The following is a 57671-nucleotide window of genomic DNA, read 5'->3' as shown; positions in this document are numbered from 1 at the left end:
CTGCGCCAAAGGTAACACTGATAAAATCAGGATCACACTCACACAATACCGAAAGTGTCTCGTCAATATTTTCCAGATCCTCTGTTCTTTTTGGCGGAAAAATTTCAAACGACAAGCTCTTTTTCTTCTTACAAATATCTGCGATTTTCATAGTAAACCTCGTTTCTAATACATTCTCTGCTGGGAAGTGACATCACTCTCGCGCAGATGTTTCTTTTATCTGCCCCTTTTCCGGTAACCTTATTACTGTTGTCTGATCTGCTTTGCTGCCTCTACCATGTTTCGAAGGCTCGCATCCGTCTCCGGCACACCTCTTGTCTTCAGTCCGCAGTCCGGATTGACCCAGAGCTTCTCCGGCTCAATCTTGGTCAGCATCAGACGAAGTGCCTGCACCATCTCTTCTACAGAAGGAACGCGTGGCGAATGGATGTCATAAACGCCCGGTCCAACCTCTGTCTCAAAATGATTCTCCCGCAGTGCATCAAGGATCTGCAGATCTGAACGGGATGCCTCAAAGGTAATGACATCTGCATCCATATCGTCAATAGCCGGAATAATATCGGTAAACTCACTGTAGCACATATGTGTGTGAATCTGCGTATCTGCTTTCACGCCACTGTGTGTCAGACGGAATGCCGGAATTGCAAAATCAAGATATTCGCTGTACCAGTCCGATCTGCGCAGTGGCAGCTTTTCACGCAGAGCCGCCTCGTCAATCTGGATCATGCGGATTCCGTTTGCCTCAAGGTCAAGCACTTCATCACGGATTGCCAGTGCGATCTGGGAAATAGATTCTTTAATGGAAATATCCTCTCTTGGGAACGACCAGTTTAAGATTGTAACCGGTCCTGTCAGCATTCCTTTCATGATCTTATCGGTCTGGGACTGTGCATAGACAGACCACTCCACAGTGATCGGCTTATCACGGTATACATCCCCCCAGATGATCGGCGGCTTCACGCATCTTGTACCGTAGGACTGTACCCACGCTTTCTCCGTAAACAAAAAGCCTCCCAGCGCCTCACCGAAATATTCCACCATGTCATTTCGCTCATATTCTCCGTGTACCAGTACGTCCAGTCCGATCTCTTCCTGCCATTTGACACAATCTGCAATCTTCTTTTTATTAAATGCAACATACTCCTCTTTGGAAATCTCTCCGCGGCGGAATGCAGAACGGTTCGCCTTGACATCCTTTGTCTGAGGGAAAGAACCGATCGTTGTCGTCGGAAATTCCGGAAGCTTAAGCTCCTTTTTCTGCAGTGCCTGACGCTCGCTTCTCTTCGGCAGACGAATGTAATCCTTCTCGATCACACCGGAAAGACGTTTTGTAACCTCCTCGTTATGGCAGTCACGTTCTCCGGCAAACAAAGCCTTATTCTTTTGATATACTTCGCTCTCCTGATAATTATCCTGATCGGCAAGCTGTCCTAATTCCTTAAGCTCTGCAAGCTTTTCCTCCGCAAAAGCAAAGTAAGAGGTAAATTCCTGCGAAAGCTTGGTTTCATGCTTGAGCGTATACGGAACATGAAGCAGGGAGCAGGAAGTGGACAATACAACGGAAATACCTTTTTTCTTCAAGTCAGCAACCGTTCCCAGCGTTTTTTCGTAATGATTTCTCCAGATATTTTTGCCGTTTACAAGTCCCGCAAACAATATCTTATCCTGTGGAAATCCAAACTTTTCGATCAGCTCGCAGGTCTGTCTGCCCTCAATAAAATCCAGTCCGATCGCTGCAAACGGCATCCGGATCAGATCTGCATAAATATCTCTCACATCGCCAAAATAAGTCTGTAAAAGCACCCGGCACTTACCTGCATCAGACAGAATATTATCATAGATCCGATGGAACAGCTCGATGTCCTCTGCACCCAAGTCCTTAACAAGTGACGGCTCATCAAACTGCAGCCACTCCACCTGCTCCTCATTGCACTTTGCAAGAAGTTCCTGATAAGCCCGGATAATTGCTTCTGCAAAATCACCTGCCGTTTTCTTACCGGTATAGCGAATGAGCTTTAACATCGTAAATGCGCCAATGACAACCGGCTTTGTCTCGATTCCAAGTCTCTTTGCCTCAAAATATTCATGAAACAGTTTATCTGCGTTCAATGTGATCTTCGTGTCATCCTCGATCTCAGGCACAATATAATGATAATTCGTATTAAACCATTTCTTCATGGCAAGCGCTTTCACATCACCGGATTCTCCCTGATAACCACGCGCCATTGCAAAATATGTATCAATCGCAGAAAGACCAAGCTCCTGATATCTTTTCGGAACAATTCCAAGCAACACTGCGGTATCTAAAACCATATCGTAAAAGGAGAAATCATTGCCGGAAATAAAATTAATTCCTGATTTCTTCTGCAACTTCCAGTGCGTTTTTCTCAGCTCCTCCGCTGTCTGGGTCAGCTCATTTCCATCAATCTCTTTCCGGAAATATTTCTCCGATGCAAATTTAAGCTCACGCAAAGTTCCGATTCTTGGAAATCCAATTACTGATGTCTTCATGTTCATCCTCCATTTCTACCACAGCTCTGTCTTTTCATCCTTCTCCAAAGACATTCTGTCGTCAGGCGCGTTGTTTTATGTTGACATCATTATACGTTCCCCTCTGTCATTTGTATAATACAAAAAAATTGAGTTGTCCATAGTTTAAAACTATAAACAACTCATCTAAGCTTCTCTGTTTCCATCATGCAGACGCCTGCCTCCTGTGAGCTCTCCGGCTAACCGAGGTACTTTTCCAGTGCCTCCAGATATGTCATGCCAATCCTGCTAAGCACCGCTTTGTTATGCGTTATGTATCCGATGCGCATGTCGCTTTCATCTGCCAGTGGCACCGCAATGATATCCTTTCCATTGAGCTTCTTGTCGATGACACCGCTGCAGACCGTATACCCGTTCAGACCGATCAGCAGGTTAAATAATGTCGCTCTGTCACGGACACGAATGTTTTTCTTTCGCTCTGAGGCAGAAAATATCTCCTCCGAAAAATAAAAGGAATTATGTTCTCCCTGCTCAAACGAAAGATACGGATATGCCTCCAGCTCCTCATTGGTGATCACCTTGTGATCCGCCAGCGGATGTCTTCTACTGATAAATACATGCGGCTTTGCAACAAACAGTTTGTGGAATTTCAGGTCATTTGATTTCAGGATCTTGTGCAGGACAACCTCATTGAAATCATTCAGAAACAAAATTCCAATCTCGCTTCTCATATGCGCCACATCCTCAATGATCTCATAGGTCTGCGTCTCTCTGATGCTGAAATCATATTCGTCCTGTCCGTATTCCTTGATCAGATCCACAAATGCATTGACTGCAAAGGAATAGTGCTGTGTGGACACGCAAAACTGCTTCTTGCCGCCGCCCTTTCCCTTGTATTTATCCTCCAGGATCGATGCCTGCTCCAGTACCTGCCTTGCATAACCGAGAAACTCCTCGCCCTCCTTGGACAGAGAAATCCCGCGGTTCGTCCGATTAAATATCACAAGATTCATTTCCTTTTCCAGTTCATGAATCGCGTTGGTCAGACTCGGCTGGGAAATATAAAGCTTCCCCGCTGCCTCTGTGATCGTTCCGGTCTCCGCCACCATGATCACATATCGAAGTTGTTGAAGTGTCATATTAATCTCCATTCCGCAAACGCTCTGCATCGAAGAACTGCAAGCAATATTTCAAATTCTACTCTGTTCCTTATACCTCAAAATCCATGCAGACTCTTGTCTTCGTGTACGGGCGAACCTTGCTGTCGGCAACCTTCACATGCTCCGGATGCACTGCATAGCCCTTTAACGCAGTCTCATCTACAAGTGTAGTATCAAGCATTACATCTGCATTTGATGATGCAAGTCCCTGTGTCTGCACATGTACCTCCGTCAGTCCCGGAACCTTTCCGGCAAGACCTTCCAGTCCCTCCTTGATGCCGGCCTTGACGGTCTGTTTCTCTTCCTCTGATAATTCATCCTTTAACTGCCACAAAATAATATGCTTTACCATAATACTGCCTTCCTCTCTGTAAAAAGGGCAAAACCAGCGTTTTGCCCTCCAAGAATTGCTTCGCAATTCTCGTTGACATAACACTACGTTACGAGCATTTTCCTATATATTATAAAGGGCAAAACCAGCGTTTTGCCCTCCAAGAATTGCTTCGCAATTCTCGTTGACATAATACTCTCATGAATCGTTATTTCTCACGGCTGCTTTCGTATCCCCAGAATCTTTTCTGCCTTTTCGACCTCCTCCTGCGTCGGTGTTCGTACCCCCTCCAGAGGATAATCAATGCCAAGGTTCTGCCACTTGAACAGTCCCAGCGTATGATATGGCAGGATCTCCACCCGCTCCACATTACTCCACCGGTCAAGCTTCTCCCTCAGTGCCTGTAAGCCTGCCTCATCATCGGTAAGCTCCGGCACCAGAACATGGCGGATCCACATCGGCTTTCCATGCTCATTAAGCCAGTCTGCCAGCGCCAGAATATTCTCATTCGTCTGCCCCGTCAGCGCCTTATGCTTCTCCGGATCCATCTCCTTAATATCAAGCATAACGAGATCTGTCACTTCCATGAGTTTCTCAAACTTCTCCATAAACTCTGCCGAATCCGGATCAAACGGATTGGCACTGGTATCCAGTGTTGTGTGAATGCCCTTTTCCTTTGCTAAGGTAAACAGCTCTGTCAGAAAATCAATCTGTAACAGCGGCTCGCCTCCGCTGACCGTCAGACCGCCGTTGTTCTTCCAGTAACTGCGGTAACGGTACGCCTTGTCAAAGACCTCTTTCGCTGTCTTTAATTCACCCTCATCCGGCTTCCATGTCTCCGGATTATGGCAGTATTTACACCGCATGCGGCAGCCCTGCAGAAACACTACATAGCGCACACCCGGTCCGTCCACCAGACCAAATGTCTCCACGGAGTGGATCCGTCCCTTTACCTGTCCCATGTTTTCTCTCCTTTTCCTGCAGACGAAGTCAGCTTTACCGGTTGCTGCATTTCCCCTACCGGTGCCTCCCTGTCTGCTGTTCTTCTCTTTTATACAGCACAAACCTTGCATTCTGATCCTATTATACACCAAAATGCAAGGTTTGTATTCATATCTATACATCTGATTTACACAAAGGCAAAGACGCCAACAACACCTCCCTGCCCTCGCGTATTGCGTTCTGACTACATCTGTGCGTGGCAGGTTCTGGAAATTACATCCATCTGCTGCTCCTTGGTCAGATCGATAAACTTAACGGCGTAACCGGATACACGGATCGTGAAGTTTGCATACTCTTCCTTCTCCGGATGCTCCATAGCGTCAATAAGCTTCTCCTTGCCAAATACATTGACATTAAGGTGATGTGCTCCCTGATCAAAGTAACCATCCATAACCTGTACAAGGTTTGTTTTACGCTCCTCTTCCTCATGTCCAAGTGCGTCCGGATTGATGGTCTGTGTATTGGAGATACCATCCAGAGCCCACTCATAAGGAATCTTTGCAACAGAGTTGAGGGAAGCCAGCAGACCATTCTGCTCTGCACCGTAGCTTGGGTTTGCTCCCGGTGAAAGTGGCTGTCCTGCTTTTCTGCCGTTTGGCATAGAACCGGTTGCCTTACCATAAACCACGTTTGATGTGATCGTAAGGATAGATGTAGTCGGCTCAGAACGACGATAGGTATGATGCTTCTTGATCTTCCCAAGGAAGGTACGGAGAAGCCATACACCAATCTCATCGGCACGGTCATCGTCATTACCATACTTAGGGAAATCTCCCTCTGTCTCATAGTCTACAGCAAGTCCGTTCTCATCACGGATTACTTTTACCTTTGCATACTTGATCGCACTCAGGGAATCAATTACATGTGAGAAACCTGCAATACCGGTAGCGAATGTACGGCGTACATCCGTATCGATCAGTGCCATCTGAGCTGCCTCATAATAATATTTATCATGCATGTACTGGATCAGGTTCAGTGTATTTACATAGATATCTGCAAGCCAGTCCATCATTGCATCATACTTCTCCATAACCTCATCATAATCAAGGTACTCAGAAGTAATTGGCTGATACTTTGGTCCAACCTGTACTTTATTCTTCTCATCAACACCACCGTTGATCGCATAAAGCAGACATTTTGCAAGGTTTGCTCTTGCTCCGAAGAACTGCATCTCCTTACCGGTCTGTGTTGCAGATACACAACAGCAGATTGCGTAATCATCACCCCATACAGGCTTCATAACATCATCGTTCTCGTACTGTACAGAGCTTGTCTTGATGGAGATGTTTGCTGCATATCTCTTGAAGTTCTCTGGAAGATCTGATGAATAAAGTACCGTGATGTTTGGCTCCGGAGCAGGTCCCATATTCTCCAGTGTATGAAGCACACGATAATCTGTCTTTGTCACCATATGACGGCCATCTACGCCGATACCGGCAAGATCGATGGTAGCCCATACCGGATCTCCGGAGAACAGCTCGTTGTAAGACTTAATACGTGCAAACTTGACCATACGGAACTTCATGGTCATGTGATCGATCAGCTCCTGTGCCTCTGTCTCAGTCAGTGTGCCGTTCTTTAAATCTCTCTCAATATAAATGTCAAGGAATGTGCAGACACGACCGATACTCATTGCAGCACCGTTCTGTGTCTTAATAGCAGCAAGATAACCGAAATAAGTCCACTGAACAGCTTCTCTTGCATTCTTAGCAGGCTCAGAGATATCGTAACCGTAAATGGCTGCCATCTCCTTCATTCCCTTCAGGGAATTGATCTGCTCCTGCAGCTCCTCACGAAGGCGGATCACTTCACCCTTCATGCTTCCGCTTCCGCAGACTGCCTTATCCGCTTCCTTCTCTGCGATCAGATGATCGATACCGTAAAGAGCAACTCGACGATAATCACCTACGATACGTCCACGTCCGTATGTATCCGGAAGACCTGTGATGATCTTGTTCTTGCGGACTGCTCTCATCTCCGGTGTGTATGCATCAAATACACCCTGATTATGTGTCTTATGATATTCGGTAAAAATCTTGTGAAGCTCCGGATTTGGCTCATAACCATACATCTTCAGAGACTCCTCTGCCATCTTGATACCACCGTAAGGCATGAATGCACGCTTTAACGGCTTATCTGTCTGGAGACCAACAATCTTCTCCAGATCCTTTAAATCCTCACTGATATATCCCGGTCCATGGGAGGTCAAAGACGATACAATATCCGTGTCCATATCAAGGACACCGCCCTTTGCACGTTCCTCCTTCTGCAGTTCCTGCAGCTTGCCCCAAAGCTTATCGGTTGCTTCGGTTGGTCCCTCCAGGAATGACTCATCTCCATCATATGGAGTGTAGTTATTCTGGATAAAATCACGGACATTGATTTCTTCTTTCCAGAGACGTCCTTCAAATCCGTCCCATTCTTTAAAATTTACCATTTCGTCTTTTCCTCCTTAACGTTGTCTCATTTCACCTGTTATGTTACACTGCCTATTTTCTCCAAAAAGCCCCCTTTTGTCAACAGGCAGTTTTTAACATAACCTACACTATCATTTTTCAATCTTCATGACAAGTCTTCTATTGACGGTTTTTAGTCAATAACATGTTCTTTTACGATGAATCTTTCTCTCTTATCAAAAGAAGCCCTGCGGACAAATGCCGCAGGGCTTTCTTAAATTATATCATAAATTCTTAAATCCACTCTTACAGAGTAATCTGTACGCTTGTGCTTCCTGCAGCTGCATCTACTGTCTTGCCCTCAGCTGTAATCTTGAAGCTTCTGTCAGTTGCATCATAGGTCACATCGATCACATTGCCGTTTCTGACTGCCTTGATCTGGGTCAGCTTGTTAGACTCACTGTCATAGATCACTGCAGACGCGCTCTTACCATCCTCAAGACCATAGATCACTGCCTCTGCATCCTGCAGATAATCATAAAGAACTGTCATCTTGTCCTCTGCATCGAAGTTACCGTAAGTAACAATGCTGTTTGGACGAGCCAGGATCGGAGTCTGGAAGTAATCACACTGTCTTGTGTAATATCTGCCACCCTCATACTTCTCACCGGACTGGATATCTGTCCAGGTACCGCAATCAGGTACATAGAACTCAGCCTTGCCTTCCTCATTCATAACAGGCACGATACACAGGTTATCACCCAGCATATACTGCTGATCCAGATACTTGCAGGCGGTATCGTCTGTAAACGCAATAACCATAGAACGCATCATTGGTACACCAACCTGATGTGTCTTATTGGCCTGAGCCCACAGATAAGGCATCAGACGTCCCTTTAATACGGTGTAATGACGAAGTACATCACATGCCTCTGTATCGCCGTCCTTGTCATAAACCCAAGGCACACGGTAAGAGGTAGAACCATGGAGACGGCTGTGTGTAGAAAGAAGACCGAATGCACACCATCTCTTGTATACGTCAGCCGGTGCAGTTGCCTCGAATCCACCCATGTCATGGGAGAAGAAGCCGAAACCGGATGAGCAGAGGGAAAGTCCGCCACGAAGTGTCTCTGCCATAGCAGAATACTCCGCATAGCAGTCACCGCCCCAATGTACAGGGAACTTCTGACCACCAACAGTAGCACTACGTGCAAACAGACAAGCCTTGTCCTTGCCAAAGTACTCCTCAAGAGCCTCGAATACAACCTTATTGTAAAGGTATGTGTAGTAGTTGTGCATCTTGATCGGATCCATGCCATTGTAATACTTACACTTGGTTGGGATTCTCTCACCGAAGTCTGTCTTGATGTTGTTTACGCCCATCTTGAAGAGCTCCTTGAGCATACCCTTGAACCAGTCGCAAGCCTCCGGATTGGTAAAGTCAACGATTGCCATACCCGGCTGCCACAGATCTGCCTGGAATACGCTGCCATCAAGATTCTTGATGAAGTATCCCTTCTCCTTACCGATATCGAACAGCTTAGACTGCTGTGAAATGTAGGAGTTGATCCATACACAAACCTCAAGTCCCTTATCCTCATGAAGTCTCTTCAGAAGACCTTCCGGATCCGGGAACATATCCTTATCCCACTCGAAGTTACACCACTCATACTCCTTCATCCAGAAGCAGTCGAAATGGAATACCTGAAGAGGAATCTTTCTGTCTCTCATTCCATCGATGAAGCTCATAACAGTATCCTCGTCATAGCTTGTTGTGAAGGAAGTAGACAGCCACAGACCAAATGTATATGCCGGTGGAAGTGATGGCTTACCGGTCAGTGTAGTGTAATTCTCCAGAACCTCCTCCAGATTGTTACCGCCGATCACGAAATACTCAAGCTCCTCACCCGGCTGTGTAAATGTTACCTTGGAAACAGTGTCTGAGTTTACCTCGAAGGACACCTTATCAGAGCTGTTTACAAATACACCGTATCCCTTAGAAGAAATGTAGAATGGGATATTCTTGTAGCTCTGGTCAGAACATGTACCACCATCGCAGTTCCATGTCTCAACAACCTGTCCGTTCTTTACGAATGGAGTGAACTTCTCACCGAAACCATAAATGCACTCACCAATATCAGTCTTGAGCTGCTCTCTGATGTATGTGCGGTGTGGATCCTGTGGATAATTGAAGAACTCATCGTCCTCCTGCATCTCCATGCGTGCATTTGCTGCGAACTGATTCTCGTTAATGATAGAAGTTGAACGCCATGCTCCACCTGTCAGATGCTTGTCCTTATGATAGAACTGTACATCCCAGTCATCACCGATCTTGATCACTACCTTGGTATCTCCGGAGATCAGCTCAGCCTTATCCTCTGTGCGTGTGATCTGTGGAACATATCCGGTATCCTCGTTCAGCTCAAACTGAGGAATGTTGTCAAGTCCACCCTTGTAATGTACGATGTGAACCTTAATGATATTCTCTGATGTAGAAGAATATGTAATCTCAAGGTTTGGTCCGCCAAGTGTCATACCTCTGTTCATAACTGTGTATGGTGTTGCGATGACCTTGATAGAATTCTCTGTTGTTGTTACCTGATATGCCTGAGATGCATATCTTACATCATATCCCTTTTTGTTCAACCAAAATCCGTCTGCTACTTTCATGTTCGTAAACTCCTTTCAAATTAAATAAAATTATTTGCACACAGCAGATCATGTCCCCATAACAAAACCGAACTCTGCTGTACCATCTGATAACATTATATCTGTATTATCCAATTCCGTCTATAATTATTAAGCCAAAAACTAATACTATTTTGATATTTAGAACGATTATTTCGTTTTTATACTTTTTTGTGCGCTGACCGCACTGTATATCTTCTTCCCTTTCCGGATCTGATACGTTCTCACCTTAAAATAAATCCTCTTGCCGGATACCGTATACCGGAATTTAATACACCCATGCAGTTTTTTGATCCGGTTTTCTTTTAATTTCATCCGCACATACTTCTGTCCTTTTAATTTCGCCCTGATCTCCACATAGGTTCCCTGATATTTTTCCAGAGTCACCTGGACATACTTCTGTTTTCTGCTGTTTTGACGATTTTTCAGAGTAAAGACAGGTGCCATCAACCCTTTCCTGCCGTTTGAAGGCGTGACCTTCCCGGTATTCTGATTCTTCGCCGTATTCTGATCAACCGTTTCCAACCCATTCTGTGACGGTGTTTCCCCCGCCGATGCAAAAGATACCGGTGTGTTTGTGATATCGGCCGTCGGACTGACTGATGGTACCGGCGTCAGCTCCGGAAGCATACTCTGCTTCGGTGTCACAGTCGGAGCTGCACTTTGAACGGGTTTCTTTGTTACTGACGGTATCGGACTTTTCGATGATGCCGGAGTTTTCGTCGGTGCCTGCGTTACCGGCGGGGTTCTTGTCGACTGCAGCGATGCCACCGGAGTCCTTGTCGGTGTCTGTGTCACCAATGGCGTCACTGTCGGCGGCAGCGTTTTCACTGGTGTTTTCGTCGGAGTCGGATTGATCACCGGCTTTCTCTGAAGCGTCAGCACACCATTCTCCACTACCCACGGCTGAAACTCATCCCCTCCCGGAGTGACAATTGTATGGTATTCTTTTGTAACATCAAAATCATGGATCCACTGATTCAAAAGAACGCACAGTTTCCCGGCTCCACCGCTTTCTTCCGTGAAACAGTTCCGGGTCACCCCTTTTCCTTCACAACCGATCACCTGATTACTTACCGCATTTCCTGAAGCAGTTCCGGCTGCATATATATTGCATACCTCCGAATCTTCTCCCGTCATCGTTCCCACGATTTCTCCTGCAGAGCCGTTATCATTGAATACATCCCCTCGATTCATGCAGTTTAAAACCGAATTCTCACTATTTTCCTTCATATAACCGGCAATGCCGCCGACTGTCGTATTCTCTCCGCTTACCGGCTGCTCTGCAGATTGTTTGTTGCAAAGCCTTCCCTCATTCACGCAGTTTACGATCTCTCCTCCTGCGATCCACCCTACGATTCCACCGAGTTTATTTCCCGTGCCCCAGCTTATCTCTGCTCCACTCTGACTGCTCTCCATCGTAACAGAACCAAGATTGATGCAACCCTTTATCAGAATTTCATTTGTAAAAGGGATATTCCCAATGATACCGCCATAGCATAATGCTTCCGTACCATCCGTATTAAAATACGAAGATTTGCTGCGATCTGTCCGGATACTTCCCTCAAACCGACAGTCTGAGACCTCATATTCATGAAGTGGGACACTTCCGGCGATACCTCCGGCAACTTGAAAATTACCGCAAAGCTGTGCCCTGCTGACACAGTTTTTTACATCTCCGGCGGCAATACAACTGATGATTCCTCCCACAGTAGCAGCCATGCCGCCGATTTTCACATTGCTTTCGCAGTTACTGATCTCTGCGGCAGACCCAGCAATACCGCCTACGCTCCCCCGCAAATCATTCCAGTTCTCAATGTGACCGGAGCTGCTGCAATTCAAGATCATACCTTTTTTAGACCATCCCCCTGCGATTATCCCCACCGACACATCTCCAAAACAACCGCTCTCTTCTTCAGTGTTGTTAACACAGATATCCGCCTGAACATCTGTGTCCGTAATATTCCCTGTTATATATGGCACAAAACCAACGGCTACGTCCTCTCCCCGATGCCGCAGCGTCAATTCTATATTTTCACCGCGGCAGCCCTCTATTGACAAAAGATTCCCCCCCAAAGCACCAAGATCTGTCACATTCTTTCCATATCCAAAGTAATTTTTCACGAAAACACCACTGATCTTTTTGGCATTGTAAAAGATGCCGGCGCTTTTCCATGCACTCCGCTTTAATCTGTTCTGATAAATTCCCTCAATCTTATATCCATTGCCCTCGTAACTCCAGGATGGGTCAGTGGAATCAGAATCCGTCCCGATCGGCGCAAACGACTCCGTTTTCCAGGTATAGGAAATCGCAGTCTTGGTCGTTGGATCAGCATAATACACATCCGCCTTCGCATCATAGTATGCCTCCGCTTTTCCTTCGTAATAAATAGCTGTGCGTCCACTTTCCTCCTGATACTGATAGCTGTACGGAGATACCACAATATCCCGGGTCTGAACAAAAACATTTCCACGACCGGTCGGTTTCTTCTGCAGAAAGCTTCGCAGGCTGTCAAGATCCTCTGCCGAAGACACCTCAACGGTCTTGCTCTGCTGCTGTGCTTCGATCAGACTGCTAAATTCCTCCATCGTGATCGCCTTTGCCTCCGTATGCAGCTGTCCCAGTGCCTCTGCCCCCGGCATACTTAACATACAGCTGAATATGAGCAATGCGATCATACCAAAATGTTTTTGTTTTCTCTTCGGCATATCTTCTCCTCCCATATATTTTCTTATAGATTCTTTTCTATTTCTATCGAAGCGTGTCCGCCAAAGCCTTCCTGTCCTTTTCTATTGAAGTGCATCCTTCAAAACCTTCAGGTTCTTTTCCATCAGACTCACATAAGTCTCTCCGGCATCAAACTGCTGTCTCGTAACGTTATGACAGGTGTAAAATGTCTCCACCTTTACTTTATGATCCCTTGTCGATGCCGCTTCTGCCACGGCATTTGCCACCTTATCACTGGTAAGCTCAATCTTTAATACAACCGGCAGCTTACGCTCCTTCACCTGTCTTGTCAGATATGTGATCGTATCTGCGCTCGGCTCTGTATCGCTGCTGCAGCCGGCGAAAGCCGCTGTATAATCAAGACCGTATTCCTCGACGAAATAACGGAGCGGAAAACGGTCCGCAAACGCGAGATATTTATCCTTTGCATGCTCCGTCACCGTTTTAAACTTCTGATCCAGTTTCTGAAGCTTTTTGATATATGCATCTGCATTTTTATCATATTCCTTCTGATGCTCCGGGTCAACCTTTCCCAGATCGTCTGCCACCTGTTTCACAAGCTTTTGCGCATTTACGGGAGAAGTCCAGATGTGCTCATCGATCTCGCCATCATTTTCATGTGTATCCTGCAAATCCGCCGCTTCATCATGCGTGTGCTCCTCATCCTCGTCATGATCATGAGCTTCTCCCTTTTCCTCCTGCATGCCCTCCACATGCTCCTCCGTCAGGAGCTTTACATGCTGCACCATCTCATCGGCTAACAGCTTCTGATCTGTTGCCGCCTCTATCACCTGTCCAACCCACTGCTCATTTTCTCCTCCATTATATAGAAGCAGATCGGCATTTCCCATCCGAATGAGATCCGATGCTGTCGGCTCGAAGGAATGTGTATCCATCCCTGCCGGCACGATCAGCGATACATCCACATAATTTCCTCCGACCTGTCTTGCAAAATCATAATACGGAAACAGCGTTGCCGCCACCTTTACTTTTCCATCCTTTCGATCCGGCGCAGCCTCCTGATTCGTCCCTGCCACCGAGCAGCCGGAAAGCACTGCCGTCACAAGCAGACACATACCCGCCAGGTGCGTCAGGTTCCGCCATTTTCTTTTATTCTTACTCATTCTTATTCCCCTTTTTTTGTTCTTTTGCCATACAATTATTACACATCCCATAGAACATGGTACGATGTGGATTGACCTGAAAGCTGTGCTCCTCCAGCACATGATCGTATAACTCCTCCATGTGGCTGCACGCCATCGGGATCATATTGCCACAGCCCTCACACTTCAGAAGGAAAGAACCCTCGTCCTCACACGCATACTGATAGTGTGCACCACTGTTGCCATCCAATACGATCTTGTGGACAAGTCCCTCCTGCTCGAACTTGTCCAGATGACGATAGATCGTCGTCAAACCAACAGACTGCCCCTGCTCCTTTAAATGAGCTGCGATCTGACTCACCGTCACATAACTTTGTCCGCCGCTCATCAGATATTCCAAAATAATCTTCTGTTGTTTTGTATGATAATGTTTCCCTGTATTCATCGTCTCAACTCCATCTCTGATAAAAGTCTCAAGCTCCCCCCGTGTGTATTCTTCCTGTGCCGGTATTCTTTTTTATAAGTATTGATCATTAAATGTGATTTTTGCCTGAAAATATAATTATCCACAGGCTGTGTCTGAAAATTATCTTGTCACATTACGGTTTTCGAAAAGTCTAATTGCTTTGCCGCTTTGATCTTCGATAAACGTGTTCTACCGTACTCACCCCAAGGTGGGATTCAAATGTTTCGAAAGGCGCTCTGCCCCCGCTGGTGCTTATGCCCTGTGCTTTAGGGCATTATGCACCATTGCGTGGGGCAACGCAGCGGGAGCGTGCCGACCGAAATATTTGAGCCCACCTATGGGGTTCAGGTCGTTCGGACACGTATTTATCAAAGCGATGCAAAGCAAAGACTTTTCAGAAAACCTAGTGATCTGCGTTAATTTTCAGACACAGCCTGCGGATAACATAGTCTTTATGAGCAAAAATCATTGTAATTGCTGATTCTCATAAAAAAGATTACCGGCACATGCAACATTCTCATTTCAAGAGCTTGAGCTAATCTGAAAATCGTTTTCATATTACACGCATTCAACATAAATGTCAATCATCTGCAGGGTAACGTCCTCATTTCATTTGACCTTTGCATCATTTCCCGCTACAATAGGACAAATAATGAAAGGAAGTTGATCTATATGAAACCATATCAAGAGCTCGAGACTGCCGGGGAGAGTTCTGCTTCCGAAGGCAGCATACGCCGTTATCTTTACTCAGCCACAGCAGCACTGATCCTGGTCAATGTACTGATCTTTTTGAAAACGGATTTTTTCAGCATTCTTGGCGGGGAGGACGCCTGGATCGACAAGGGCTGTCTTTCCTGGCGGGCGGTTTTCAATGCGCATGAGTATTACCGTATTATCACCTGTATGTTCCTGCACGGTGGAATCGATCATATCTTTAATAATATGCTCTGCCTGTTTTTCCTCGGAACATTTCTGGAACAGCAGATCGGCACACCACGCTTTACAATCCTGTACTTTTCGTCCGGAATTATTGCAGGGTTCACCTCGATGGTTTATAATATATTATTAGGAACAGACACTGCTTCCATTGGTGCGTCCGGTGCTATTTTCGGCATTACCGGAGGACTTCTGGCACTTGTCTTATTCCACCGCGATAAGATCGATCTGGATTACCGCCAGCTGATCTTCGCCGTCTTCTTGAGTCTGTACAGCGGTTTTACCGATCAGGGTGTCGACAACGCAGCACATGTCGGTGGTCTTCTCGGAGGACTTCTTATTGGTCTGATCGCAGGTACCGGCAGACAACGTCGTGCATCGGACAGGCAGACAAAGACGGATCAGACGAACTTACCGGGATAAAGCCATTGGCGAATACCTTGTCAGTCATTGACATATCTGTCAGGCTTTCATCTTATTTATCAGGAAATGAGGAAACTTATGCAACAGATCAATATTTACTATGGAGGAAGGGGACTCATTGAGGATCCTACCATTTATGTGATGAACAAGCTGACCGAGGTACTCGGAGAGCTTAATATGGAAGTCAAGAAATATAATCTTTACGAGGATAAGCAGGGCATCTCCGTCCTGCCAAAGACCCTGAAGGAGGCGGACGGCGTGATCCTTGCCGCTTCCGTGGAGTGGCTTGGGATCGGCGGATTTTTACAGCAGTTTCTGGATGCCTGCTGGCTTTATGGAGACAAGGATCATATCAAGGAGCTTTATATGCTTCCGGTTGTCACCGCCACTACTGCCGGCGAAAAGGACGCTTATCAGACGCTGACCCGTGCCTGGGAAATTCTCGGCGGCATTCCGTGCGAGGGAATCTGCACCTATGTTGCGGATCATACGGACTTTGAAACAAATCCGGATTACGCTTTACTCATCGAGAAGAAGGCAGAAAGCTTCTACCGTTCCTTCTCCAAGAAATTAAAAGTATTTCCTTCCAGCACAAACTCCATCTGCGAGAATACTCTGCGTCCGAAAACAATGCAGCTGACACCACAGGAAAGCGAGCAGCTTTCCATGTATGTATCAGATAACAATTATGTTCAGAAGCAGAAGGAAGACATTGAGGAACTCACCAGCATGTTTAAGGGATTGCTCGGAGACACCGACGAGGAAGAAACGGCTGCACCGATAGCAGGCGATCCACTTGCCGATGCCCTGCAGGAGCATTTTCGGCCGGTCTCACCGCTCACGGTATGTTATAACCTCCAATTCGAGGATGGAAGGGTACTCTCCGTTGACATTCATGACGAAGAGCTTATTTGCAGCAACAAAGCAAATCCTGCCGCGAATGTCCAGATCCGTCTGGATGACAAGACAGTCCGGCGTATCGTTCAGGGAGAGCTTACCATGCACAATGCCTTTTTGTCCGGCGCTGTGACTGCCAAGGGCGATTTCAAACAGATCCGTACCTTTGACACGCTGTTTCCTATTGCAATATCTTAATGAAGCCGGAACATTTCACAAATCATAACGGAAGATCCGTTTTTGAATGAATTTCACATGAGAATGTGTCTTGAGCGTACCCGGCACATCCCCATTACATACAAGAACGTACGCAGAAATGAGGGTTATTATGAGTAAAAAATATGTCGATGACTGTATCTTTTGCAAGATCAATAAGGGAGAAATCCCTTCCACTACCATTTATGAGGATGACGATTTCAAGGTAATGCTTGATATCAATCCGGCATCCAGGGGACATGCCGTGATCCTTCCAAAGAATCATGCCGCGGATCTTTTCGAGCTTGCCGATGACGATGCCGAGAAGCTTTTCAAGATTGCCCGCAAATGTGCAAAATCCATGATGGAGGTGCTTCACTGCGACGGGATCAACGTTCTCCAGAACAACGGTGAGGCTGCCGGTCAGACAGTATTCCATCTCCATGTACATCTGATCCCACGTTATAAGGGTGATACCGTAAATATCAGCTGGAAGCCTGGTACTCCGGAGCAGGATGCCGCTGAGCTTGCTGCAAAGATCAAAGCGAATATCCAATAAAATCTTAAATAAACATTTTAAGAAAACAATAGTCTGTCCGTAAAATGGGATATCCCGTTTTACGGACAGACTATTTTAGAGTATAGAACAATTCTCATAATGCAATATGAATCAAGGTTTTGCCCTTTTGTATTGACATCTTATTCTGTAATCGTCTGACTATCTGTTATAGATCTTACAAAGCTTCTTCAGATAACGGCAGTGCTCCTTTGTGAATGCTCCCGGCAGCATACGCCAGCGCCAGTTCGTTCCTACCGAGGACGGCAGATTCATGCGCGCACGGTTATCAAGTCCCAGTACATCCTGCATCTGAAAGATCGCGGTATTGGCAATGCTGCTGTAGCCGAGGCGGATCATTTCGGATGGGATCTGCTTTTTCTTTTTGATCTGCAGATAATCCATCACATATTTGAGATCCTTTTTCTTTTTGGCTCCATAAAATCCCATCAATGTCTCATTATCATGGGTTCCTCCATAGACAAGACAGTTTGGATCTTTGTAGTTATGCGGAAGATACTCATTCTCCTGAGAATCATCAAACGCAAATTCGAGAATCTTCATTCCCGGCCAGCCTGTTTTCCGGATCAGGCTGCGGACATTTGGTCCAACAACACCCAGATCCTCTGCGATAATATCCGTTTCCTTTGTTGCCTCGCGGATCACATCCGTCAGTTTCTTACCCGGTCCCTTTCTCCATTTACCGTCCACAGCAGTCGGACAGGAGGACGGAATAGACCAGTAATTTACAATACCGATAAAATGATCGATACGAATCACATCATAAAGCTTTGCATTGGCCTGCATACGCTTATACCACCAGTGGAAATTATCCTTTTCCATTGCCTTCCAGTCATAGAGCGGATTGCCCCAGCGCTGTCCGTCCGCAGAGAAACAGTCCGGTGGCACTCCCGCAATGTTGATCGGCTTTTTGCGCTCATCCAGTTCAAACAGATCGGAATGTGCCCACACATCTGCACTGTCCATAGAAACGTACAGGGGGATATCTCCGATCAGACGGATCTTTTTCTTGTGTGCATACTTCTTCAGACGGTTCCACTGCTCATAAAACTTGTACTGACAGAACTCCCAAAAACCGATCTCATCAGCAAGCTTCTTCTCCCAGAGCTTCACAGCAGCCTTCTTGCGGAAACGGATGTCCTCCTCCCACAGCTGCCATTCCTTATTGTCATTTTCAAACTTGAGTGCCATATAAAGGCAGTAATCTGCGAGCCAGTATGCATTCTGTCTGCAGAAGGTACGATACGATGACTGCTCCTTATGACGGCTTCTCTTGTATGCCTTTTTTAGGACACGAAAACGATTCTGAAAAAGGATCGCATAATCCACATCCTCCGGATCATCGCCCCAGCTTTCGCAGGTTACCTCGTCCTTTAATAGTAGTCCCTCCTCGATCAGTGTATCCAGATCGATAAAATAAGGATTCCCTGCAAATGCCGAAAATGACTGATACGGGCTGTCCCCAAAGCTGGTTGGTCCTGCCGGAAGCACCTGCCAGTACTTCTGTCCGGCCTTCACCAGTCTGTCCACAAAATGGTACGCCTCCTCACCCAGCGTTCCAATTCCATAAGGTGATGCAAGACTGCTGATCGGCATCAGGATTCCCGCACCTCTGTCATCCAAAAAATTCTTTTTTTCCATAATCAACCTTTCTCGTTACCGCTACGCCTGAAATCCACGTCCAAGCGTACCTGCATCGATTGCTACTTCATTGAGACTTCCCTTTCCGTAGGTCAGTCCCGCATATACCTGCTGTCCGTTTTCAATCACCGGACCGGAGGTATCCTGCTTTGAAACCTCCTCAAAGCTGTCCTTCAAACTACTTATCACTCTCTCGCAGGAATCCAGATTCACATCCTTCTTCCGCGTGATAGACTTTACAAGCTGTTCATTGATATAACGATACAGGGAGACAAGCCGGTAAGAAACCGGATACTCAAAATTCAGGCTTCCTCGTAATTCACACACAAGCCCCTGCGCCCGTTTTAATTCCACATCGGCGGTATCAAAATCCTCTTTTCCAAATGCCTGTCTGGCATCCGCAAGGCTGTCAAGCAGCAACTCATAAATGATCACCACAAGCTCGCTGCGGTTCGCCTGACTGATCCGCGTGGTATAAGCCTTTCTCTTCTCTGAATCCATATCCATTCCTCATTTTATTACTGAAGCAGAGATAATATCTGCTGTGGTCTGTTGTTTGCCTGCGCCAGCATTGAGGTCGACGCCTGTGAAAGCACCTCATACTGTGTGTACTTTGTCATCTCATCTGCCATGTCGGTATCACTGATCCGGGACATTGCCTCGGTAATATTCTGGCTGCTCAGATCAAGACTGGAATTGGTTGCCTCCAGACGATTCTGATAAGAACCAAGAGTTGAACGCGCATTGGATACTTTTTTGATCGCTCGATCCAGCGCATCCATGGTCAGAAGAGAACCATCCTGTGTTGCCACACTGATCGTATCTGTTCCATCCGAGGTACGCAGCCCCAGATTCAGGCAGGATACCTCCGGGAAGTTCATATTCAGGATCTGTGACTCGTTGGCACCGATCTGGATCGTCATATAACCGGCATCAAAGGTTCTTAATTTCACATCACCAACCTCATTTGCCTCGATCTCCATCTCAAAGCCCTCATTATCACGGATCGTGATCAGGTTGCCGTAGCTGGAGTAAGTTGCGGTATCTGCAAATCCCTCTCCCAGAGTCAGCTTGGCATCTGCACCTCTGACGGTGGTCTTCGTTCCGTTTTCATCAGCGAAATCAATTTTTTGCAGGCTTCCTGTGGTGCGAGTACGGATCGTTACCTGATCACCTTTGCGTTCCACATCCATATTCATTCTGTCACAGACTGACTGGATACTCTCCATCGCTGCGTCTGCACTCATTGACTCATTAATCTCGATCGTTGTATTCTCAATACTGATGGAAGCCGGTGCCTGCGGCAGTGCAAATGTAATCTCTGCCGGCTGTGCAATCTTATCAATCTTCAGATTATAGTCTCCCTTTTCTACCTCCATGGAAGCATATACCGGCTTCACATTGATGTTGCTGCTCGCAAAGGTTCTTGCTGCGGAGCCATCCAACAGCGGAGTTCCGTTAAACTCTGTGGTTGTTGTGATTCGGTCGATCTCATCCAGAAGCTGATCAACCTCCTTCTGTGCAGCCTCACGATCCTCAAGTGCATAAGTACCGTTGGCGGTCTGAACAGAAAGCTGACGGATTCTCTGAAGAATATTTTCAATCTCTCCCATCGCTCCCTCTGCCGTCTCAATGATCGACTGACCATCCTCGGAATTGCGGGATGCCTGATCCAGTGCACGGATCTGCGCCTTCATCTTGTTAGAAATTGCCATACCGGCAGAATCATCGGCCGCCTTATTGATCTTGTAGCCGGAGCTTAATCTCTCAAGACTGGCAGAAAGTCTGCTGTCCGTTTTCTTTAAATTAACATTTGCCATCTGTGCCGAAATATTATGATTAATTCTCATATTAAATCCTCATTTCTATGTTATTATGCTGTCCGCCCTGCCACATATGCCCACTGCTGCAGCGGACGGTTTATTTTCTTTCTCCGTTACGGGCTATTCCTGTCCGATACTTCTTATCACATGCTTAACAATCAGCTTTGCTGCTTTATATAATGCTGTGGCCGGTTCCTTTTCCCCTGCAGGAGTGTTCATGGTGTCAAGCCGTGATTTTGGATTCATGCTATAGGAAATGTTCTTCACCGGGTAACCGTTTTCCTCCAGTGAAGCAATCAGCTCCTGCGCTTTCCCGGACAGCTGCTCATACATTTCCCGATCTCCACAGAGGAACAGTCCCTTTACCTCGCCCTGTTGGATCCGCAGCTCCGCAGACAGCTCTTGCAGATAGATCTGAACTCTTCCGGAGTCCTCTCCTCCCTGTATCAACGTGACATTCATGGTTGCCACACTGTCACCGTCTGCGATCGGCACATCATAGCTGTGCCTGCGCGCCATGCTTCTCTGAAGAAGCATACCGTTTTGAAGCTGTTTTAAGCCACGCAGCTCTTCACCGGTGACCGCCGGAGCTTCATAGGAATGCGCCAGTACGGTTTCCATAAGTGTCTCCAGTCTGTCATAGCTTTGCTGTATGTGTTCCGCATTCTCCAGACTGTCGTACATGGCATCCATCGCATCGGCAAGCTCCTGCTGTTTATCTACAGATAGTCTGTCCCGTTTTTCGTACACCTGATGATAGACATCATAATTCTGTTCTAACAAAAGCTCTGCCGCCTGAATATTAACAACAGTATCCGGGATGCCAAGCTGTCCAAGATACCGGACACTATCCTGACTCTGTTCGATTGTTTCCCGCAGTTCCTGTGCCATTCGGCTGTAAAGCTGCTTCTCAATCTCCGGATCCGGCTCCGTCTGATCTAACGCATCATGAAATACTTCCAGTGACTGATCCAGCAAATGCTCCAAATCACCATCACTGACGGTCTGCACTGCCGATGGTGTGATCTCACGCAGAAGCTGACGATTCAGACGCTCATAATATTCCTGCGTCTCGTCCCGGTTTTCCTGACCGGCATTTGAGCCCTTCTCACCGGAAAATGCCTGATCGATCTGCTGCGTGATGCTTTTGGAACTGTACTGAATATCGGACAGACCGCCAAACTGATCATCCACCTTTGCATCGACACCTTTTCGTTTCTCTGTCCGGACCGCTGTCAGCAGATTGCGAAGTGTCATATCCCAGCCTGCTTCCATAACACTTCCGATGGCAGCTCCATCGGAACTTTCCACCTGATGCAGCAGACGGTAGATTCCAATGTAGCCTTCCCTCTCCTGCTCGGAAATGTTCTGATCCTGCTCCATTCTCATCAGGTATCTGGTATAGCGTTCCTCGGAAGAAATATCCTGTGCATCTGAGATGCCGTTCAGCTTATCCTCCAACTCCTGCAGCGGGAGATCTAACGGATCCTCTCCGCTTTGCACAAGCTTTAATACAACTGCAGGCTTCATCTGATCAAGGATTGCTCCAACCTGTGCATCTAACTCCTTCACCTGTGTTACATTCTGCTCGGTGATCTCCATGCTGTTGTATCCCAAAATACGGACAGCTCTCTGGTTCGCCTGCGTATCCTCCATACCAAGTTCTGTAAGAAGCTCCGGCACATTCCGGAATGCCTTCTGAATCGAATCTCCCAGATCCGTCCGCACCTGCGTGCCGACTGCCTCATAATCCGCCTGATACTGTCTCGTCTGCGCGACTGCACTGACTGCCGCCCGATGCAGCACATTCATTGTCAAAAGGCTGTGCTGTCTGGCTCCGATCGCGAGCATCGATGCCGGTGCTGCACTGATCTGTGATGCCTTGTCAAGAACCTCTTCCGTGCGGTCAAGCATTTCATCGGAAATCTCCGTCCCCGGCATAAGCTGCCGGTAATCCGTCCGTTCCTGCTGCCGCAAGGAATCAACCAGTTCCTTCAACGGTGCTACCTCAATATCAATGCCCTTTTGTTCCATCCGGACAGCCGCCGGAATTGTCAGCCTTAACCGCAGCTCCTCAAGCTGGCGTCTCGTCATGGTAACTGTCTCATTCACTGCCGCCACGCTCTGTCCTGCGGCTGCATCCGCAGCCAAAATCTGTCCGGTCTGTACGGCTGTCCCATCATTCTGCTTTCTCTGCTGAACCGCCTGTTCCAAAAGCTGTAATGTCACTTCGTTCTGTCCCATATTACGAACAGTCTTGACCACATCCTCATCCGTGATTTCTGCCAAGCTGTTTAATGCCTGTCTGGCAATCACGATCTGCCGGTCATCCAGAGTCGCCTGCTCCGGCATCGCCCCCGTCTGCATCGCATAAATGATCTGATCTAACAGCTTCCGCGGTGTCAGCTCCTCCGACAGCTCATCTAACATCTGCAGTGTCTGTACATTATCCGGAGTCACGGCAATGTCATTGGCAAACAGCCACTTTGCCTGCTCTAAGGTTGTCTCATCCGCCGGCAGACCTCCTGCCTGCAAAAGTTCTGCGATCTGACCCTGAAGCTGCTGCCATGCCTCCTCGTCCGCCATGGAAGAAGTCAGTGCCCCGGATGCCGAATACTGTCCGTGATAGAGATTCTCAATCGTCGGTGCCATCTGATTCTCAAGCAGATATGCTTTCGCATCCTGCGACAGCTTCGGCACGATCTGAGCCATCTGAACCGCCGATGCCACTCTTGCCACATTACTCTTTGTAATCGGCAGATCGGCCTCGCGAAGAGCATTTTCAATCTCCTCCGGGCTCATCAGCTGTGTAACTCCCTGCTCCTGCAGTGTCTTGATATTCTCCTGAAATTGTCTGCTGTTTTCAATGTTGCGCTCTGCACTCTCCTGCTGCCACTCGCGTCTCTCCTTATGGCGTTCCACCGCCCGGTCCAGTGCAGATGCTTTATATTCCTCCAGAGCTCCCTGCTCCGATTCCATATTCTGATAATCTTCTCCTGTCAGCACGGCGATATTCTGTCCCGCCTGCTGCTTCGCCTCGGAAAGCTTCCCGGCATCACTCAGATGATCAGCAAAGGAATACGAAGATGTGCCGACGGTTGTTCCCGTCATTGCCCTGCTTCCGGAGGAGGCCTCTGTACCAACCTCTTTCAGTACAATCTTATCCTTCGATACTTCCATGATCTTAAAACTTCTTGTTTCGCCTTCCGTGGCATTCTGTACTGACGACAACGGAACTGCTGCCTCCGTGCCGTTAAAGCTGATGGAAACCTTATCCGCTACCTTGGAGACCACGCCCTGAACCACCTGACCGCGCTTCCCGATATTTAAGAAGGAGCCGGAAGAAAATATGCTTTTCCCCCTGCCTGTGTTGGTGGTGCTTTGTGCAATGATATCACTTACGTTCATGTTTCGCTCACCTTTCCAGTTCTTTTCCTGCCGCCCGCACAGTAAAGTGCCGGCAACACTTTTGCTGCTGCCATTCCTTTGACAACAACTGCTCTGATATGTACATCGGCAGAATCTCTAAAAAACTTAAGCGGAAACACTTCCTATGAAAACCTCACCCTGACCTTATTAGAATATTTACTGTATACTTTTTTCCCTTTTACCATATTGTAAGACCGCACTTTGAAAAAATATGTCCCCCGGGCATTTTGCGCTTTAAAAAAAACGGATATTCCCACTAATCATGTGAAAATATCCGTTTTCATTTACTGCATTAAACGAACGTGTATACAGCAGACACGAAACGTCAAGTATTCGAAATTATTTCTTCTCATCCTCAGGAAGCTCCTTACGGATCTCCTTGGTACGGATTTCCTGACAGATATCGTTGATAAAGTCTGCCAGAGGCTTCTGACCCTCATCACCGGCAAAACGGCTGCGGACAGATACAAGACCCGCCTCTTCCTCCTTGCCGCCGACTACCAACATATAAGGAAGCTTGTCCATACGTGCTTCACGGATCTTGTAACCGATCTTCTCGGAACGGCCGTCAACCGTTGCATCGATGCCGTTTTTCTTCAGTTCTGCCAGTACACTCTCTGCATAATCCATATACTTGTCAGAAATCGGAAGAACACGAACCTGCTCCGGACACAGCCATGTCGGGAACTTGCCGGCATATTTCTCGATCAGCCATGCCAGTGTACGCTCATAGCATCCCAGAGAAGTTCTGTGGATAATGTAAGGACGCTTCTTTTCTCCGTTCTGATCAATATAATACATATCGAAACGCTCTGATAAAAACATATCGAGCTGGATCGTGATCATTGTGTCCTCTTTTCCGTACACATTCTTCGCCTGAATATCAAGCTTTGGTCCATAGAATGCAGCCTCTCCGGCTTCCTCCGTATAACTCAGACCAATATCATCAAGAATCTCACGCATAGCACCCTCGACGCGATCCCACTCAGCAGCATCGCCAAGATACTTGTCCGGATGCTCCGGATCCCACTTGGACATACGATATGTGACATCTTCTTCCAGACCGAGTGTCTCCAGACAATATTTAGCAAGGCGGACACAGTTCTTAAACTCGTCTGCGATCTGCTCCGGAGTACAAACAAGATGACCCTCTGAGATCGTGAACTGACGGACACGGGTCAGACCATGCATCTCGCCGGAATCCTCATTACGAAACAGCGTCGATGTCTCACCCATACGATATGGGAGATCTCGGTAAGATTTCTGACGTGCCTTATATACATAATACTGGAATGGACAAGTCATTGGACGAAGTGCAAAGATATCACGGCCGGAAACACTGTTTCCATTCTCATCCTCATCGTCCTCGCCCAGAAGGAACATTCCCTCCTTGTAATGACCCCAGTGGTCAGAGATCTTGTACAGATCAGACTTTGCCATCAGTGGTGTACGGGTACGGACATAGCCCCACTCATTATCCTCCAGATCCTCGATCCAACGCTGCAGCTTCTGGATCATCTTTGTGCCCTTTGGCATAAACAGCGGAAGCCCCTGTCCGATAACGTCAACGGTTGTAAACAGGTCCATGTCACGACCGAGCTTGTTATGGTCACGGTTCTTAATATCTGCAAGGTACTCAAGATACTCCTCGAGATCTGCTTTCTTTGTATATGCTGTTCCGTAAATTCTGGTCAGCATCTTATTGTGCTCATCGCCTCTCCAGTAAGCACCGGAAGAAGATGTCAGCTTAAATGCTTTGATCGGCTTTGTGCTCATCAGATGTGGTCCGGCACAAAACTCAATGAAATCTCCCTGCTGATAGAAACTGAGCTCGTCGGTATCCGGATGCTCTTTGATCATCTCAACCTTATACGGCTCATCTCTCTCTGTCATCAGCTTGATCGCCTCATCCTTGGACAATGTGTAACGCTCCAGACGTTCGCCCTTCTTGATGATCTTTTTCATCTCTTTCTCGATGGCATCCAGTGCATCTCTGTCAAGACTTGGCAGATCAAAATCATAATAATATCCGTTGTCGATCGCCGGTCCGATGGTCAGCTTTGCATCCGGATACAGATTCTTTACTGCCTGTGCCAGTACATGCGCACATGTGTGGCGGTATGCTTTCTTTCCCTCGTCCGAATCGAAGGTCAAAATATTCAGGGTACAATCCTTATCTACAATGGTACGAAGATCCTTGACCTCACCATCAATCTCTCCCACACATGCTACTCTTGCCAGTCCCTCGCTGATATCCAAAGCGATATCGTAAATGGACATTGGCTGGTCATACTCCTTAAAGGAGCCATCTTTTAATGTTACTTTCATGATTCCCTCTTTTCTGCGCTGCTGTGTACTCCGGAGGCTCCTGAAGCAGCGCTGTCAGAAGATCCGTCTTTGAATCCTTTGTCAAAAGGGACTGATATTTCAACATAAAAGGCAAACCGGCGTTTGCTCTTTCCACCACGTTATGAGCACTTTCCATGCACAAAAAAGCCCCTCCTGACACATTACAATGCCAGAAGGGGCGTAAATATCATCACGCGGTTCCACCCTCGTTCGTGAAATCATCCGGAAGCTCTCAACCAAAGGCATGTGCTACATCTGAACGCAGACTGCCGTGATCCGTATACTGATCTCACCTTCATTGTGACGGTAACGGTGTCGACCGGGCTGTATTAAAGCCACTCAGAGCTGGTCTTCCATCGCTTTGTGAATAGGGCAGTTCCAGCAACCGTTCGGTCTGCCCCTCTCTGTAGTCACGCATGCCATGTACTCGTCTCTTCAACGTATTATCTTTTATTAGAATAGCACAATTTTCAAAAAATGCAACCATTTTATTTTTAAAAATTTTATGCTACACTTTGATCAGAGAACTCTTAAAGAACAATGCATATGCCGTTTTAAACCCGGCATACTTTTCAGGAAAGGAGGCGTGCTGATGGACGACAAAACAGCACAGCTTGCAAAGATCCTACAGGAAAGCGACAACATCGTATTTTTCGGGGGAGCAGGCGTCTCTACTGCTTCCGGAATCCCGGATTTCAGAAGCTCTGACGGACTGTACAGTCAAAAGCTCGGCAGGAATTTCACGCCGGAGCAGCTTGTGTCCCATTCCTTTTTCATGCGTTATCCGGATGACTTTTTTGACTTCTATAAAAAGAACTTAGTCTACCCGGATGCCGAGCCAAACGACTGTCACATCGCTCTTGCAAAGCTGGAGGAAATGGGCAGGTTAAAGGCGGTCATCACGCAGAATATTGACGGACTGCATCAGGCTGCCGGAAGCAAAACCGTGTATGAGCTGCATGGCTCCGTTCTTCGCAACTACTGCACGAAATGCCACAGCTTTTATGACGCAGATTTCATTCTGGCGGCGAAGGGAATCCCTCTCTGCCCGAAATGTCACGGTGTGATCAAGCCGGATGTTGTCCTCTATGAGGAGGGACTTGACGAGGATGTGATCACCGGTGCCATTCAGGCAATCTCCGAGGCAGATACGCTGATTATCGGCGGAACCTCTCTTGTTGTCTATCCTGCAGCCGGTCTGATCGATTATTTCCACGGCAGACACCTTGTTCTGATCAACAAATCCTCCACCCCGGCGGACAGCAAAGCTGACCTTGTTATTAACGACTCTATTGACAAAGTCATGAGAGAAGCGTTATCATCACTACAGTCATGAAGTCTGTATGATTTCATAAATTATTCTTTCAGATAAAGGAGATGTTACAATGAACTATATATATAAGACAAGCGGAACCTGCTCCTCAGAGATCCATTTTGACATTGACGGAGATGTGATCAGCAACGTATCCTTCACCGGCGGCTGCAACGGCAACCTCAAAGCCGTATCCCGTCTGGTTGACGGTCAGACCGTTGACTGGATCGAATCCAAGGTCAAGGGGATCAAGTGTGGTTTCAAGAATACCTCCTGTGGTGATCAACTTGCCAAAGCAGTCCGCGAGGCATATGAGGCAGAGCAGGCACAGTAATTCTTTCTTTTGACATACCATATTAAGCCCGTTTCCGGATGATGAATCCGGAAACGGGCTTAATTTATGGTAACGGAAAATTCTTATAATATAGTGCGAATCAGGGGCAAAACGTTTGTTTCGCCCCTGATTATTTTCCTGCACCATCTTTTTAAGAATGCATATTTATTACTGTATTTCCTATCGAACGGTCTCCACCTTGATCATATTTGTCGTTCCGGAGATTCCAACTGGCACACCGGAGGTAATAACCGCCGTGTCACCACTCTTGATCACACCATGCACCTTGGCAACCTCGATCGCATGATCGAATAACTCAAATACATCATTCTTCTCCTCAACAAGGAACGGAGATACCCCCCACGACATATTCAGCTGACGGCAGACCTTCTCAGAGGTACTTCCTGCGATGATATCACATGCCGGACGATATCTTGAGATCATTCTGGCAGAACGACCGGACTTCGTGACCGTCACGATCGCACTCGCATTCAGATCGTATGCCGTTGTACAGGTTGCATGGCAGATCGCATCTGTCACGTCAGGATTCGCCTGTCTTGCCCGGCTGTAGAAACGCTTCTGGTAATCTACATCCTGCTCTGTTCTGCTTGCGATGCGCACCATCGTCTTGAGAGCCTCTACCGGGAACTTCCCGGCAGCTGTCTCACCGGAAAGCATGATCGCACTTGTGCCGTCATAAACCGCATTGGCAACATCCGCGGTCTCCGCTCTGGTTGCGCGCGGATTCTTCATCATGGAATCAAGCATCTGTGTTGCAATGATAACCTGCTTGCCTGCCTCGTATACCTTATTGATGATCATTTTCTGTACAACAGGTACTTCCTCCTCCGGAAGCTCCACGCCCATATCGCCTCTGGCGATCATGATCGCATCGGATTCACGAATGATCTCATCGATATTGGCAACGCCCTCGGCATTCTCAATCTTGGCGATAATATTGATATCGGAGCCGCCATTGGCATCTAACAGATTACGGATCAGCTTGACATCAAATGCCGTACGGACAAAGGATGCCGCAATGAAATCGACATCATTCTTGATACCAAACAAAATATCCGAACGGTCCTTCTCACTTAAGTACGGCAGGTTCACATGACCACCCGGAAGATTAACCCCCTTATGATCGGATACCACGCCCTCATTCTTGACAACACACTCGATCGTATTCCTTACAATCGCAGTAACCTCCAGCTCGACCAGTCCGTCATCGATCAGAACCGGCGCGCCAACACTGACATCCTCGCAGAGATGATCATATGTCACACCAACGTGAGAATTGTCACCATCGACCTTCTCGCCGCAGACCAGTGTAAACTTCTGACCGCGCTTTAACAAAGTCTTACCTTCCTTAAAGGTATCCAGACGCACCTCCGGTCCCTTGGTATCCAAAAGGATCGCCACCGGCTTGTCGCATTTCTTACGGATACGACGCAGTCTCTCCATACGCTTGCTGTGCTCCTCATGGGAGCCGTGGGAGAAGTTGAAACGTGCCACATTCATTCCCTCATTGATCAGCTGTTCAATGACTTCATCCGAGTCTGTCGATGGTCCAAGTGTGCATATAATCTTTGTTTTTCTCATACATTCTCTCTCCATTTCATATAATTTATCCGCCCTTATTATCTTACATTCCGAAGCATGGGTCAATAGATTTTACATACCTTTTTCATAAGAAAATGTTATCACGTCAAACTTCGTTTCACCTTGCTCATACCACAAATTCACCGGCTCCTCTTTTCATTCGGATGCCACTGCGTTATACTAACGAAAACGGCGTCTTGGTGCGTCACAATTTGAAACCTATTTTCCAGAAAGGCGTAACAATGATAAGTATGAATTATAACGACACCCCTTCCTTTGAACGGCACTTAAAAACCGGCTATCTGAAAAGCAATTTTAAAATATTTCATCTGCAGGATAACACACGGAAGAATTTCACCTTTCATTATCATGATTTCAATAAGATCCTGATCTTTCTGCAGGGGGATGTCAGCTACACCATCGAGGGCAAGAGCTATGATCTGAAGCCGTTCGATGTTGTGCTGGTGCGCGCCGGTGAGCTGCACCGCCCGGTCATACATTCAGATTCTACCTATGAACGGATCATTTTATACCTTTCTCCTGATTTTATTGCTCAATATGCCGGCAAAGACTATGCTCTGGATCAGTGCTTTGAGCTTGCCGCCAGAGCAAACGCTCATGTTCTGCGTATTCCTTATTTTAAGGGAAGTTCTATTTATCATACACTAAAGGCGCTGGAGGCTTCCTATGCACACCCTGAGGAGTATGCACAGGAGCTTTCCCAGCGCCTGTTATTTTTACAGTTTATGATTTTTTTGAATCGTGCTGCCCTGTCCCATAATCTGGAATTTCTTGAGACAAGCACGTCAAACACCAAGATCCTTGACTGTCTGGAATATATCAACACGCATCTGCAGGAGCCGGTCACTGCCGACACCCTTGCCGATAAGTTCTATGTGAGTAAATACTATCTGATGCATTCCTTCAAGCAGGAAACCGGTCGCAGCATCGGTTCTTATATCACAACGAAGCGGCTGCTGCTCGCCAGAGAATATATCAACGGCGGTATGCCCGCCACTCAGGCGTGCTACGAATGCGGTTTCCACAATTATTCTACGTTCTTCCGTGCCTGGAAGAAATGCTTCGGCAGTTCCCCAAAGCAGTCCTGACCCCGCCCACAACAGCTTTCCTTACTCAGTATGGATCGCCGCCAGCGGACTCAGCTTCATGGCACGGCGTGCCGGAAAATATCCGGCAACCATTCCCATCAGGGTAGAAAATGCCACTGCTGCCAGTGCAAGCCACCATGGAATAACGGATATATTACCCTTCATGCCTCCCATCGACACCGCAAAATGATTGATCAGCGCCGAGACGCCACAAGTCAGTCCAAGTCCGACAATACCTCCGATCAGTCCGATAAATCCTGCTTCTGCCAGAAACAGCTTCTGGATATCACGCATGTCACAGCCAAGTACCTTCATAACACCGATTTCTTTCGTTCTCTCGTATGTTGACATCATCATTGTATTGGCAATACCGATCGCTGCTACCAGAAATGCCACCATACCGATTCCGCCCAGTACCAGCTCTACGATCTGCAGATTCTTCTGTGCAGAATCGAGCAGATCCTTGTTACTGCTGGCACTAAAGCCCATATCCTGAATATCCTTCATAACACTGTCTACATTGGATGCATCATCCACATCAACGACCAGAGTGCTATAAACCCACTCGTTCATCGGTTTGCCATTCGGCTTTGGCTGTCCCGGAATATTGCCCTTTCCAAAGTTCTTCGTCAGATAACTTTTCAGATCGTCGATATTCACTAACAGACTGTTACTGTAGGTATTGTACTCTTCAACACCTCCTGCCATAATTCCGGCCACCTTGATCCGGAAGTTCAGCATAGAGTTATCCTCCACCGGTTTGGAATCTGCTGTGTCACCCCCTGAGCTGTCTGTACTGTCTCCATCTGAAGAGGTATCCCCTGTTGTATCATCTCCGGTATCCGTCTGTGCACCTGTATCCGTCGTGTCCGTCTGATCGTTATACACCTGCAGCTGTCTGATCTGTGTCATCAGATCGATCTTCGGAAGCTCTCCGGTAGAATAATAATCCACATACTGATCTCCCTGAACATATCCAAACCCGGTCAGGATCTGATTGCCTGCGATCACCTGAAGCGTACCGGTGCTTCCCTTCTGTGGGATATCTCCCTTCTCTAACTCCTGGGAATCTAAAAGACTCTGATCCACGCCAATCAGATTGGCATATCCGGAATAACGTCCGCTCTGCATATTGCCATCAAAGGACAACTGCGGAAGGACATTTTTGACATGCTCCATATCCTGAAACATCTGCATGTTTGTCTCTGTCAGCATCGTGGAGGTATCTGTCTGACTCGACGATGAATCCATATCCCCGCCTCCGCCGCTGATCATAATCTGTGTCACCGACCCCATACTTGCATACTCATCCATGATCATCTGCTTCATACCAAATGCCAGAGAGAGCATCGCCACGATGGAAGTCGTTCCGATCAGTACGCCGAGCACGGTAAGAACGGTACGCAGCTTTCTGCGCCACAGATTCCCCAGGCTCATGGTCATAAGATCATAGAAGCTCATCGTCCATCAACTCCTCTTCTTTTTTCTTGCGTCTTTTCTTCACGATCACCCGAACAATGACGATAATCACAATAACTGCCGCCACGCCAATGGCAATCTTTGCAGCAAGCGGAAGCCCCTTCTTTGCCTGTACATCCTCTGTATCCCCTGCCGGAATATCTGCATCGTCCATCTCTTCAGTTACATATACATTTGTCTTTTCGGTATATTTCTTCGTCTCACCGGAAGCATTCTCATACTTTACGATGATCGTGCATGTGCCGTCACTGTCATCCGCGGTTGCCTGATCACCATTCAGCGTCACGGTAGCATAACCGGTTGCTCCGGCTGCAATGTTACCAACAAAGGATTTCTCACAGGAGATTTCCTTTCCTTTACAGATTACAGATACATTGTTCAGCGCACTTCCGCCAAGGTTATTGATAGAGAAGGACAGATCTCCTGTGCCGCCTACACTGAGCATATCCGGTGGAACCACATCTGTCAGACTGATACGGTCCTTCTGTACGACAGGGATAGAAACATGATCATCTGCATTATAGCCGTTTGCTCTGCCATCTTCATACTCTGTCTTTACGGTTACCTGATAAGACTTGGAGCTTAAACCGGCTGCCGCCTTCATCCAGAAGGAAACCTTTGCCGTCGACTTGGCGGCGATGCTGTCCAGATATGCTGTACTTGCACCACTCAGTGGCAGAAACTCGCCGTTCTCCGTAGACATAGTCAGCTTGATATTATGTACTGCCTGGCTTGCATTGTTACGAAGCTCTAATGTCAGAAGAAACTTTCCGTTTGGACGCACCTGTTTCACATCCGTCGTAAAACCGGATACCATCACGCGGGGTGTGCTCTTCTTGCCTTTGTCGGCTTTGTTCTTCTGTGTCTTTCCCTTCAGTTCTATATTGACGGTCTTATCCTCGGTCACTGCCTGACCGTTCTTCAGATAACTGATCCGGAATACCACACCCTGATATCCTGTGGATACGTTATTCTTCACTTTGAAATTGTAGCTGCAGGATAAATTCCTCGTGCCTGCAGAACGGATCACCTTATAAGCGTCGGTGGTACTTGCAAACGGGAAGTTGTTGTCGATCACCGGAACAACGCTCTTGATCGCATATTTCTTACTGCTTGCCACAAACGATACCGCACAGCTTCCTCCGTAAACACCATATGGAGTATTGCGCATTTTCAGGGAAATGTCTGCATCCTTCGCCTCCTGTTTCACATCCGGCTTCTCGGTTGCTTTTGGTTTCCCTGTCAGCTTGACGCTGATATTTTTATTGAGGCTGTACTCACTGTCATACGCTGTCTGACTTCCGTCGACAGCCTTTCTGGTATACACTACCGTAAAACCAGCCATATAATATGCCGTGTCCAGATTATCCTTTGCCCGGAAGGTATAGCTGCAGCTGACTGAATTGCCGCTGCCGTTTGTCACACGGTACGCTTCGTTGTCCATAACAAACGGAAAGCTGTCATTTAATACCGGATATATCTTCTCAATATTCTCTATATCATAGTGCTTTTTGCTGTTCCTGTTACCGGTCACGGTAAAGGATACATTCACCTTACCGCCTGCCTTACTGCCGGATACGCTTACATTGGAAAAGCTGATGTCTGCCGCATTGCCGTTTATAACCTCGCTCTGCATACCGTCATCACCCACCAGACTACCGGTGTTTCCCTGTTCATCCCCCTCACCTGCAGCCCACGCTGTTTTCAGATTCTGTCCAGGCACCACGCTCGTCACCATTGCCAGGCTAAGAAGCACTGCCAGTAATAATTTTTTCTTTTTCAAAATGTTATCCTCCATTTTCTGGATCGTTCAGATTCCCCTTTTCATCAATCCTGTACATTCTCGACGATCTTGCCATCCTTGATCCTAATCTGTCTGTCGGCAAGTGCCGCCAGATCATTGTCATGTGTAACCATAACAAGAGTTTTGTTGTGTTCGCTGAGCACATGGCGCATCAGTTCCATCATCTCTGCCGATGTCTTGGAATCCAGATTTCCTGTCGGCTCATCCGCAAATACAATGCTCGGATTAAGCACCAGTGCTCTTGCCATACCGACACGCTGCTGCTGTCCGCCGGACATCTGGTTCGGTTTATGCAGTCGGTACTTCTTCAGTCCGACCAGATCGATCATCTTTCCGGCACGCTTCATGCGGACGCTTTTGGAAACGCCGCGAAATACCAGCGGTAATGCCACATTCTCGACCGCGTTCATGGTCGGGATCAGATTGAAGGACTGAAAAATAAATCCAATCTTCTCCCTGCGAAACTGTACGAGTCTGTTCTCCTTGTACTTGTCGATCCGCTCACCTGCCACCATGATCTGACCTTTGGTAGGCTTCTCCAGTCCTGCAAGCATATTCAGCAATGTAGACTTACCGGAGCCCGATGCACCGACAATGGCACAAAACTCTCCCTCATACACCTGGAAACTTACACCATTCAGCGCACGCACCTCATTCTTGCCGATCGGATAGATTTTATACAGGTCTTTGACATCAATAACGCACTTGCGCGGTTCCCCTTTATTTTCTGTTTCCGGTTTCTCCAAGGTTCCCCCTCCTTTCCCAAAACTGTGCATGTATTACTCCATAAGCTTCCTGATAATACATACTCTACGCTTAGAGTACCATACAATCGTTTCAATATCTTTAAATAATTCTTAAATTTTGACACAATTCTGACAAATTTTCGCTTTTTTTCTTTTTAACGTATGTCAAATCATAAAAACCCGGTATTCCGAAAAGAACTTTTCCTTTCAAAATACCGGGTTTTGTTAGTGTGATCACTGTATATGAAACACCTGTGCCGTCACAATATTAGTTGTCTGCTTCCTCCGTAAACGGTGTACCGTCTGCATTGTATGCAGCGTCGCAGATCTCAACCTTGACGAAATCAACGCCAAGGTAATTATTCGTAGTAAGAAGAAGTACCGGATATGCCTCCAGCGCATTCTTATCAAGATTTAATACCTTACCGATCCATGCGGTATCTGCTAATACCATATTTCCATCGGCATCTCTCTTCACGATTGCACGCTCTTTGTCATCTGTCTTAACCTTGCCATTCTCATCGGTCTCATAGATAACCTGTGCAAAGTCCTTCTCATAACGCCATGCCGCACCGTTCTCATTGACAATGATCGACGGATCGGTGTAAACAAGCTGAAGGTCTGCAGACTGACTGATATCGTCATTGTGCATGGTGATACGCACGCATGGCTTCTCAATCTTGCTCCAGTCACTCAACTGGTAATGTGCATGCCACCATTCCTTTGAGCATGATGTTTCCAGGGTAAGTCCCTCAAATTTATCATTGATGGTCGTGGTTCCCGCATTCCAGTAGCCTCCGACCTCCTGACCGTTATACTGTCCGATAAACTGTTCTCCGAATACGCCGCGGATCTCATTAAGATCAACAGAAGCAGAGGTGGTTGTATTTCTCATAAAATCACCGTCCCAGGTTGCAACAACAAGTGGATCCTGATTGGCAGATACCGGATTCTCCGGGATACCTGTGTGTGTTGTAAGCTTCAGTGCATCGGCTGAGATGCTCGGAGTCGATCCTGTGATCTCTGCAAATACCTGTCCAATATCATCATAGACAAAATATGCCTTTTTCTTATTGCCGGTACCGGAGCGGTCTACATATGTTCCCTCATCCCACATAACCGGAACCATGCCATACTGCCGGCAGCTCTTGAAGAACTGGCGGAAATAATCTGCAATGCCGTCTTTGTTAACAGATACAACACCAAACTCACCAAAGATCACGCCGTAGCCCTTCTCGGTAAAAGCGGTATTGACTGCATCGAAATCCTCCTGCATTGCCGCATAATCTTCCTCAGAACCCCAGGTATCCTTGAAATTAGAGGTTCCCTTTGGTGTCTCATAGCTTGAGGAAGAGGACTTTGCAATTCCCCATCCGAGAGGATCATAGTAATGAATGGAAACAAACAGTTTGCTGATTCCGTTGTCACTAACATCCTCCGGCATTGTGAAGGTTAATTTGTCGTTATTTTTCTTAACCTTATCGGAATACTTGTCTCCACAGGTCTGATGCAGGTTTGTGTCATAACCCGGGATCAGAAGGAAACGATCGTAATTGTTGTTGGTCGTTCCGTCCATATTAATACCGCACTCGCGGATAATGTTGACGAAGGTCTGGTTGATCTTATTTGCAACCTCGTAGGTCTCCTCAAGTGTGAGTGTACCGGTCTGCTTGCTTCCGCCGGTCCAGTCATCATTGAGACGTTCGCCCAATTCCTCATTGCCGCCCTCGAAGATCACATGATCAGAATACTCCTGATAGCGGTTTGCGATCTGTGTCCACATGTCCTCGTATTTCTTCCATGCCTCTGCGCGGACTGCCGGATCCTTATCTCCGAACATGCCCCACCAGCCGTTGTCCCAATGGATATTGATGATGACATACATCTCATTGTTGAGACAGTAGTTCATAACCTCCTCAACACGGTTAAAGTATGCATCGTTGATCTTATAATAATTGCTTCCGTCCGGTTGCTTGACTACCTGCATCATATTAGTCCAGGCGATCGGAATACGGACGGTGTTGATGCCGTATGTTTTCAGTCCGTCGAAAAGCTTCTGTGTGGATACTACATTATCTGCATTGGTCTCGTAACCGGTTACCCACTGCTCGTCCGTCAGCTTTGCCTGCTCCTCAGCAGAAAGAGCGGTGCAGCTCTTTGCAAGCGTCTGCTCCAGAGAGTTTCCGACATTCCAGCCAAGCCCCATGACAGGTGTGATATCCTGCGCAGTAAGATTTCTTCTCATGAGACCATTATCCTTTGTGGTAATGCCGTTGGCAGATGTATGCTCGTCCGTCAGATTGGACTCATTCACTCCATAGGAAGGACCCGGTGTTCTCGACTGAAGCGGTGCCTTTGTCGGAACAGGAGTCACAACCGGTGCAGTGGAAGCGGACGGTGCCACAGTCGGTGCAGCCGGGGCAGGTGCAGATGCTGCCGGTGCCTGTGTCGCCGGTGCCTGTGTCGCAGCGTTTTTCGCTGCTTTCACGGTTACTTTTACCCGAAAATTCTTTGTAATCTTCTTTTTGCCCTTTTTGTAAACAACCTTGGCAGTGACTGTCGTCTTTCCTGCCTTCACGCCCTTGATCTTGCCGTTCTTAACAGTGGCAATCTTCGCGTTTTTCGTCTTCCAGGTGATCTTTGCCCCTGAAGGCTTGTTCTTAATTGTTACCGTGGCTGACTTTCCAGCCGTAACGTTAACAGATTTCTTGCTGATCTTCGGTGCCTTAGCTGCCTGTGCGCCTGAGTTCCCCATCAGGGATATAAGCATCGCCAGAACTAAAGCGAAGGAAAACCATTTCCCCATAAATTGCTTCTTCATAGTTACCTCCTTCATAATGATTCGATTTGCACTACATACGTAATTATACCAAACGAACCGGGATATTCCTAGATACTTTGTCATTTTTCTGACAAAAAATTGAGCCGGATCTGCCATAATTTTGTCCGAAAAATGACTTATCTGCCTGTTAAGATATGCAACATCAAAAAGAAATTGGAGGGATTCAAATGAAGAAAAAAGTAATCGCAATGATGTTAAGTGCCGCACTGGTTATCTCCGGTGCAGGGATCAGCAGCCTGCCAAACCAGACAGCCGCGGAAAATGATGGTTCTACAATCGTAGCAAACATTACCTCCGGCAGTGGTATTGACACTCCTGATGTCACCGATGCACCGCAGGAAACATCCGAAGCCACCAAGACACCGGATGTCACAGACACACCCGAGGAGACAAAGACGCCGGAAAGTACCGCAACAACACAGCCGCCCAAGATCACACCGGCAGCAACAGCAACTCCGCCTGCAGTTGTAACAACTACAACGCCGGCAGGTATCACAACAAATGCAGCATTAAAAGTTGGGGATCGTTTCACAACAGGTAACTACATCTACAGTGTTACCGCTGTCGCAGACGGAACCGCCAAAGCAACGGTTAAAGTCCGTGGACTTAGTGCAGAAGGCAAGCTTAAAACCAGCCTTACAATTCCTGCAAGTGTTACATGGCAGGGTACCAGCTACCTCGTTACGGGAATCAACGAAAAATCCTTTAAAAACAACAAGGCTCTGACTTCCGTCAAAGTTGGCAAAAATGTCACCTACATCGGAAAATATGCCTTCCAGGGGATGACATCCTTAACCTCCGTCACAATCGGAAGCGGTGTAACAACAATCAAAAAATATGCCTTTGCCGGATGTTCTGCCCTGCGCAAGGTTACGATTCCTGCCAAAACAACATTTATCGGCGAAAAGGCATTCCAAAACTGCAAGAAATTAAAAGCCGTTATCATCAATTCCAAAAAGATCACAAAGATCAACAGTAACGCATTCCGCTATGTCAAGAGTGGCTGCTACGTTGTTATTCCATCCGGCAAGAAATCCACTTACCGCTCCCTTCTTGTCAAAGCAAAAGCTTCCAAGCTTAAGATTTATGTATACTAGTCTGATACATACCAATCAAACCGGTTGTCTTCATGGATAGTTAAATGATACAAGCCCCGCAGACCGGTGACACATTCTGTCACCGGTCTGCGGGGCCTTTTATATACATTAAAGTTCTGCTTTCTCTGTCCGCGAAACAAACATGATAGCGACTTATGACGTCCGTGTCGTCCGCCTTCTTGCCTTGACCATATAAAGAAGCTTATCTGCCTCTGTCACCATCTCCTCAAGAGAATTGATCTCACTGGCACGGCGTACATAATATCCACAACTGCACGCAACCTGATACGGCCACTGATTCCGGCTGTTATACTCATCAAGACAATCCTCCACTCTGCGGATAAATGATCTTGCATCACTTTCCTTTTCGGCAATTCCAAATACCAGAAATTCATCGCCACCGCTTCGTATACAGACCTCTCTGCGCTCTGATGCCTGACGCATCGCATTGGCAATCTGCACAATGGCATTGTCTCCCGCATCATGACCATAGGTATCATTGATCCGCTTCAAACCATCCAGATCCATCTCAATACACATAATGTGCTTTCCATCGCGTTTTGCTACCTGCAGGATCTTCTCCACATAACGTCTCATGCCAAAACGATTATAAAGCTTGGTCAACTCGTCACGCACATACATGCTGTCCAGCTTTTCTACCAGAGAATCCTTCTCCTTCAACAGACACAGATCAATAACCGAGCTGTTCATAACCGTCAACATTGCATATACCATAGGTGTTTCCTGCATACAATAATCCGTCGATATCCACAGATAACCAACTGTACGCTGATTCAGATACAATGGTACAAAAATGTCATGTGCCGGTTCTTCCCCCTGCAACGGAATATCCGGAAGTATATCAGGATAAAACACAGGTTCCATCAAAAGCGGTTCTCCCCGTCTGCAGGTTACCAGAGTCATATTCTGTGAATACCCATGGATCCGTTTGCTTCTGCCACCACCCTGATCAATAATATCATCGCAAAGACAGAAACGAAATTCCTTCCATCCAAAGAAATCCAGATAATCACAAATGACCTCAAGCACTTCCTCCACAGACTCCTTCGGCGAAACATCCCGCCAGAATTCGGTCAGATGATGGATAAACAAATCCCTGCGCACAATGTCCTTTAATTTCTCCTGATTAATCCTGTTCAGATCCAACTTCGTATGTTCTACACAGCCACAACTCTGATTCAGTACCAGATGTGCCGGAACCAGACTTCTCTGTGGAACCTGTTCTCCGCACCAAAGTGCTTCCAGAAGCCTTACCGCCTCCACGCCGGACTTACGCAGGGAACGTTCCACAGAAGAAATGGAAGGCTGATACTCCGAGGCTTCCTTCGTGTGATCAAAGCCTGTGACGATCACATCCTCCGGCACCTGATATTCATTGTCATTGAGATACTTAATGACAAACATCGCCATGGTATCGTTGGCACACACAATCGCATCCGGCATCGGATGCGATTCCAGATACTCCTGTATCACATCCGCCGCCTGCATATAGAACTGTCCATAGCCGACATGATCCCGCTGAAACTCAATTCCTTCCTCCTCCAGAGCACTGCGGTATGCCGCCTCTCTCTCCTCGGATTCTTTGTTGCCCTTAAATCCGGACATAAAATAGATATCGCGGCAGTCATGCTCACGGATCAGATGCAGTACCATTTCCTTCATACCGATCGTATCATTATATCCGATCTGGTAACAGCCATCGTACACATCATTGACATCGATCACCGGCACATCTGCTTCTGCTGCACGGCGAATGATCTCTCTTGTCACATCCGGACGCAATACCTCTCCCAGAATGACCACACCGTCAAAAATATGATAATCCGGAAGCTGATAGATCGCACCCTCGCCCTTGGCGACATCATCCGATACACATCCCTGCTCATACGACGGCTTTTTCATCAGACTGTGATACATCAATATATTGTAGTCCTTCACCTGCGCTTCCCCAATTAAAGCATTGGCGATCAAGCCCTCCTGGAGAACGTCATCTCCCTCCAAAAATATCCCTATTGTTTTACGTTTTTCCATTCATAATCTCCATTTCCCGCTACAGCACCATCACAGTCCCCTCACGATCAAAAATACAATTACTGCAATAATCAATATTATAACGCATATTCCACAGACTGCAAGACGTCTTTGGCGCTGCTTTTTGCGGACATATATCTGCTCCAGCTTCCGGCTCATATTGTCCGGCTGTAAGCTCTCCGGCACATCGATATTTTCACCGGCAGCCAGGATCATTTCCTCGACCTCTTTTAATGACTGCTCCTCAACAAGCGACTCACTTCCCGAGCGGTATTCCATATGATATTTCTTTGGGAGCACGCCCTGAATCCGATGGGATGCCAGTCTTTCCAGTCCATTTTGCTCTTCCATGATCACGACGCCTCCTTTCACTCATCCAGCTTTTTCTTCATTTTAGCCAATGCCCGCCGGTACTTTGACCGCAGTGTACCGGAGCCTATCCCCAGACTCTGTGCGATCTCATCTCCCCGGTATCCGCCAAAAAGAAATGAATTAACGATATAGCGTTCTTCCTCCGACAACGTCTCAAAGGCCTGCCGGATCCACTCACGGTCCGTTGCCTCCTTCTCCATATCCCGACCGTCACTGACCCCGGAAAACACATCCTTCTGTTCCTCTCCCGGAAAGTCCAGGTTATGACGGCGGTTGCGCTCCGCGTAGGACTTTCTCCGCTTCTTGCATTGGTTGGACAATATCTTAAACAACCATTGGCGAAAGCGATATACATCCCGAAGCTTTCCGATCGATTCGAATGCCGCTACGATCGTGTCGGAAACCACATCCTCCGCATCCTGTGGATGGCGAAGCATATAGGATGCATACGCATATAATTCATGATAAAAGAGCTTATATAATTCCATAAAAGCTTCCCGACTGCCTCTTTTGGCCTGTCGCACCAGATCTGCCAGTTTTTCCTCTGCTGCATCCCCTGCAGGTTTCACGTTACCGCCTCCTCCCCGTATGGTATTTATATCGGACAATGGCAGGACGTTATTTAATAAGTCCTGCCATTTTAATAATGTTCGGTTCCAAAGGTATTCCCCTGCGGCTAAAGCTGTGCGGTGCCGCTGCGCTCTGTATTATTTTAATTTCATTGTTTTTTTCACAAAGCCGGTCTTTGCCGTAAAAAGCTTTTTATAAGCCTTTTTCTTTGCTTTTGGACACGTAATCTGTGCTCCCTTTGCAATTCCTTTGATCGCATTTTTGCCGACCTTCTTTAGCTGTGTTGATTTGATCACAATATTTTTCAGGTTCTTGCAGCCGGAGAATGCATTGTCTCCGATCGTGGTTACATTCTTTCCGATCATTACCTTTTTCAGCTTGCCAAGTCCCTTAAAAGTTCCCTTTTCTACCGCTGTGATCTTCAGTGTTTTGCCGTTGATCTTCTCGGTATCCTTGATCGTCACAGATGTCTTATTCTTGAGAAAAGCGTTGTTCTTCGCCAGATAACACAGACTGTTATCTTTGCTTAACCGGTAAATACCGGCTTTCGTCTGATACTTTGTCTCTGTCACCTTACCCTTTGCATCCGTAGTCCGGATCACAACCGTGCCATCCTTTAATGTCTCTTTACTCTCACCAGCCTGCGCATTACTACTGATATCGGACGGATTCTGCGTTGATACCGGAGACGCTGTCTGCTGTGCCGGAACCTGGCTTGGTGCTGCCGACGGAGCCGGTGTTGGTACGGTGGACGGGTCATTCGTCGGCTTTGGTGATGTACTGACATCAGCGGGATCTCCGTAATAATTACGGACATATTTTACAATCTTCGGGATCTGATTGCTTCTTCCATTCAAAAACTCACGGATTGCCTGAAGTGATCCGTATGTGTTCCAACTTTCTCCATTGATCGCCTTGTCTGCCGTCATGCCATTAAAGGTATTGAAACGTTCGAAGAACTGATCCAGAATTGGCTGATACATTTCCTTAAACTGATCGAGCCTTGTTGTCGCACGGTTCTTTTCAAACATGCCATTGGTAAAACTCTCAAGACGTGCGATGAACTTGTCCCGGAAATTCTTATTCGTCATCATCAGTGCAAAGCTTCTGACATGAGGTTTATCATGGTTAACCGATTTCTCGTCTGCCGTTCCTGTTTTTAACAGCTTGGAATTCCTGATCGTGTTTTCCGATGCATCACCGGAACCGCTTATGCCGCCAAACTCAACATCATATACCATAAAACGCCATTTGCCGTCCGCATATGGATTGGTATCATCCTTAGCCGTTGTCTTCCACATCGACCAGTTCTTTCCCGGCCAGTCCCATTTATTATTGATCCATACTTCTGTCGCAAAATAATCAATCATGGAATCCTCATCAACCATCGCCGCAAATTCATCATAATCGGACTGATTCTCCAGACTGGAATGTGTGCTCATAAAACTCTCCAGATCCTTAAAATAATAATCCTCATCCTTCACTCCCTCCGGAAGTTCGCCCTCATCCAGCTTATAGCCAAGTGGCTGGATTGCTTCTGCATCACCTTTATAGATCACAACGTTATCTTTATTGACACCATGCTTGTTTTCCATATAGGCACCACAGAAATCATCCTGTAGTACATAAACACCCCAGTACTCGCCATTCAGATAAACCACACACGGACGGGCACTCTGATTATCACAGTTTAACTCCTCCAGCAATGACTGCCAGTAAGAATCGGAACATTTTGTCGTAAATGCACAGTTACCGCCGTTACGAAGAACGATCTTTTTGTACTTGTCGATCACATTTCCTTCATCATCCTTCGCATTGTCCCAGAAAGCATACTTGAAGTTCTTTGGACCATAATCCTGTCTTGCATAGAGACGAAAACTCTTCTGGTAATCAGAACGGGAATAGTTACCCTGAATACGGATACCACAATCCTGCTGAAGCTGGCACTTTGTATCAGTTCCGTTGCTCTCAAAATAATCGATATGGGTGCTGCGCTCCCAGCCCTTACCCTTCTGCTTATAATTAGCATCCAGCTTCCGGCAAAGATCGGATGCGTCCCAGTCAACCTTACCGCCTCCGTCAAGATACTCCTTAAGTGCCTTGTCAAAAGTATCTCCCTTTACATAGATGCCCTTGGCAGAATCAAACAGATCATCTGCGTCCATGCTGATCGACATCACCGCCAGATCCTTGCCGGCTGCCTTGCAGCTCTCACTGATACCATCAATATGCTCTGCCATATCACCCACAAAATAGGTGTTGGTCACAACATCAGAATAGGTACCATCCTCATGCTGTGCTGCCGCCTTGATCACAGTACATTTGTCAACCTTGGACTTATCCGGCGCAGATATTGTACTGACAAAGCTCTTCTGATCAGAGCTTCCCTTTACATTCACTGCATCAAACAAAATCGGATCGATCGCTGACAGTACATTCTCATCGTTCTTGCGGTCGGTAATCGAAATACCGCTGTCCGCATAAGCAATCCTTGCCGTATTGTCCGGATCAGACGGATCACTGCCATCGGTTGTGTAATAGATTGCGGTATCCGTGTCTGCTCCCTGAAGCTTCAACGAAAAAGCATCCTTATAAGTTCCGCTTGCCTCGGAAAATGTCACCGGCGCTTTCGATGCCTTTTTGAGGCTGTCCGCCGCCTGTACGCTCTGTACCTTACCACCGGTCTGTGCTGTTGTTACTTCCTGTACGCTCTGTGCCTTGTCCGTCTGTGCAGCTGTCACTGCGTTGACCGGAAGCAGGCTTACCGTCATACTGACTGCCGCAAGCACTGCAAGCAGTCGAGTTCCTGTTTTTCTCATAGTTGCCCTCCAATCTTTTTCAGATTTCTCATTTTTTCTGAGAAACGTTGCATTATCCGCTCCCACGTTTGTAGATTTATTTTACCACCTGCCCCTCCCGGATGGATACCTGCATTTTCCTACAGATTTACCTTATTTATTGGATGGGACATCAAAAAAGGATGCCACCATTCGATGACATCCTTTCTATTTAAAACAGATTTATTCTATTATTACAGTCTTTTCATCAACTGCTCGCGCTGTTCCTCGAAACCAGGCTTTCCAAGAAGTGCAAACATGTTCTTCTTGTAGCTCTCTACGCCGGGCTGATTAAACGGATTAACGCCAAGGATATATCCACTCAGACCACATGCGAACTCATAGAAGTAGAACAGCTGTCCGAGATAGAACTCATTCTGCTCCGGTACCTTTACTACAAGGTTTGGAACATTGCCGTCTGTGTGAGCAAGCTGGGTACCCTTCATCGCACTCTTATTGATAAAATCAAGCGTCTTTCCTGCCAGATAGTTCAGACCATCCAGATCAACATCTTCCTTCTGGATCTTCAGGTCAAATGCAGGCTTCTCTAATTCCATCACTGTCTCGAACATAACACGGCTTCCGTCCTGAATGAACTGACCCATGGAATGAAGATCTGTTGTAAGATCAACAGATGCCGGGAACAGACCCTTCTGATCCTTTCCTTCACTCTCACCGAAGAGCTGTTTCCACCACTCAGCGACATAGTGGAAGATCGGCTCATAGTTACAAAGGATCTCAACAGACTTACCCTTGCGGAGAAGAATATTTCGAACTGCAGCATACTTCATGGAATCATTCTCTGCGAAGTCCTTATTCAGACATACCTCACGCATGGAAGCAGCACCTTCCATAAGCTTTGTGATATCAGCACCGCTGACAGCGATCGGAAGAAGACCTACTGCTGTCAGTACAGAGAAACGTCCTCCTACATCATCCGGAACAACGAAGGTCTCATAGCCTTCCTCTGTTGCAAGACTCTTAAGTGCTCCCTTTGCTTTATCGGTTGTTGCATAAATTCTCTTGGCAGCCTCTTCCTTGCCATACTTCTTCTCAAGCATTTCCTTGAAGATACGGAATGCTACAGCCGGCTCTGTTGTTGTACCGGACTTACTGATAATATTTACAGAGAAATCGCGGTCACCAATGACATCGATCAACTGAGACAGGTATGTACCGCTCAGGTTGTTACCACAGTAATAGATCTCCGGGGTCTTGCGGATCTCTTTGGATACGTTATTGTAAAAGCTGTGGCGTAAGAACTCGATTGCAGCTCTTGCTCCAAGATAAGAACCACCGATACCGATCACAAGAAGTACCTCGGAATCAGACTGGATCTTCTGTGCTGCCTTCTGGATTCTCGCAAACTCTTCCTTGTCATAATCAACCGGAAGGTCGATCCATCCAAGGAAATCATTACCTGCGCCACTCTTCCCTACTAATACATCTTTTGCGTCTTTCGTGATCTTCTCCATTGCCTTCATCTCATCCTCTGAGATTACACCGGCAGTCAGAGAATAATCAAACTTTACCTGTTCAGCCATTTCTCTCTTTCCTCCATTCGTTACTAAGGTTTACACCGTGTTTCATTCTACTCGTTTCGCTTCCGCAAATCAAGTCTCTTTGGCAAATTTAGAGTTTTTTAATAGCTTAAATCCTAGGAATTGCCGGATTCTCTCTCCAAATTGCCAAACTTTGTATATTGAGCAAGCCATGCCAGCTCTACTGTGCCGGTAGGACCACTTCTCTGTTTTGCAATAATAAGCTCCGCCTGCCCCTTTTTCTCGGAATCAGGTTTGTAATATTCCTCGCGGTACAAGAACATAACCATATCCGCATCCTGCTCGATCGCTCCGGACTCACGCAGGTCGGAAAGCATCGGCTTCTTATCCGGGCGCTGTTCTACCGCACGGGAAAGCTGTGACAATGCGATCACCGGCACATTCAAGTCTCTCGCCATGACCTTTAGGGCACGGGAAATGTCTGATATCTCCTGCTGTCGGCTGTCACCGCGGCGCTTTCCACCACCACTCATCAGCTGTAAGTAATCGATAATGACAAGATCCAGTCCCTTCTCCATCTTGAGACGACGACATTTGGAGTGGATCTCTGATGCCGTAATACCGGAACTGTCGTCAATGACCAGATTGGAATTACCGAGCCGGCGTACACTGTCGACCAGTTTACCCCAGTCCTCATCCTCCAGATTACCGGTTCGGATCCTCTGGGAATCTACCTTGGAGTTCATGGAAAGCATACGCTTGACCAGCTGCTCCTTACTCATCTCGAGGCTGAACATTGCGATCGTACTCTGACTATGAAGTGCGATATACTCCGCCAGATTCAGCACAAACGCCGTCTTACCCATGGCAGGTCTTGCCGCGATCAGGATCAGATCCGACGGCTGCAGACCTGCAGTCTTATAATCAAGATCCCGAAATCCTGTCTGAAGACCTGTAATATGTCCCTGCTGCTTTGCCGCAGTCTCAATGCTGTCAAGTGTCCGCAATACTACATCGCGGATATTTTCAAATTCACCGGAATTACGTCTCTGCACAACGTCATAGACCTTCTTCTCGGCATCCTCAAGGATATCCTCCAGCGGATTCTTGTCCAAATAACAGTTGCCGGTAATCGACTCCGTCACCTTGATCAGACTCCGCAGCACAGACTTCTCCTGCACGATCTTCACATAATAACGGATATTCGCCGATGTCGGCACGCTGTTGATCAGATCTCCAATATATTCTACACTTGTAAGCTCCGGTGGAATCTCCATTTCACGCAGCTTATTCTGTATGGTGACAAGATCGGTTCCAACTCCCTGCTGATGCATTTCCACCAGTGCCGAAAAGATCACGCCATACTGTCCATTATAAAAGTCTTCCCCCTGTAACTGCTCTGAGGCAATCTGCACTGCATCCTGATCCATCATCATGGAGCCGATAACCGCACGCTCTGCCTCATCGTTGTGGGGCGGAATCCTTTTGAATACCGCTTCATCCATTGTCTGTCCCCCGTTCACTTACAGCCGCAGACTTACCGTCCGCCGCTACTTCGTCTCCTGTACGATCACCTTCAGACTTCCCATAACCTTTGGATGAAGCTTGATCGGGAGATCAAAGATCCCCGGACTTTTGATCGGCTCCGGAAGAACCATTTTCTTTTTATCCAGTTCATATCCAAGCTGTTCTTTGGCAGCCGCAGCAAGCTCCTTGGTAGATACCGAACCAAAGCTTCGTCCGCCGCTTCCCGTCTTAATGGAAACGGTGATGGATTTCTCTTTGAGTTCCTCCGCAAATGCCTTTGCGTCATCTAACTTCTCCTGTGCCACCTTTTCCTCATGCTTTTTCTGAAGCTTAAGATCATTTTTATTCTGTGCGGTAGCTTCGATTCCAAGCTTTTTCTTGAAGAGAAAATTCTTGGCATAGCCATCGCTGACATTGACAAGCTCTCCCTTCTTTCCTAATGTCTTTACATCTGCTAATAAGATTACTTCCATCGCTGTTACCTCCTATTGTGTAATATCTCCATCCTCGATCATCTTGTCGATCATGGTGCGAAGCTTCTCCTCTGCCTCGGAAACCGTACAGTCCTTAAGCTGCGCTCCTGCCATATTGATGTGACCACCGCCACCAAGTTTTTCCATCATGACCTGTACATTTACCTCATCGATCGATCTGGCGCTGATATATATCTTATCATTATAATTTGTTAATACAAACGATGCCTTTACACCGCTGATATCCAGAAGCTCATTGGCAATCTTGGCAGCAAGCACGGTCGGACTATCCGTCCCCTCGGCTTTGCTCTCTGTGATCGCATAACTGTCCAGATAAAGATTGGTTGCCTCGATCGCAGCCGCCTTGATCCGGTACTCATCCATATTCTCGCGGAATGCCTTACGAAGTCTGATCACATCCACACCGTTGCGGCGCAGATATGCCATTGCCTCAAAGGTACGCACGCCTGTCTTATCCGTGAAATTGTTTGTATCGATCATAATACCGGCATACAGTGCCTCAGCCTCCGCCGGCTTCAGTTTCAATCCATTGCCGATATACTGTGAAATCTCCGATACCATCTCACTCGCAGAGGATGCATATGGTTCAATATAGAATAACACAGCCTGCGAAATCGCATCGCCCGCCTGACGGTGATGATCAATGACCACAACCGACTGTGCCTGTTCTACAAGCTCCGGACACTCTGTGTAATCTGCCTTATTGACATCCACGATGACGAGAAGCGCATTCTCATCCACAAGCTTCCCGGCTTCCTCCCGGTTGACGATCATTCCATCCTCATAGTCACCGCTGTAGAAACGGTCACAAAGCGGACGTACCGACGGACTACACTGGTCTAACACTACATAAGCCTTGCGCTCCAGCGTCTTGGCAATCCGGTAAACTCCTACGGACGCACCAAACGAATCGGCATCGCCGATGGAATGTCCCATCACGACAACACGTTCCTTGCTCTCGATAAGCTCCTTTAACGCATGTGCCTTCACACGCGCCTTTACACGCGTATTACGTTCTGCGGAAACCCGCTTGCCTCCGTAGAACTCCTCGCTCTCGCTTCCCTTGATGACCGCCTGATCACCGCCGCGTCCCAATGCCAGGTCGATTGCCGCCCGGGCATTGTTGTAAAGCTCCGTATATGTCTCAGACTCTGTACCGATACCGATACTGATCGTACAGGTCTGATCATTGCCGATGTTGATCGCACGAACCTCTTCGAGAATGGAAAATCTCGTCTCCTTCAGATCCTTCAGATGCTCCTGTTTAAAGACAAACAGAAACTTATCCTTCTCTAACTTCTTGGAGATTGCATCAATCCCCTGCATATACTTGTTGATCTTACGATCGATCAACGCCATCAGAAGTGACTGGCGCACCTCATCAATGCTTGCCACGGTCTCCTCATAGTTATCAATATACAAAAGACCTACCGTCAGCTTCTCTGCTGCGATCGTCTCCTCTAACTGCACCATCTCTGTCTCATCGTATAAAAACATCACAATGATACTCTGATCATCAATAAACTGATCTAACTCCAGACCATCCGAAAAGTCATCTACCAGCGCAGCATCAATCTGACGCAGCACGGCACGGAACGTCTTATCCTCTCTGGTCACTCTCAGTACCACATCACCCTGTGCCGCCTCCGGCAGCCGATCCAGTGTGATCTCCGGGAAGATATTGGCAATATTACGTCTGGCTGCCTTCTTATTAACAGCAACGTCCAAAAACTCGTCATTGCCCCACAGAAGGTGTCCCTCTACATTCAGAACAGCAAAAGGAACCGCCATTTCCTTCATCATCTTCATCTGAAGCCGTCCATAACTCTGTGCAAACCGGATCAGATCCTGCTGCAGCTTCTTTCTTCCGGACAGACGCAGCATCATGGCAACGACAAAATAAGCCAGCGTGTAGCCTGCCACACAATATCCGGCTTTTCGATCAACCACATATATATGAATGGTTGCCACCGCCCATAGCAGTGACAGCATCACCGGCCATCTCAGATATGTCTTCAGATTGCCGGTCAGTTTTATTTGATGGTTCATGCTTTAAGACCTCTTCTTCACAATTCCATTAACCGTATAATTATAGCATTTTCCTTATAGGCAGTCAATCTCCGGCCATACTCCGATACGCCCATGACCTGTGCTTCTGCCCGTTATAATAGCCTGCAAGCTCAGAAGCATTATTTACATCGTCCATCGTCCGGATGCCCCACAAGGAAGAATAAGACCGTTGGAGCTTACCGGCAATCCGATCTCCTGTGCCTCAACATGACCGCCAAGCTTTGATACCAAAGCAGTCTCCAGCATATAAGTCAATACCGCCGGCTGAAGTCCGGTAGTATAGGAATTCACCAGGAAGAACAATGGCTCATCGGAAAGAATCTGTGTGCACAGTTCAATGAACGGAAAAATCTTCTCCTCGATCTTCCAGATTTCACCCTTTGGTCCTCTTCCGTAAGATGGCGGATCCATGATAATGCCATCGTAATGATTGCCTCTGCGGATCTCTCTCTCAACAAACTTCACGCAGTCATCCACCAGCCAGCGGATCGGTCTGTCCGATAATCCGGACACCTGTGCATTCTCCTTCGCCCAGGTAACCATGCCCTTGGACGCATCCACATGTGTCACACCGGCACCTGCATCGGCTGCTGCCAGTGTCGCTCCACCCGTATATGCAAACAGATTCAGTACCTTAACCGGGCGGTTTGCCTGACGGATCTTGTCCCCGAACCAGTCCCAGTTGACTGCCTGCTCCGGGAAAAGTCCCGTATGCTTGAATTGGAATGGCTGCAGTCGGAACGTCAGATTCTTATAAGAAATCTGCCATGTCTTTGGCAAGTTAAAAAATTCCCACTCTCCGCCGCCACGGCTGCTTCTATGATAATGTGCATTCAGCTTATGCCATTTCTTATCTCTGCGCGGGGTATCCCATATCACCTGCGGATCCGGGCGCAGCAAAATATAATCGCCCCAGCGTTCCAGCTTCTCGCCCGCTGAAGTATCGATCACTTCATAATCCTTCCAACCATCTGCTATCCACATATTTATTGTCTCCTTATTTGTATATTTTCCGAATGTTGCATTTTAAATTTCAATGATTAATTCTCTGTATTATGCGAAATCATAATGCGAAGCTGCAGTATTGCATATCCGCATCATTGTACTGATTTATGCGCTCTTTCCGCACTGTGCGGCAGACGGACATGCCCCGCAGCCGCCGCTGCAGCCTGCCGATGCCTGTGGAATCTCCTGTGCCGTTCCATCAATGGAGGATACCAGCCCCGCATTATCATAAATCGGCTCCAGACAACATACAGCCTGTGAAGAAATACCGGCTCCCTCTCCGGTAAATCCAAGACCTTCTTCTGTCGTTGCTTTGACATTGACCTGATTTATCTCAAGTCCGAGCGTCTTTGCAATATTCTCCCGCATCGTATCGATATAATCTCTCATTTTCGGGCGCTGTGCAATGATCGTCGCATCAATATTGCTGATCAGATAACCCTCCTCCTCGATCAGTCCGCCTACATGCTCAAGCAGCTTCACGCTGGAAGCTCCCTCATATGTCGGATCCGTATCCGGAAAATGCTTTCCGATGTCCCCCAGCGCTGCTGCCCCGAGAAGCGCATCCATGATCGCATGCAAAAGCACATCTGCATCCGAATGACCATCCAGTCCCTTTTCATATGGTATCTTTACGCCACCCATGATCAGGTCACGTCCCTCCACAAGACGGTGAACATCATAACCCATTCCTACTCTCATATAAATATTCATTCCTTTCCCGGCTGTCAGCCCACAAGCTCCAGGCTGCCGACCAAGCATTCCTCATTTCTCTGCTCTGCCACTTTCGAATACGTCACAATCATACCATTCCCACCGGATAAATTCAACAAGGCATGGATAAAATCAACGCTCCCTGCCTGAAATGCATTCTTTTATTACTGTTATTACTGAAATATTTCATTTCGTTTTCCGGAAAAAGCTGCATGAATAAGAACCTATATCAATTCCATGACAATCTCTAACAGCTCTGACATATAGGAAACCTCTCCTGTTTCAAAACACGAAAGCAGTATATGATCCAGACGGTAATGTTTGTCCAGCGGAGCCATATCGCAGCGTTTCAATACCTCCGCCGCCATATTCACAAAGAGCTGTCTGGCATCCACCGAAGAATATTCCTCCTCTGTTTTCTGCATCTCCATATAATGCCGTGCCGCCACATACTGTACCATAGGAAGAATATCCGAGCGCTGTACAAGACGGCAGCGCTGCTTCTGGCTCTTCTTCATGGTCAACAGCTTTACATCTCCGCTCTTTGCCTGCTGCACAGATATCCGGAACAGCTTTTCCTTCTGCTGCGCTACCGTCAAAAGCTTGGATACATAATCGTCCGTCATAAAATGGAGCTCCCTGCCCAGAGACTCTGCCTTCCTCGTAAAAGAGATCCTGCGTCCCTTATCTCTCTGATCATCCGTCATCAACACCGCCGCATATAACTCGCGCAGCATCACCGCATTCTTTTCCATCTTGGAATACGCTTGCAGATGAAGCTGTTGTATCATATCCAGTTCATCCTCGGATAGTCCGGGATTCTTCCGGCGACGCTTGTTCTTAATATACTGGACAACCCCTGCATCATAATCCGGCTCGGAATATCCGTGTTCGGCAGACCATTCCGCAAAATCCGTCTCCTCCAGACATTCCTTGAGCTGCTGCCGCATATCCTTCTGTACATAATGAATGATCTTCTCCCGGTACTCTCTGAAAACCTTCAGACTCATCATACTGTAGCCTTTAAACATGACTGAATTTTCCACCATCCACGACAGAAAACGTGCCGGTGTCTTTATTTTATTGATCTGGTACATCTTCCATAAGAGATCGGTATGACTCTTCTGCTCCAGTGCCGCACCCTGATTGACCGCCTGCTCAAACAACCGGATCATATCCTGACATTTGCCAAGACTGAACCCATTGGCCGCACAATACAAATAGATCACTTCCTGATAATCATTGATCTGGACTCCCGGCTCATAGATTCCCTTCCTCAGGCAATCCTGCATCTCTTCTTCCGTATAGCCAAGAAGCAGCGAAAAATCCAAAATCTGTATTCTCTTTGGAAAAACAAGTTCTCCATCGAGACCAAACCATCGGCGCAGAGTCGGTCGCGAAATAAACTTGGTTTTGCCGAGTTTACCGCTTAACTGATGATACGCCTTCTCTCGATATTTATTTCTCTGCTTAGTTTCCATTGCCCGCCAGTCATCCACCGGAATCTGAAAAAGCTTCCTGGTCATATATCCATCAAAGCCATCGAAATGATCCGTCCTATTCTCCTCTGCAAACTGTTTGGCAATACTTCTGGTACTATTTGGATCCGAAGTCATCAAATCCCCCTCCCTCTCTGGTATACTGCTTCCCTTCGTTCTGTAAAGCCCGTATCATCCGTTGATCATATACATAGCAAACAGGAACAACACTCCCGCCGCTGCGATTCCAAAAATAACCGGATACCATTTGCGTTTCCGACGTCTGGCATCCATTCTGTCAAGTTTCCTCTCCATCTGACTCGTCAGCGTACAACTTCTTCCCTGCCTGCCGCCCCATCGAAAAGAACTCACTTTCGTCTCCTGCTGCATCATAACCGGAAAAGCAATCAATGAATCATGATACAGTGCCTGATACAGTTCATCCACACTTTGCAGGCGATCTGCAGACTCGATGACAAGTCCCCGCATTATCAACTTCTCCACTTCGTCATCAAGCGTCACGCCCATCCGACTCAGTCTCGGGAGTGTATCCTCATAGATCCGTTCCGTCGCATCTAATGGTTTCTCCCCTGTCAGCATGTAATAGATAGTCGCACACAGTCCGTAAACGTCTATCCACGGGCCTCTCTGTCCATGCTTTTCAAGCTGTTCATACGCAGAGTAGCAGCGTTTGTAGATTGCCAGCTCTTCGTTATCACTAAGCTCACCGGCACTCCACACGGTTCCAAAGTCAATGAGTGTTCCCTTTCCCGAGGTATTGATCATGATATTGTCCGGGCTGATATCCTGATGTACCATATCATTCTCATGGAGTCTGCATAGCGCTTTCATTGGATTCTTAAGGATCTGCCAACAGATTGCCGGCGTCATCCTCCCATTCACGGCAACATAATCTCTGACACTGACTCCCTCCAGATAATCTAACACCAGATATGCTGTTCCATTCTCTTCAAAAAAGCTTCTGGTACGTGTAATTCCATCCAGATCGCCAAACCTCGACAACACCCGCGCTTCCTGCAGGAAATCTCTCTTTCCCTGCCTGAACATCTCCTCCGACTTCGCTGAAACAGGTCTGACAAGATGGGACTGCTCCGACTGACTATACTTCCGACGAACCAATCCCTTCGGGAAAAACTCCTTGATCGTGACCGGTATCATCAGTGTCTTATACAGTCCGATATATGTAATGCCAAAGCCGCCCTCTCCAAGCACCTTTCCGATCAGATACTCTCCATGATCCAAGACACTCCCCAAGGGCAGATGGTACCCTCTGCTCTGATATTTTTTTCTGTCAAAACCACATGCCGGACATCTCCCCTCCTGATCCAGCGGTTTCATACAGCCAAAGCAATATCCATTTTCTCTCACTTTTCCTCACTCATCCCTGATGTATTATGGTAACATTGCATTTTGCGTATGTCAAAATATGGCAAATATGCGTACAATTAAATATATCAGACGGATGGCTGAAAGTGTCTTAATTTTTTATTATGATGCAGTGTTTTGTAAATAACCGGAACACCTCCCGGAATCCTTACGCCGTTTTCTCCTCACGTTCAAGCTCCTCACGTATCTTTACAATGTCATAATTCGGTGCCATGCCGGCAGCAATATCACAGATCCGCTGAACTGACTCTTCTTCCTCCTCCAGAATATCGGCAATCTGCGAAACAGACATCCCCTTTGAAATTTTCTTAATGACAAGCTGTATTTTGCTTTCCAGAGCGCCCTCCCGGCGTCCCTCCATAACTCCCTCCATTTTTTGATCTTCCCATGCTTTCCACATACTGATCTCTCCCTTCTTTTTTTCTACATCAAGCTTAAGATTTGAAAAATGATTAATAACCTGCACTGCATCCGCTTCCAGATTTCCTTTCGACTGATGCATCTGAACCAGTTCTTCCATATTCTTCTTATCTTTAGAATACTTTAATAATTCCAGTACAGTTCCAACCGAAGTACGAAACTTATGAAAATCCGTGATCTCTGACGGAATGACCAGATTCATCCTGTAATCAGAGACAAATCGAAGTTCATCGTTTCCAATTTCTCCATCTGTCTCATCCCGCAGCATTTCATGCAGGCTTCTCGGTCCATCCCATGGATCTGCTCCCCAGTATACTCTATATCTCTCTGGCATCCTGTTCCAGCAGTTCCTCCGGTCGAATCACATCCTCTCCATTGTACAGATAATAATTACACACATCGGCAAATCTCTTGTTGTCCGCCAAAAAAGCATTGGCTGTAATGTCCTTTACTCCCATCCATTTCCTCCTGTCTGATTGAAAGCGGCAGGAAGATTCTGAAACTTTGGAAATTCTCCCTGCTGTTAAACGTTTTCCTGTTGTATTTGGCCCGTATTAAAAGCATTGAAAAAAGAAGCTTCCATAGTTTTAGTGCTTTTCATAATACCTACAACAAAAGAGCAGACAATTTTCTCTGTCTGCCCCTCTGCCTATTCATTATAATGTTAAATCTTCTACATTAACCCCCATCGAAGATAATTTTACTGTTGTTGCCCTAATTTGATATTCTAATTCTTCATTCGGCGTATTCTTATTTTCCTTTTTAATACGCTGTAAATCTACATATTTATCAATAAGCCCGATAATCAATTCTTGTTCTGTCATATTCTCCATCCTTCCACCGCCTTTCATCAAGTCATTTTATACTTTGCATGGAGTATAGCATACCTCCTTTGTCATGTCGACAGAATCCAGCTCATTTTCCACTTTTCTCCGTTCTGCTGTTTTTGCCGTGCTTTTTTCGATACTTTGACAAAATATGCCTCTTTCAAAATGACTGTTGTCGAACATAAAACGATGCTGTTGGTAATTTCTACCAAGTTTAGTAAAAGTATCTTATGTAATTATAATAAAGTATATCTTCTATCGTTCCTTCGTTAATTCTTGTGTTATCTCTTGCTCGCGTTTCTTGAGTTTTGCGAATTGATCACGAAATTCCTTTCCATCCCGTTTCAATACATTTATTTCAACATCAATACGCTCCTGATGTTCTTTTTTTTCTGCAGCTGCCTGAATTTTTAATTCCTTTAATTTCGGTTCTTCCTGTTGATCTATTTGCGTCACAATCTCTTGTTTCATTTTACCTTGAAACAAACCACATTTCTGACGTTTTTTTTCAAGAGCACGTATAACATCTTCCTGTTTCTGTACCGCTTCTTCACACGGCAATAATCTATTTTTTTCTGAATAAAGTTCTTCTAATTTATCCGCATTGGCATTATCAATTGCAGTAATTTTTTCCTTTAACTCTTCTAATTTTTTTCTAATATCTTCCTGCTCATCATCCAATGCCCTTTTTTCCTCCTGGTGTTCCTGCCAATATTTTTCTATTTTTTCTTGTCTTTTTTTCTCTTTTTGAGCCGCCTGAATTTTTCTAAGTCGTTCTGGAATTCTATGTTTCTTTTCCAAATAGCTATTTATTGTGTTTCGTCTATTTTCTTTTGCCTTATCTGTTAAATGCCATTCTCTGTCCCACATATATGATCCCACATAATTCATCCACACAACATTCCAACTGCATGCCGGAATAACACACTCTTGAAAAGAGACAATATTGGAAAAAATTGCTTCCACAACTTCCGGATTTGTATTATCATTAATTTGTTTTTCCGCAAACTTTAACAGATCTATCACATTATCTGCTTCCTTTATAAATGTGTCCCATATTGCTTTAGTTGGTCTATATTCATCAGCATGATATCGTATCTTCGGCAATGAACTAAACGGATCCACCCCTTTGCCCATATAGTTTCGATAATAATTATAAGCCACTGTACTTTTCCATGTAGACAAACAAAATTTATTGCATTTCCCAATAAAATAATTGTCAAAGGCAAATAAAAGCCCTTGCTTCGGTTCTTCCAAAAAGCCAAGTTCTTCTAACGCAGCTTTCATCTTATTGTACGAATCAACATATGCATTTTTTGCTCTTTTCAATGCATAATCCGTTGGTCTATTTGCCTCAAATTGCTGTAACCAAAAATAAACTTCTCCCTTAAGACACATATTAAGTAACATAAAAATATCATATTTTTCCTGTTCCTT

43 protein-coding genes (1 of these 43 running past the window's edge) are annotated in these 57671 nt (G+C 46.7%); 7 read left to right on the top strand and 36 right to left on the bottom strand.

All coding sequences use genetic code 11. From position 1 onward, the window contains the following. From metF to ACZLMD_RS05305, 10 genes are all read right to left on the bottom strand, one after another. Nucleotides 1-151, bottom strand: partial view of a methylenetetrahydrofolate reductase [NAD(P)H] gene (gene metF / locus ACZLMD_RS05350; protein WP_484107404.1) — the 5' portion only. 707 nt of this gene lie to the left of the window's left edge; 151 of the gene's 858 nt are visible here — the first part of the coding sequence; its start codon is at nucleotides 149-151; its stop codon lies off the left edge, out of view. A gap of 92 nt (nucleotides 152-243) precedes the next feature. After that, complete coding sequence (metE, locus tag ACZLMD_RS05345; protein ID WP_484104778.1) at nucleotides 244-2511, bottom strand: 5-methyltetrahydropteroyltriglutamate--homocysteine S-methyltransferase; 2268 nt, start codon at nucleotides 2509-2511, stop codon at nucleotides 244-246. Between the two features lie 218 nt (nucleotides 2512-2729). Then, entirely contained in the window at nucleotides 2730-3629 is a 900-nt protein-coding gene (locus ACZLMD_RS05340) for a LysR family transcriptional regulator (protein WP_022306448.1), read from the bottom strand. A gap of 70 nt (nucleotides 3630-3699) precedes the next feature. Next, nucleotides 3700-4002, bottom strand: coding sequence for a Dabb family protein (locus tag ACZLMD_RS05335; RefSeq protein ID WP_022306447.1), 303 nt, complete (start codon nucleotides 4000-4002; stop codon nucleotides 3700-3702). A gap of 194 nt (nucleotides 4003-4196) precedes the next feature. Next, entirely contained in the window at nucleotides 4197-4943 is a 747-nt protein-coding gene (pflA, locus tag ACZLMD_RS05330) for a pyruvate formate-lyase-activating protein (protein WP_118560483.1), read from the bottom strand. Between the two features lie 224 nt (nucleotides 4944-5167). Continuing rightward, nucleotides 5168-7420: a formate C-acetyltransferase gene (pflB, locus tag ACZLMD_RS05325; protein ID WP_118560481.1), complete on the bottom strand. Its 2253-nt coding sequence runs from the start codon at nucleotides 7418-7420 to the stop codon at nucleotides 5168-5170. 265 nt (nucleotides 7421-7685) lie between these two features. Next, complete coding sequence (yicI, locus tag ACZLMD_RS05320; protein WP_022306443.1) at nucleotides 7686-10049, bottom strand: alpha-xylosidase; 2364 nt, start codon at nucleotides 10047-10049, stop codon at nucleotides 7686-7688. Nucleotides 10050-10217: 168 nt separating this feature from the next. Beyond that, entirely contained in the window at nucleotides 10218-12776 is a 2559-nt protein-coding gene (locus tag ACZLMD_RS05315) for a hypothetical protein (RefSeq protein WP_482522829.1), read from the bottom strand. Between the two features lie 81 nt (nucleotides 12777-12857). Further along, nucleotides 12858-13919 carry a metal ABC transporter substrate-binding protein gene (locus tag ACZLMD_RS05310; protein ID WP_482522830.1) on the bottom strand — a complete coding sequence of 354 codons (1062 nt, stop codon included), beginning with the start codon at nucleotides 13917-13919 and terminating at the stop codon, nucleotides 12858-12860. Next, nucleotides 13912-14343: a Fur family transcriptional regulator gene (locus ACZLMD_RS05305; protein WP_022305076.1), complete on the bottom strand. Its 432-nt coding sequence runs from the start codon at nucleotides 14341-14343 to the stop codon at nucleotides 13912-13914. Before ACZLMD_RS05305 ends, ACZLMD_RS05310 begins: the two co-directional genes overlap by 8 nt. Nucleotides 14344-15036: 693 nt before the next feature. On the opposite strand from ACZLMD_RS05305, the gene ACZLMD_RS05300 reads away from it, so the two are divergent. The 3 genes from ACZLMD_RS05300 (at nucleotide 15037) to ACZLMD_RS05290 (ending at nucleotide 17374) form a co-directional block, all read left to right on the top strand. Then, nucleotides 15037-15723, top strand: coding sequence for a rhomboid family intramembrane serine protease (locus ACZLMD_RS05300; RefSeq protein WP_482522831.1), 687 nt, complete (start codon nucleotides 15037-15039; stop codon nucleotides 15721-15723). Between the two features lie 78 nt (nucleotides 15724-15801). Next, nucleotides 15802-16818 carry an SCP2 sterol-binding domain-containing protein gene (locus ACZLMD_RS05295; RefSeq protein ID WP_482522192.1) on the top strand — a complete coding sequence of 339 codons (1017 nt, stop codon included), beginning with the start codon at nucleotides 15802-15804 and terminating at the stop codon, nucleotides 16816-16818. A gap of 130 nt (nucleotides 16819-16948) precedes the next feature. Then, nucleotides 16949-17374, top strand: coding sequence for an HIT family protein (locus ACZLMD_RS05290; protein WP_022305041.1), 426 nt, complete (start codon nucleotides 16949-16951; stop codon nucleotides 17372-17374). A 159-nt stretch (nucleotides 17375-17533) separates the two neighbouring features. Here ACZLMD_RS05290 and malQ read toward each other — a convergent pair whose 3' ends face one another. The 5 genes from malQ to thrS all read right to left on the bottom strand — a co-directional run bounded on the left by malQ (nucleotide 17534) and on the right by thrS (nucleotide 26613). After that, on the bottom strand, nucleotides 17534-19033 hold the full coding sequence (malQ, locus tag ACZLMD_RS05285; protein WP_022305040.1) for a 4-alpha-glucanotransferase: 1500 nt from the start codon (nucleotides 19031-19033) through the stop codon (nucleotides 17534-17536). A gap of 21 nt (nucleotides 19034-19054) precedes the next feature. Then, nucleotides 19055-19534, bottom strand: coding sequence for a flagellar export chaperone FliS (locus tag ACZLMD_RS05280; RefSeq protein WP_022305039.1), 480 nt, complete (start codon nucleotides 19532-19534; stop codon nucleotides 19055-19057). A 17-nt stretch (nucleotides 19535-19551) separates the two neighbouring features. Then, on the bottom strand, nucleotides 19552-20883 hold the full coding sequence (locus tag ACZLMD_RS05275; protein WP_022305038.1) for a flagellin N-terminal helical domain-containing protein: 1332 nt from the start codon (nucleotides 20881-20883) through the stop codon (nucleotides 19552-19554). 93 nt (nucleotides 20884-20976) lie between these two features. After that, nucleotides 20977-24264, bottom strand: a complete 3288-nt coding sequence (locus ACZLMD_RS05270) for a DUF6240 domain-containing protein (protein ID WP_489495240.1) — start codon at nucleotides 24262-24264, stop codon at nucleotides 20977-20979. Nucleotides 24265-24624: 360 nt separating this feature from the next. Further along, nucleotides 24625-26613, bottom strand: coding sequence for a threonine--tRNA ligase (thrS, locus tag ACZLMD_RS05265; RefSeq protein WP_489495239.1), 1989 nt, complete (start codon nucleotides 26611-26613; stop codon nucleotides 24625-24627). A gap of 613 nt (nucleotides 26614-27226) precedes the next feature. Here thrS and ACZLMD_RS05260 point away from each other — a divergent pair. Both ACZLMD_RS05260 and ACZLMD_RS05255 read left to right on the top strand, forming a co-directional pair. Further along, the gene (locus ACZLMD_RS05260; protein ID WP_022306487.1) at nucleotides 27227-27970 is read left to right on the top strand and encodes an NAD-dependent protein deacylase; all 744 of its coding nucleotides are present in this window, start codon (nucleotides 27227-27229) and stop codon (nucleotides 27968-27970) included. Nucleotides 27971-28019: 49 nt separating this feature from the next. Next, nucleotides 28020-28280, top strand: a complete 261-nt coding sequence (locus tag ACZLMD_RS05255; RefSeq protein WP_022306488.1) for a TIGR03905 family TSCPD domain-containing protein — start codon at nucleotides 28020-28022, stop codon at nucleotides 28278-28280. Nucleotides 28281-28460: 180 nt separating this feature from the next. Here ACZLMD_RS05255 and pyk read toward each other — a convergent pair whose 3' ends face one another. After that, a complete protein-coding gene (gene pyk, locus ACZLMD_RS05250) occupies nucleotides 28461-29882 on the bottom strand; it encodes a pyruvate kinase (RefSeq protein ID WP_022306489.1) in 1422 nt (473 codons plus the stop codon). Between the two features lie 242 nt (nucleotides 29883-30124). On the opposite strand from pyk, the gene ACZLMD_RS05245 reads away from it, so the two are divergent. After that, nucleotides 30125-30991: an AraC family transcriptional regulator gene (locus tag ACZLMD_RS05245; RefSeq protein WP_482521799.1), complete on the top strand. Its 867-nt coding sequence runs from the start codon at nucleotides 30125-30127 to the stop codon at nucleotides 30989-30991. A 21-nt stretch (nucleotides 30992-31012) separates the two neighbouring features. On the opposite strand, the gene ACZLMD_RS05240 is transcribed toward ACZLMD_RS05245, so the two are convergent. From ACZLMD_RS05240 to ACZLMD_RS05225, 4 genes are all read right to left on the bottom strand, one after another. Next, nucleotides 31013-32452 carry an ABC transporter permease gene (locus ACZLMD_RS05240; protein ID WP_489495238.1) on the bottom strand — a complete coding sequence of 480 codons (1440 nt, stop codon included), beginning with the start codon at nucleotides 32450-32452 and terminating at the stop codon, nucleotides 31013-31015. Further along, complete coding sequence (locus tag ACZLMD_RS05235) at nucleotides 32439-34253, bottom strand: COG1361 S-layer family protein (RefSeq protein ID WP_489495237.1); 1815 nt, start codon at nucleotides 34251-34253, stop codon at nucleotides 32439-32441. The genes ACZLMD_RS05240 and ACZLMD_RS05235 overlap by 14 nt, the downstream gene beginning before the upstream one ends. Before the next feature lie 44 nt (nucleotides 34254-34297). Then, nucleotides 34298-35020: an ABC transporter ATP-binding protein gene (locus ACZLMD_RS05230; RefSeq protein WP_243100611.1), complete on the bottom strand. Its 723-nt coding sequence runs from the start codon at nucleotides 35018-35020 to the stop codon at nucleotides 34298-34300. A gap of 268 nt (nucleotides 35021-35288) precedes the next feature. Then, nucleotides 35289-37841, bottom strand: coding sequence for a cellulase family glycosylhydrolase (locus ACZLMD_RS05225; RefSeq protein ID WP_484104820.1), 2553 nt, complete (start codon nucleotides 37839-37841; stop codon nucleotides 35289-35291). A 188-nt stretch (nucleotides 37842-38029) separates the two neighbouring features. On the opposite strand from ACZLMD_RS05225, the gene ACZLMD_RS05220 reads away from it, so the two are divergent. Then, nucleotides 38030-38959 carry a leucine-rich repeat domain-containing protein gene (locus ACZLMD_RS05220; protein ID WP_489495236.1) on the top strand — a complete coding sequence of 310 codons (930 nt, stop codon included), beginning with the start codon at nucleotides 38030-38032 and terminating at the stop codon, nucleotides 38957-38959. 153 nt (nucleotides 38960-39112) lie between these two features. On the opposite strand, the gene ACZLMD_RS05215 is transcribed toward ACZLMD_RS05220, so the two are convergent. The 16 genes from ACZLMD_RS05215 to ACZLMD_RS05140 all read right to left on the bottom strand — a co-directional run. Next, nucleotides 39113-41011: a diguanylate cyclase gene (locus ACZLMD_RS05215; protein WP_118560457.1), complete on the bottom strand. Its 1899-nt coding sequence runs from the start codon at nucleotides 41009-41011 to the stop codon at nucleotides 39113-39115. A gap of 30 nt (nucleotides 41012-41041) precedes the next feature. Continuing rightward, nucleotides 41042-41362, bottom strand: a complete 321-nt coding sequence (locus ACZLMD_RS05210) for a hypothetical protein (protein WP_118560455.1) — start codon at nucleotides 41360-41362, stop codon at nucleotides 41042-41044. A 17-nt stretch (nucleotides 41363-41379) separates the two neighbouring features. Next, nucleotides 41380-41952, bottom strand: a complete 573-nt coding sequence (locus ACZLMD_RS05205; protein WP_158577197.1) for an RNA polymerase sigma factor — start codon at nucleotides 41950-41952, stop codon at nucleotides 41380-41382. A gap of 138 nt (nucleotides 41953-42090) precedes the next feature. After that, nucleotides 42091-44772: a CotH kinase family protein gene (locus tag ACZLMD_RS05200; protein ID WP_489495235.1), complete on the bottom strand. Its 2682-nt coding sequence runs from the start codon at nucleotides 44770-44772 to the stop codon at nucleotides 42091-42093. 212 nt (nucleotides 44773-44984) lie between these two features. Further along, on the bottom strand, nucleotides 44985-46334 hold the full coding sequence (locus tag ACZLMD_RS05195; RefSeq protein WP_022306583.1) for a glucose-6-phosphate isomerase: 1350 nt from the start codon (nucleotides 46332-46334) through the stop codon (nucleotides 44985-44987). 113 nt (nucleotides 46335-46447) lie between these two features. Then, nucleotides 46448-47797 (bottom strand): replicative DNA helicase, encoded by a 1350-nt coding sequence (gene dnaB, locus ACZLMD_RS05190; RefSeq protein WP_022306584.1) that lies wholly within the window; start codon nucleotides 47795-47797, stop codon nucleotides 46448-46450. A 45-nt stretch (nucleotides 47798-47842) separates the two neighbouring features. Beyond that, nucleotides 47843-48292: a 50S ribosomal protein L9 gene (gene rplI / locus ACZLMD_RS05185; RefSeq protein WP_022306585.1), complete on the bottom strand. Its 450-nt coding sequence runs from the start codon at nucleotides 48290-48292 to the stop codon at nucleotides 47843-47845. Nucleotides 48293-48304: 12 nt separating this feature from the next. After that, nucleotides 48305-50362, bottom strand: coding sequence for a DHH family phosphoesterase (locus ACZLMD_RS05180; RefSeq protein ID WP_482522200.1), 2058 nt, complete (start codon nucleotides 50360-50362; stop codon nucleotides 48305-48307). Between the two features lie 144 nt (nucleotides 50363-50506). Next, nucleotides 50507-51367, bottom strand: coding sequence for a class I SAM-dependent methyltransferase (locus ACZLMD_RS05175; protein WP_489495233.1), 861 nt, complete (start codon nucleotides 51365-51367; stop codon nucleotides 50507-50509). Nucleotides 51368-51493: 126 nt separating this feature from the next. Further along, nucleotides 51494-52090 (bottom strand): 2-C-methyl-D-erythritol 2,4-cyclodiphosphate synthase, encoded by a 597-nt coding sequence (ispF, locus tag ACZLMD_RS05170; protein WP_489495232.1) that lies wholly within the window; start codon nucleotides 52088-52090, stop codon nucleotides 51494-51496. Between the two features lie 236 nt (nucleotides 52091-52326). Beyond that, nucleotides 52327-53718, bottom strand: a complete 1392-nt coding sequence (locus tag ACZLMD_RS05165; protein ID WP_489495231.1) for a hypothetical protein — start codon at nucleotides 53716-53718, stop codon at nucleotides 52327-52329. A gap of 54 nt (nucleotides 53719-53772) precedes the next feature. Then, complete coding sequence (locus ACZLMD_RS05160; protein ID WP_486818128.1) at nucleotides 53773-54969, bottom strand: serine/threonine protein kinase; 1197 nt, start codon at nucleotides 54967-54969, stop codon at nucleotides 53773-53775. Between the two features lie 166 nt (nucleotides 54970-55135). Next, complete coding sequence (locus ACZLMD_RS05155) at nucleotides 55136-55741, bottom strand: hypothetical protein (RefSeq protein ID WP_482522196.1); 606 nt, start codon at nucleotides 55739-55741, stop codon at nucleotides 55136-55138. Beyond that, nucleotides 55725-55865, bottom strand: a complete 141-nt coding sequence (locus ACZLMD_RS05150; protein ID WP_022306592.1) for a hypothetical protein — start codon at nucleotides 55863-55865, stop codon at nucleotides 55725-55727. The genes ACZLMD_RS05155 and ACZLMD_RS05150 overlap by 17 nt, the downstream gene beginning before the upstream one ends. A 198-nt stretch (nucleotides 55866-56063) precedes the next feature. After that, the gene (locus tag ACZLMD_RS05145; protein WP_199877069.1) at nucleotides 56064-56231 is read right to left on the bottom strand and encodes a hypothetical protein; all 168 of its coding nucleotides are present in this window, start codon (nucleotides 56229-56231) and stop codon (nucleotides 56064-56066) included. 258 nt (nucleotides 56232-56489) lie between these two features. Beyond that, nucleotides 56490-57671, bottom strand: a 1182-nt coding sequence (locus ACZLMD_RS05140; RefSeq protein WP_489495230.1) for a hypothetical protein, incomplete at its 5' end; no start/stop codon positions are given.

It is taken from the genome of Jutongia sp., from assembly GCF_057878315.1.
This window is presented reverse-complemented; position numbering and strand designations above follow the sequence as displayed.

Excerpts from the sequence above, each read along its gene's own strand:
- ACZLMD_RS05210 (WP_118560455.1), bottom strand. The coding sequence starts at position 41,362 with ATGGAAGAGCAAAATGGACTGGAAAGACTGGCATCCCATCGGATTCAG.
- ACZLMD_RS05260 (WP_022306487.1), top strand. The coding sequence starts at position 27,227 with ATGGACGACAAAACAGCACAGCTTGCAAAGATCCTACAGGAAAGCGAC.
- ACZLMD_RS05310 (WP_482522830.1), bottom strand. The coding sequence starts at position 13,919 with ATGAGTAAGAATAAAAGAAAATGGCGGAACCTGACGCACCTGGCGGGT.
- ACZLMD_RS05275 (WP_022305038.1), bottom strand. The coding sequence starts at position 20,883 with ATGAGAATTAATCATAATATTTCGGCACAGATGGCAAATGTTAATTTA.
- ACZLMD_RS05295 (WP_482522192.1), top strand. The coding sequence starts at position 15,802 with ATGCAACAGATCAATATTTACTATGGAGGAAGGGGACTCATTGAGGAT.
- ACZLMD_RS05245 (WP_482521799.1), top strand. The coding sequence starts at position 30,125 with ATGATAAGTATGAATTATAACGACACCCCTTCCTTTGAACGGCACTTA.
- ACZLMD_RS05225 (WP_484104820.1), bottom strand. The coding sequence starts at position 37,841 with ATGAAGAAGCAATTTATGGGGAAATGGTTTTCCTTCGCTTTAGTTCTG.
- ACZLMD_RS05150 (WP_022306592.1), bottom strand. The coding sequence starts at position 55,865 with ATGGGAGTAAAGGACATTACAGCCAATGCTTTTTTGGCGGACAACAAG.
- yicI (WP_022306443.1), bottom strand. The coding sequence starts at position 10,049 with ATGAAAGTAGCAGACGGATTTTGGTTGAACAAAAAGGGATATGATGTA.
- ACZLMD_RS05290 (WP_022305041.1), top strand. The coding sequence starts at position 16,949 with ATGAGTAAAAAATATGTCGATGACTGTATCTTTTGCAAGATCAATAAG.
- ACZLMD_RS05270 (WP_489495240.1), bottom strand. The coding sequence starts at position 24,264 with ATGAACGTAAGTGATATCATTGCACAAAGCACCACCAACACAGGCAGG.
- ACZLMD_RS05240 (WP_489495238.1), bottom strand. The coding sequence starts at position 32,452 with ATGAGCTTCTATGATCTTATGACCATGAGCCTGGGGAATCTGTGGCGC.
- dnaB (WP_022306584.1), bottom strand. The coding sequence starts at position 47,797 with ATGGATGAAGCGGTATTCAAAAGGATTCCGCCCCACAACGATGAGGCA.
- ACZLMD_RS05255 (WP_022306488.1), top strand. The coding sequence starts at position 28,020 with ATGAACTATATATATAAGACAAGCGGAACCTGCTCCTCAGAGATCCAT.
- ACZLMD_RS05175 (WP_489495233.1), bottom strand. The coding sequence starts at position 51,367 with ATGTGGATAGCAGATGGTTGGAAGGATTATGAAGTGATCGATACTTCA.
- rplI (WP_022306585.1), bottom strand. The coding sequence starts at position 48,292 with ATGGAAGTAATCTTATTAGCAGATGTAAAGACATTAGGAAAGAAGGGA.
- pflA (WP_118560483.1), bottom strand. The coding sequence starts at position 4,943 with ATGGGACAGGTAAAGGGACGGATCCACTCCGTGGAGACATTTGGTCTG.
- ACZLMD_RS05300 (WP_482522831.1), top strand. The coding sequence starts at position 15,037 with ATGAAACCATATCAAGAGCTCGAGACTGCCGGGGAGAGTTCTGCTTCC.
- ACZLMD_RS05215 (WP_118560457.1), bottom strand. The coding sequence starts at position 41,011 with ATGGAAAAACGTAAAACAATAGGGATATTTTTGGAGGGAGATGACGTT.
- ACZLMD_RS05180 (WP_482522200.1), bottom strand. The coding sequence starts at position 50,362 with ATGAACCATCAAATAAAACTGACCGGCAATCTGAAGACATATCTGAGA.
- ispF (WP_489495232.1), bottom strand. The coding sequence starts at position 52,090 with ATGAGAGTAGGAATGGGTTATGATGTTCACCGTCTTGTGGAGGGACGT.
- ACZLMD_RS05155 (WP_482522196.1), bottom strand. The coding sequence starts at position 55,741 with ATGCCAGAGAGATATAGAGTATACTGGGGAGCAGATCCATGGGATGGA.
- pyk (WP_022306489.1), bottom strand. The coding sequence starts at position 29,882 with ATGAGAAAAACAAAGATTATATGCACACTTGGACCATCGACAGACTCG.
- ACZLMD_RS05145 (WP_199877069.1), bottom strand. The coding sequence starts at position 56,231 with ATGACAGAACAAGAATTGATTATCGGGCTTATTGATAAATATGTAGAT.
- thrS (WP_489495239.1), bottom strand. The coding sequence starts at position 26,613 with ATGAAAGTAACATTAAAAGATGGCTCCTTTAAGGAGTATGACCAGCCA.
- ACZLMD_RS05195 (WP_022306583.1), bottom strand. The coding sequence starts at position 46,334 with ATGGCTGAACAGGTAAAGTTTGATTATTCTCTGACTGCCGGTGTAATC.
- ACZLMD_RS05220 (WP_489495236.1), top strand. The coding sequence starts at position 38,030 with ATGAAGAAAAAAGTAATCGCAATGATGTTAAGTGCCGCACTGGTTATC.
- ACZLMD_RS05315 (WP_482522829.1), bottom strand. The coding sequence starts at position 12,776 with ATGCCGAAGAGAAAACAAAAACATTTTGGTATGATCGCATTGCTCATA.
- ACZLMD_RS05340 (WP_022306448.1), bottom strand. The coding sequence starts at position 3,629 with ATGACACTTCAACAACTTCGATATGTGATCATGGTGGCGGAGACCGGA.
- ACZLMD_RS05305 (WP_022305076.1), bottom strand. The coding sequence starts at position 14,343 with ATGAATACAGGGAAACATTATCATACAAAACAACAGAAGATTATTTTG.
- pflB (WP_118560481.1), bottom strand. The coding sequence starts at position 7,420 with ATGGTAAATTTTAAAGAATGGGACGGATTTGAAGGACGTCTCTGGAAA.
- ACZLMD_RS05335 (WP_022306447.1), bottom strand. The coding sequence starts at position 4,002 with ATGGTAAAGCATATTATTTTGTGGCAGTTAAAGGATGAATTATCAGAG.
- metE (WP_484104778.1), bottom strand. The coding sequence starts at position 2,511 with ATGAAGACATCAGTAATTGGATTTCCAAGAATCGGAACTTTGCGTGAG.
- malQ (WP_022305040.1), bottom strand. The coding sequence starts at position 19,033 with ATGGAAAAAAAGAATTTTTTGGATGACAGAGGTGCGGGAATCCTGATG.
- ACZLMD_RS05200 (WP_489495235.1), bottom strand. The coding sequence starts at position 44,772 with ATGAGAAAAACAGGAACTCGACTGCTTGCAGTGCTTGCGGCAGTCAGT.
- ACZLMD_RS05280 (WP_022305039.1), bottom strand. The coding sequence starts at position 19,534 with ATGGATTCAGAGAAGAGAAAGGCTTATACCACGCGGATCAGTCAGGCG.
- ACZLMD_RS05165 (WP_489495231.1), bottom strand. The coding sequence starts at position 53,718 with ATGACTTCGGATCCAAATAGTACCAGAAGTATTGCCAAACAGTTTGCA.